Source organism: Marinobacter shunpengi (assembly GCF_045449715.1).
GTDB lineage: Bacteria > Pseudomonadota > Gammaproteobacteria > Pseudomonadales > Oleiphilaceae > Marinobacter.
Genome location: NZ_JBJJLA010000010.1, coordinates 57,496 through 115,166, shown reverse-complemented (window position 1 = coordinate 115,166; position 57,671 = coordinate 57,496). Strand labels below are relative to the sequence as shown.

Sequence of the window (57,671 nt, the reverse complement as noted above, 5' to 3'; positions counted from 1 at the left end):
TATCCATGATCAGGTTCATGTCATTCTCGTCAGGCTTGGCCAGCCCCAGCTTCCGGCGCATCAGATTGATGAAGGTCTCGTTATAGGTGGTCTCGTACTCCCGCATCCCCCGACGCAGGTCGTCCTCGTCCAGCAACGGTGTCAGTGCATGGGCCAGGAACTGGCAGTTGATGAAGCCGATTTCCGGTTGCCGGTTGTAGGCATAGCGACCACCCTGGTCGGTGTGGTTGCAGATATAGCGGGCGTCGAAATCGTCCAGGAAGGCGTAGGGGCCGTAGTCGAAGGTATCACCAATGATGGACATGTTGTCGGAGTTCATCACCCCGTGACAGAACCCCACACCCTGCCACTGGGCAATGGTGCGGGCGGTACGCCGGACCACCTCGGCGAAGAAGGCCGGATAGCGTTGGGTTTCCGGTAAAGCCGCCAGGCCGGGGATATGGTGACGAATGGTATGGTCCGCCAGGGTCCTGACCGCCTCCGGGCCCAGGTGATGGGCGGCGTACTCAAAGTGTCCGAAGCGGATATGGGTGTCCGCCACCCTCACCAGGGCGGCGGCGGTTTCCATGGTTTCCCGGCGTACCGGTTCGGTGGCGGAAACCAGGAACAGGCCCCGGGTGGAGGGGATGCCCAGGTGGTGCATGGCTTCACCACACAGGTACTCCCGGATGGTGGAGCGCAGCACGGCCCGGCCGTCGCCGAAGCGGGAGTAGGGCGTCTGGCCGGCCCCCTTCAGGTGCCAGTCCCGGATACGGCCGTCCGGGCCTTCGGTTTCCCACAGCAGCAGCCCACGGCCATCCCCCAGGTCTGGATTGTACATACCGAACTGGTGGCCGGTGTACTTCATGGCGACCGGGTTCATGCCTTCCAGCAGGGCACGGCCGGCCCCGATATCGACCCAGTCCTCTGGTGCGTCCACGGACACACCTATCTCCCGGGCCAGTTCCTCGTTGAAATGCACCAGTCGCACATCGCCCCGCAACGGCGTTGGCCGGACGTGACTGAAGAAGGTGTCCGGTAACTCCAGATAGCGTGGTCGGGTCTTTATGCCGTCAAAGGAAGTCATAAGGGATTGGCCGACGGTACCTTCTGGCCGGGGGCCGTTCTGCTCCTATACTGGTATCAGGTAGATGTACCGGGGCAGGGCACGGCGGTGGTATGGAACCTGCACGGGCCCTGTGGAACCAAGGAGCTGGAGTGAACGCCATGCCGAACACCGACACCGATGACGCCCTCGAAGTCCTGATGAACCAGCACCAGTTGCCACCGGCCTACCGGCGCACGGTGAACGATGTACTCGAGCCCCTGGCTCTGTCACTTTATCAGGCCAGCAGGCATGCGGACACACCCCTGGTGGTGGGGGTCCATGGGGCGCAGGGTACCGGCAAGTCCACCCTGACGGATTTCCTGCGGGTTCTGCTGGCTTACCGCTACAAGTGTCCCACGGCCAGCCTGTCACTGGATGACATCTACTGCACCCGTGAGCAGAGGGCAAAGCTGGCGGATGAGGTGGATCCGCTGCTGATGACCCGGGGTGTGCCCGGCACCCACGACCTGACGCTGGGCAACAGTGTGCTGGATAGGTTGCTGGCGGCGAATGCCGGGTCGCGGACCGCCATGCCGACGTTCAACAAGGCCCTGGATGACCGCGAACCGGAAGAGAACTGGCCGCTGTTCATTGGCCGCCCCGAGATTATCCTGGTGGAGGGCTGGTGTCTGGGCGCCCTTCCAGAGCCCGAAGCAGCGCTGGCCAGGCCCATGAATGCACTGGAGGCGAACGAGGATAGCGGCGGCGGTTGGCGCACCTACGTCAACGATCAGTTGCGGGGACCGTACCAGGCCTTCTTTGACCGTCTGGACCTGCTGGTGATGCTCAAGGCCCCTTCCATGGAGGCGGTGACACGCTGGCGCACGGAACAGGAGCGCAAGCTGGCCGAGCGATACCTGAGTGCACCACGAGTGGGCGAGGATGGCGGTCGGCCTGCACCGGAAGTACGCATCATGGGCGACCAGGAACTGGAACGCTTCATTATGCACTACGAGCGGATCACCCGGCACTGCCTGGACGAGATGCCCGACAGGGCGGATGTCCTGCTGGAGCTGGACGAAGACCACAATCTGACACGGGCATAAGAGGCATGGACCAGCCCCGACCGATCTTTTTCAGCGACCTGGATGGCACCCTGCTGGACCATGACACCTACGACTGGCAGCCCGCCCGCCCAGCCCTCCGGCGCCTGGCGGACCTGGACCTGCCACTCGTGCTCAACTCCAGCAAGACCCGACCGGAAATTGAGGCCCTGCGCAGGGAACTGGGCAATACGCACCCGTTTATTGTCGAAAATGGCGCCGGTATGGTGATTCCGGCGGGCTACTTCGGTAACGGGCCGGAAGAGGTGATCACCACCGGTGCGCCGCGGGCGAGCATCCTGGAGGAACTGGCTTCTCAAAGGGCCCGGGGGTACCGCTTTACGGGTTTTGCGGACCTGCCGCCATCGGAACTGGCCCGGTTGACCGGCCTGGGCGGCGAGGCAGCCGTCATGGCCGGGGAGAGGATAGGGACCGAACCCATCCTGTGGCAGGACACCTCCGAAAGGCTTCGGGCCTTCCGTGAGCGTCTGGCCGAACGGGGCCTGCAACTCCTCCAGGGAGGGCGTTTCCTGCATGTCATGGGACGGTTCGACAAGGCGGATGGCCTGCGGCAACTGATGAACCGGTACCGGGCCCGGTCGCCGGAGAGATCCTGTCAGTCCGTGGCCCTGGGAGACAGCCTGAACGACCAGGACATGCTCGCTGGCGCGGACCTTGCAGTCATCATTGCAGGCGTCAACGCCGGTCGTATCGAACTGCCCGAGGGGCATCCGGTCATCCGTTCCACGGAGCCCGGCCCCTCGGGCTGGAACCGGAGTGTATTGGAGGTGCTCTCCCGATTCGGCTACCGCTAGCCTACTACACGACGCTGGGGCCTCTGGCCGGTATTGCCAGCCCTTGATGTGGGCCCACCACACCGGCGGACTGGCGCCTTGGCCAGAGACCCCAGCGTCGCGCAGTAAGTTGGTAAATTAACTGAATGGCGCACCAGGTACCCGAAACCACAAGGAGAGTCCCAATGGGGGATTTTTACCAGAACGGTATTGTCACCACCCTTCATAACCTGACCCGACGCCCGGTGGAGGACCTGGAGCAGGAGCTGGTCAGGTTCAGCAAGACCCGCCCCATGGCGCTGGTATTACCGTCCCTCTATTCGGAATTGCAGGGACCGGCCCTGGCCAATATCGTGCAGGAACTCAAGGCCGTGCCCTACCTGGAGGAAATTGTGATCGGGCTGGACCGGGCCAGTGAGGGCGAGTACCGGCACGCCATGGAGTATTTCTCGGAGTTGCCCCAGAAGGTCAAGGTACTGTGGAACGACGGTCCCCGCCTGCGGGCCATTGACCTCAAACTGCGGGAGCAGGGGCTGGCTCCCTCCGAGATGGGCAAGGGCCGTAATGTCTGGTACTGCTTCGGCTACGTACTGGCCGCCGGCCGTAGCCGCTCCATCGCCCTCCATGACTGCGACATCCTCACCTATTCCCGTGACCTGCTGGCACGGCTGATTTACCCGGTGGCCAATCCGGCATTTAACTACATGTTCTGCAAGGGATACTACGCCCGTGTGGCGGAAGGGAGCATGAATGGCCGGGTCAGTCGCCTGCTGGTCACTCCGTTGCTGCGCGCCCTGAAGAAAGTGTGTGGCCAGCGGGAATTCCTGGACTACATGGACAGCTTTCGTTATCCCCTGGCGGGGGAGTTTTCCCTGCGCCGGGACGTGATCAGCGACCTGCGCATTCCCAGCGACTGGGGGCTGGAGATCGGCGTACTGTCCGAGATGAGGCGCAACTACGCCACCAACCGCCTGTGCCAGGTGGATATCGCCGACAACTACGACCACAAGCACCAGGAGTTGTCGCCGGAAGACGCCAGCACGGGGTTGTCCAAGATGAGCATGGATATCTGCAAGGCCCTTTTCCGCAAGCTGGCCACCAATGGCGAGGTGCTGTCCACCGAGGAATTCCGCACCATCAAGGCCACCTACTACCGTATCGCCCTGGACTTTATCGAGACCTATCAGAACGATGCCCTGATCAACGGCCTTACCATCGACCGTCACAGCGAGGAGCAAGCGGTGGAGATGTTCGCCCGTAACGTGATGGAGGCGGGCAACTATTTCCTGGACAACCCCATGGATGCGCCATTCATTCCCAGTTGGAGTCGTGTGGTCAGCGCGTTGCCGGACCTGATGTCGGAAATGGCGGAGGCGGTGGAACTGGATAACCAGGAATACGCGCCATGACCGATGTACTGATACAGAAACTGACCGGCATGCTGGACCAGGTCTATCCCGCCCTGGACACCGGCTGGCTCGCCCGGGAACTGCTGGATGCGATGGCCCTGGAGGAGGATCGCCCCGGGCCGCCCGCTCACCAGAACAACTGGGATGAGTCTGACATCCTGCTGATTACCTACGGGGATTCGGTCCAGGCCGACGGCGAGAAGCCGTTGCACACGCTGAAGCGGTTCCTGGACGATTGCCTCAAGGGCACTGTCAATGCGGTGCACGTGCTGCCTTTCTTTCCGTACAGCTCAGATGATGGCTTCTCGGTGATGGATTACCGCCAGGTGAACGAGTCCCTGGGGGACTGGGACGATATCCGGGCCATCGGCTCCGGCTACAAGCTGATGGTCGACCTGGTGATCAACCACATGTCCGCCCGCAGCCGCTGGTTCGAGAACTTCCGGCGGCGGCAGCATCCGGGCAGCGACTACTTCGTCGAGGCGGACACGGGGCAGGACCTCAGCGACGTGGTTCGTCCCCGTACCTCGCCCCTGCTGGTCCCGTTCCAGACGGAGGATGGAGAACGCCATGTCTGGTGCACCTTCAGTGAAGACCAGGTGGACCTGAACTTTGCCAATCCCCAGGTGCTGATCGAGTTCGTGGGAATTATCCGCTTCTACCTGGAGCAGGGTGTGCGCATCTTTCGCCTGGATGCGGTGGCCTATCTGTGGAAGGAACCGGGGACCTCCTGTATCCACCTGCAGCAGACCCATGAGCTGATCAAGATTATCCGCCTGCTGGTGGAACACCACACTCCGGATGCCATCCTGATCACCGAGACCAACGTACCCAACCGGGAGAACCTGACCTATTTCGGCAACGCCAACGAGGCCCATGTCATCTATAACTTCTCGTTGCCGCCGCTGCTGATCAACACCCTGGTCAGCGGTAACAGCCGTCACCTGAAAACCTGGCTGATGAGCATGCCGCCGGCCCAGATGGGCACCACGTACCTGAACTTCATTGCGTCCCATGACGGGGTAGGGATGCGACCCACGGACGGCTTGTTGACCGACGAGGAAAAGCAGGCGTTGATCCGCTGCATGGAGACGTTTGGTGGCAAGGTATCCTACCGACGCCTGGGCAATGGCGACAGCCAGCCCTATGAGATCAATATCTCCTTGTGGGACGCCCTCAAGGGCACCGAGGAGCACGGCCCGGACCAGTGGCAACTGCAACGTTTCCTGTGTGCCCATACCATCATGCTGGCCCTGGAGGGTATTCCCGCCTTTTACATCCACAGCCTGCTGGGTACCGGCAACGACCATGCCCGCATGGAACATACCGGGCGCCTGCGCTCCATCAACCGGGGGCAGTGGCAGCTGGATGCCCTGGAGAATGAGCTGGATAACCCGCTGAGTCATCATGGCAAGGTGTTCACCGAACTGAGTCGGCTGATCCACATACGGCGGAGTCAGCCGGCATTTCACCCCAACGCCACCCAGTTCACCCTGCACCTGGGGCTGAAGATCTTCGGTTTCTGGCGGCAGAGTATGCGGCGGGACCAGTCCATCTTCTGCATCCACAATATCACCGACGAGGTGCAGCAGGTGTCCCTGGCGGATATCAACCTGATCGGAACCGACCAGTGGCATGACCTGATCGATGGCGAGCGTATTGACGACCTGTCCGGATGCCTGACCCTGAAGCCCTACCAGGCTGTTTGGCTGTCTAACCAGTAGGCGTTGGCCAATGGATGACTCCGGGGTGATGCGTCGTTCGGGGCGGGACATTTAATGCCAGGATGAATACACTGGGGCGCGACTGATAAAGACAGGCCCGGTTATGGCAGATCCAAAACGCATCCTGCTGCTGTCCGGCTACGATGCTGGCAGCCATCGGCGCTGGCGCGAGCAGCTGATGACGGCGCTGCCGGACTGCGATTGGCACACGCTGGCACTCCCGCCCCGGTTCTTCCGCTGGCGGATTCGCGGTAATCCCCTGAGCTGGCTCGGGGAGCCGTTGCTGCAGGAATCCTGGGACCTTATCATCGCCACCTCCATGGTGGACCTGGCCACGCTTCGGGGGCTGAACCCGGATCTGGCCCGGACGCCGGTCCTGCTGTACATGCATGAGAACCAGTTTGCCTACCCGGATTCCGGACGCCAGCACTCCAGTGCCGAACCTGCCATGGTCAACCTCTACAGTGCCCTGGCCGCGGACCGGGTGCTGTTCAACAGTGCGTGGAACCGGGACAGTTTCCTGGACGGCGCTTACCGGTTTATCGATCGTATGCCGGACCGGCTGCCGCCGGATATGACCAACAGCATCCGCGAGAAGTCCCACGTATTGCCGGTTCCCATTGAGGACCGGCTGTTTGTGCCCAGGCCGTCACCGCCGGACCTGGACTGTCCCCACCTGCTGTGGAACCACCGATGGGAGTACGACAAGGGGCCGGAGCGCCTGCTCTACCTGTTGCGGGAACTGAAGCGGCGGCAACAGCCCTTCCGGCTGAGTGTGGTAGGGGAGCAGTTTCGCCGCCAGCCGCCGGCCTTTGACCGTATCCAGGAGGAATTCGGGGAGTACCTGGTGCACTGGGGATTCCAGGACCGGCGAGAGGACTACGACCGGTTGCTGGCCAGTGCCGATGTTGTGGTCAGCACCGCCACCCACGACTTTCAGGGGCTGGCCATGCTGGAGGCTATGGCATCCGGCTGCCTGGCGCTGGCGCCTCACCGTCTTGCCTACCCGGAATATGTACCGGCGTCGCAATGCTACCCAAGCCGGGAGGATGACGTCGCCGCCGAGGCAGCGGGCGCTGCTGACTGTCTGCAGACCCTACTGCATCAGCGACCCCGGGCCGTCAGCCCCGACGGGTGGCGGCTTTCCCGGTTGGTCCTGGAATACCGAAGGCACATCAACGAGATGTCAGCCCCTCTGCGTTAGGCTGGCTGGCGCCACCACGCTCTGGTTCCGGCCACCTTTCTTGGCCTGGTAGAGGGCACTGTCTGCCTGTTGCAGCCACGCCATATAGTTGTCCGGGCCAGTATCAAGCTGGACCAGCCCCATGCTGATGGTACAGCGGATCGTGCCGTTGTCCGTGTCAAAGTCCTGGCCGGCGATAGTCTCACGGATATGCTCGCAGATGGTCAGGGCGCCGTCGATATCGGTTTCCGGCAGGATAATGCCGAATTCCTCGCCACCATAGCGTCCGGGGCGATCCGCCTGGCGCAGGGAGTCCCGGGTGATGCGGGCCACCTCCCGGATGACCTCGTCGCCGATCAGGTGGCCATGGGTGTCGTTGATGGCCTTGAAATGGTCGATATCGAACATCGCCAGCACCGTGTTGTGACCGTAGCGCCGATAACGCTCGAACTCGGCGTCCAGCAGGTTCTCCCAGGTGCCACGGTTAAGCAGGCCGGTAAGCCGGTCGGTGGAGCTGAGGCGTTCCAGCTGCGCATTGGCGTGTTCCAGGGCCTTACGGCCTGCGGCCACATCGGTGACGTCGTAGACCATCAGGCACACCTGGGTGACCTTGCCATCGGGGCCGGTCAGGGGGCTGATGGTCAGGTTCTGGAACATGAACTCCTCGGTGCCGGTGATGGGCCGGGTATTGCGGAACCGGAAGAGGTAAGGGCGTTGTTCCCAGGAGGTGAAGGTCCGGGTGTTCAGGGTGACCACGGACCGCACCTTGCGCTCCAGCCAGCTCCGGGGCAGTTCCGGAAACAGGTCGAACAGCACCTGATCGTGGATCCGGCTGGAGGTCACGCCACTGTGGTTCTCCATGAACCCGTTCCAGACCCTGACCCGGTAGTCCAGGTCAATCACCACCAGACCCACCTCGATGGATTCCAGCAGGGTGACCAGGGCATGGTAGCCGGCAGCGTCGGATTCGTCGGCCATAATCACCCCGTCAGAAATGGCAGGTTGGTTTCAAGCTGGTGGATGGATTCCTCGGTGAGGAACACCAGCAGGTCGCAGCGGATATCGTAACCCTCCAGCCGGTACGGTATTTCCACGCACATCAGTTTTTCCTGACGCCGGTTGTGGTGTTCCACCAGGTGGTCCACCCGGCGGTGGCGGCCCAGTACCATCGGCTGACCGAGGCCCAGGTGTATGTCCATCTGTTCCCCGACCCCCCGAAGGAAGGCCCCGAACAGGATGCTGGACATGTCCATCAGCACCTCCACCTCCACGGTCTCGGCGTCTGGATCTCCGTAGCCAAGCAGCCGGGCCATGTCCTTGACGCTGGAGTCCGAGAACAACAGCAACGCCTCGCCAGCCAGGCCGGCACCGGTAAAGCCCTGGCACACGGCGGAGTAGGTGTCCTGCTGCTGGGCCGATGCCGTGAGCACCATGCTCAGCTCGCTGCGGTAGACCGTGGTGATCTTCGGTACCGGCAGCCGGACAAAGGTGTCCAGCAGTCGCGCCAGCAGGTCGGCGGCCTGGCCCATGGCGACATTGGCCACCTCCTGCAGGAAATCAGACAGGCCAACGCTGAAGGGGGCCGCGTCGCCGGCTCCCTGGCGGTCAGGCTGGGGGGCGAACGGATTTGGCTGATAGAGCCCGAACTGCTCCAGCAGTTCCGCCACCTGGGCAGGCTTGACCGGTTTCTTCAGGAAATCGATGGCGCCCTGGGAGATCACCCGCTTACGGGCTTCCGGCTGGATATCGCCGGACACCACCAGGGTCATCACCGGCAGATCCTCCTGGCGGATCACATCAAGCACCTCGTAGCCGTCCATGTCCGGCATGTTCAGGTCCAGCAGCAACAGGTCGGCCTGGCCCTGGCGAATCAGGTCCAGCGCTTCGAGGCCATTGCCGGCGTAGAGCAGTTCGGTGCTCCAGTCCTGGGGCAGTGCCCGGGCCATCTGCTTGCGGGCCATCGCCGAATCATCACAGATGAGGATGCGGGTTTGCATAGGAAATCAGGCTCGCCACGAGGGCTGAATGAAGGTTGTCCGACCGATCCCGGACCATGGGCGGAACCGGCCTGGAATATGTGCCCATGATACAGGCAATTGGTCGTCAGATAACCGATCAACCGTTAAAGCCTGCAAAACCTCGGCAGCAACAGGAATGGCCCGTGCCCCGGTTACAGGTCCCTCCGGGGAAACTGGTACACTGCGTGCTTCGAATGGACAATCCGGAGCCCAGGCGTGATTCGCTCTTTCTATTGGCATGACTACGAAACCTTCGGCGCAGACCCCATCCATGACCGGCCTTCCCAGTTTGCCGGTGTTCGTACCGACGCCGACCTCAATATCATCGAAGACCCTCTGGTCATCTATTGCAAGCCGTCGGATGACTACCTGCCTAACCCCGAGGCCTGCCTGATCACCGGCATTACGCCCCAGAAGGCCCTGGAGAAAGGGCTTCCGGAGGCGGAGTTCATTGCGCGGATCAATGAGGCGTTCAGCCAGCCGGGAACCTGTTCGGTGGGCTATAACAGCCTGCGCTTTGACGATGAGGTCACCCGCCACACCCTCTATCGCAACTTGCGGGATCCCTATGCCCGGGAGTGGCAGAATGGCAATTCCCGCTGGGACATCATCGACATGGTCCGCCTGACCTATGCCCTGCGCCCGGAGGGTATCGAATGGCCCCGAAAGGAGGACGGCAGCCCCAGCTTCCGGCTGGAGGAACTGACCGCCGCCAACGGTATCGCCCATGAAGCGGCCCACGATGCCATGTCCGATGTGGAAGCCACCATTGCCCTGGCAAAGCTGATCCGGGAGAAACAGCCGAAGCTGTTCGACTTCGTCCTCAGCAACAAGGACAAGCACTCCGCCCGGGCCATGCTGGACACCGCCACAATGAAACCCGTGTTTCATGTGTCCTCGAAATACCCCGCCAGCCGGGGTTGCTGCGCCATGGTGGCGCCGGTGGCGGAGCATCCCACCAACAGGAATCAGGTGGTTGTCTATGACCTGCGGGAAGATCCCTCGGAACTGATTAACGCCAGTGTAGAGGAAATTCGTGAACGGGTGTTTACGTCACAGGCAGAGCTTGGGGAGGGTGTGACCCGCTTTCCTCTAAAGGGAGTGCAGGTGAATAAGTGCCCAGTGCTGGCGCCGGGCACCATGCTGAAGAGTCTGAGTCCGGAGCGCCTGGGTGAACTGGAACTGGACGGCGACACCCTGCGACGGAACCTGGCCATCCTGCGGGAAGCGGAGGGGCTTCCACAGAAGATTGCCGAGGCGTTTGGCAAGCAACTGGAAAGTGATCTGACGGACCCGGATGAGCAACTCTATGCGGGCGGCTTTATCGGCGACACCGACCGTAAGCGGCTCAACTGGATCATCAGCCAGCCCCCGGAGCAATTGGTGGAGGTGAATGAACGGTTCGATGACCCGCGTCTGCAGGAAATGCTGTTCCGCTACCGTGCCCGAAACTTCCCGGATACGTTGATTGATGAAGAGCGTGAGCGCTGGGAAAGCTTTCGCCGGAAACGCCTGATGGAGCCCGGCAAGGGTTGGCTGTCACTGGAGGCATTTGGCGTTGCGTTGCAGGGACTGGCCCAGGATCCGACCATGACACCCGAGAAGATGCAAATCCTGGAGGATCTGCACCTCTATGGCGAATCGATTATGCCGTACTTCTGATCGACCGGTATTGGGAGCTGAACGTTACTAGCCCCTCTCCTCTGGTGGGAGAGGGGCTGGGGAGAGGGGATGTTCCCCCCAATCTCGTAGTTGGCCTTCAACGCCTCCGCACGAAGTAAACCGACAGAGGCTGCCCCACCAGACTCTGCACCTGACTGCCCAGGGCCTCGGCACGGACCTGCCGGGCCACCGGTGCCAGGGCCAGGCTGTGGCCGTCCTGGTCACGGGCCTTCAGCAGTTTCCACTCCACCTCGTTGCTGACCATCCCCATCAGGTCCTTGAGCTGGTTGATGTCCTGGGGGCGGAACCAGCGGTCCCGGCAGCCACCCAGGCCATAGAAATCCTCCTCCTGGAGCAGGTCCTGCCACTGTGGATCCTGGCGACTGTTCAGGGCCATGCGTCGGAGCCGGCGGAGATTCTCGCGGGTGGGCTGGAGTTTGTGGGTCTCCACAAGCTGGCGGATCTGGGCATCGCCCCTGGTTTGTTCGGCCACGGCCGTGTGCATGTGCACCACGGCACCCTGGGTTGCGGCGTCGCTCACCAGGGCGGATAGCGACAGGTCGCCGATGGCTGACGATGGCAACCGCCCCATCTCGATCCAGTGGACCCGGTGGCCATCCGCCACGAATCGACGGGCCACGGACCAGGGCCAGAAGACGATATTGTTCAGCCCCAGTTCCTCGCACCGACGGGTCGCCGTTGCGACATTGGCCAGGGACTCGTCCACCGCGATGATTTCCACGTCGTCCAGATAGTGAGCCAGCTCCAGCGCCCGCTGGCCGGACTGGGCGCCGCAGATCATCATTCGCAGGGTGCCGGGCAGGACACTGGTGTCCATGCCCAGCTCCTGGGCCATGATGGCCTTGAGGCTGGTTGCGGCATGGTAGGCGAGGTGGTTCCAGCTGGGCCAGGCCTGGGGCACGTCGGTGCGGGCCAGGGTCAGTTCCTCGGCCTTCTCCTCGAAGTTCTGCTTGATGGACTCGTCCAGGGCCCGGTCATAGTAGCTGGCGGCCATCACCGGTTGCATACCGGCCGGCCAGTCGGTCAGGGACCATTGACCCAGTCGGGGCGCGAATTCCTGGTGGAACAGGGCACCGTACATGGCGCTGATCATCACGCTGCCCACCAGGGCTTCCAGGGGCTCCGCCATGGCGAACTGGGCGGTAATGCTGCTATTGATTGTCTCAACCAGACTTTCCTCGTCCGCCTCCGCGACCAGGGCGTACCCGGTGCGGTCCACATAACGGGCGATGGCCAGGGTCAGCGCCTGCAAATCGTCACGCAGGGCGACGGTCTGGGCGACTTCGGCAATGATGGCCCGGCGCAGCAGGGTTACCAGTTCCTCAATGGCCGGGTCCGGCATCAGGGTCCGGTCCAGGGCCAGGATCAGCAGCTCGTCTTCCGCTGCGGCGTCCAGGAACACCTCGGCATTGGGGTTGTCCAGGTCATATTGCTGGCGCAGGATGGCGGCGCAGAAACGTCCGATCTCCTGGTGGGGTAGCTCCTCCCGGCGTAGCAGGGCGATGGCATCCAGAGCCAGTTCCGTATCCGCCTGGTGGACATCGATCCGTGCCGCGCACTTGAGCATGCCACTGTAGACGGAAGGCCAGTCCAGGCCGAGCTGGATCAGCTTGCGATAATGCAGGTAGGCCACGTCGAACAGCCCCTGCTCCCGCTTGGCATGGGCCACACCGCAGAAAGCGGCGGCGGATTGCCGGTCAAGCGCCAGGGCCTGCTGGAAGTAGCCTTCCGCCCGGGCGGGACGTTCCGCCTTCAGGGCCCAGTAGCCCAGATTGCAGTATTGCTGGGGCTGGTCCGGCTGCCGCTCCAGGCTTTCCTCGAACAGGGCAGCGGCCTGATCCAGGTTGCCGTCGTCCATCTCCACCCGTCCCAGCAGGCCAAGGCCGGCGCCGTGATCAGGCTGGATGGCCAGCGCCCGGCCCAACAGGTCACGGCAGGCCTGCCGCGCCCGGAGCCGCTCAAGATAACGGCGCTGGGGATGGTTGGACTCGCCGTAGGCCTGGTTGGCTTCCAGCAATAGCCGGGCTACCTCGGCCTTCCGGGAGTCGGAAACCTGAACATTGTGTTGTGCTTGCATGGAACACCTCATCAACCGGGCCGCGGCAAGGAGCGGCAAGGATCTGCAGTTTTCTGGCGGTTTTTGCCGTTGTTGGGGAAAGGTAAGCGAATGGCATGCCAAGCTCTATTTGCGGTCGGATGAAATGGTGACTCTCTTATCACGTGATTGCTGATATGTGCCCTCCTGTATATCGTATGGGGCTTACGGAGGTGACGAATGGAAATTGCTTGTATTCATATCGGGCTGATGAAAACCGCAACCACCTATATGCAGGGGGTGTGGGCGCTGGATGAGAAAATTGCCCTGTCTAACAAGGGCCTTAATCCTGTTGTTGAGTACCTGCGGGAGTCCACGGCGAACAACTGTTTCGATGTTGGTAAGAATCTCGATATTGACCTTGATCAGCCACTAAAGGCCGGGCAGTCACTGGTCCTGTCCAGCGAGGGCCTGTCGTGTGGTTTCCTGGACTCCGGTGATGCGGAAATGCTCCGTGTCTATCAGGACAACGCCAGCAGGATGATGGGGACCCTGGCGTCACAAACCCAGAACGTCCTGATAACCTTGCGCAGCCCGGTGTCATGGATTCGTTCAATGCATGCCCAGTTCCTGAACGAGGGAGGCAGCGGTAGCGCGAGGGAGTTCCTGCACGAACGTCGTGCATTTCTCCTTCAGTGCCTGGACCTGGATTATTTGCTGGGATTGTATCGACGTTATTTCCGTAATGTGCGGATACTGCCATATGAGACCCTGCGGGAAGGGGAAGGTGATTTCTGGGCGTCGCTCGGCGAGATGTTCAGTATGCCGATCCCGACCGCAAGGGATGTTCCGGTATCCAATCCCTCCCTTTCCGGCCAGCGCCTGTATGTTCTGTCGTGCCTGAACGGGCTGGGCAGCCATATGCGTTCGGTATTGCAGCAAAGTGAATCCTATGTCGGCCTGGAGCGGGAACGGCTGGTACAGGTCAGCAGCCACTACGAAAGCTGGCTGAACCGACGGTTTGTCGAACATGCCAGTGAGGCAGAGCTGGAGCGGACACTGGGGTGGCTTCGTGCGGATACCGTGCCCGACGATTTCCGGCGCTTTTCCATTTCCCGTGAGTTCGCGGATGAGCTGGAGAAACGCTACCTGTCTGTGGTGGAGGAAGTGACCGGTGATACCAAATTGGTGAGCCGTTATCGCGATGAGCTTCAGCAGGCGATTACGGAACCGGTGTGACAGGAACAAAAAATGCCGGCTGTTGTGGCAGCCGGCATTTTCAGGAGGCCTGTGGCTTTACACCAATTAGCCCTGCAGCAATTGAAGTACCTGTTGGGGCCGGGCATTGGCCTGGGACAGTACAGACAGGCCGGCTTGCTGCAACACCTGGGTCCGTGCCAGATTCGCGGATTCCGCCGCGAAATCCGCATCCCGTATACGGCTGTTTGACGCCGACAGGTTCTCTGAGGTGGTGGACAGGCTGGCAATGGTGGACTCGAAGCGGTTCTGGACCGCACCAAGCTCCGCCCGAAGGCCATTGATGGTTTCGATGGCGTAGTCCACCGAGATCATCGCCAGATCAGCGCCGTCCTGAGTGGAAATATCCGTGTCGTTGGCGGAAACCGTATCGGCAGCCGCCGTGGCGGCAACGGTCTGGGTTGTGCCGCCATCGACGGTGATATCCACCGAGTAGTCATTGCCGTACTGGGACGAGAAAATCAGCTCGTCGTTGGTGCGGTTCATGTTCACGGCAATTTCGGTGGTGGGTGTCTGGGCATTGACCTGGCCCAGGACGTCTTGAAGCGAAGTGGCGTCCGTCACGTTCACGGTGGTGACGGTAACGCCGTCGGGGTGGGTCAGGTCAATGGTGAAACTGGCCGTGCGGCCTTCCTCAAAGATGGTTTGCAGGGTGTCGGTACCGTCGTCTTCTTGAAGCAGGTTGGTGGTCTGGCCAATAACGGAACCGATCTGGCTGCCCCGGGCGTCCAGGCCGCTCACGCTGATAGTCTCGCCGGCATTGGCTCCCACCTGGAAGGTCTGGGTGGGCAGGCTGCCATCCAGTACTTTCAATCCGTTGAATGATGTTTGACCGGCGATCCGGTTGATCTCGGCAATCCGTTGTTGGACTTCGGCATTCAGGGCTTCACGGTCGGACGGGCTGTTGGAGGCGTTGGCGGACTGAACGGCGAGCTCACGGATCCGTTGCAGGTTGGCGGTGATCTCATCCAGCGCCCCTTCCGTTGTCTGGGCGAGGGAAATGCCGTCGTTGGCATTGCGCTGTGCCATGTTCAGGCCCGAAATCTGGGACTGGAAGCGTTCGGAAATGGCGAGTCCGGCGGCGTCGTCCTTGGCGGAGTTGATGCGAAGGCCTGATGATAATCTTTGCAACGATGTGTTTGCGTCCCGTTGCGATGCATCGAGATTGCGCTGCGCGTTCAGTGACGCAATATTGGTGTTGATGATCTGAGGCATATCGATTCTCCCAGTTCAGAGACGCCGTTAATCCCATCCCGACCGAATATGGACGTGGGGGCGGCAAAAAGGTTTCTGCTACTTGCCAGTTGAGGCGGTCCAAGCGAGTTCTGTGCCATTTTTATTGTTTTTCTTGTAATGCGTTGAATATTAATGGGTTAATTTTCGACCTCAGAGGTGGGGCGTGCCTGGGTAATCCGGTCGGCGGCGGGTTTTTGCCGCCTGCCAGGGGCGGCCTGGACGCCAGGAGCCGATGCTGATTGGTTCTCCGGCACCCATCGGGCTGCTAAATTGGCTACAGAAATTAACGAGAAAAAACGGCGAGTTGCGCTAGACTCACCGTAGCTGTAACACTTTATGAGATGAGTAGGCTCGGTCTATGATGAAATCACCTGAGCGGGTGCTGGTTACGGGAGCGGATGGTTTTATTGGCTCCCATCTTGTCGAGCAGTTAGTGCGGGCCGGGTTCCGGGTAAAGGCTCTGAGCCAGTACAACTCGTTCAATAACTGGGGCTGGCTCGAAACCGTGGATTGCCTGGATCAGGTCGAGGTGGTCACCGGTGATGTTCGTGATCCGCACTACTGCAAGCACATCACGCGGTCGGTGGACCAGGTATTTCACCTGGCTGCCCTGATTGCTATTCCCTATTCCTATACCGCGCCGGACTCCTACGTTGACACCAATGTCCGCGGCACCCTGAATATGTGCCAGGCGGCGCTGGAGAATGACGTGTCGCGCTTTATCCATACCTCCACCAGCGAGGTCTATGGTACCGCTCAGTATGTTCCCATCGACGAGGCACACCCCCTGCAGCCACAATCGCCCTATAGCGCGTCCAAGATTGCCGCCGATGCCATGGCCATGAGTTTCTACAATGCGTTCGAGTTGCCGGTTACCGTTGCCCGCCCGTTCAATACCTATGGTCCCAGGCAATCGGCGCGGGCGGTGATTCCTACTATTATCGGTCAGATCGCCGCCGGCGAGACATCGATCAAGCTGGGGGACACGTCGCCCACCCGGGATTTCAACTACGTCGAGGATACCTGCCAGGGCTTCCTGGCGCTGGCCGGGGCGGATGCGGCCATTGGTGAAACGGTCAACATCGCCTCGAACTATGAGATATCCATCGCTGACACCCTGGACCTGATCCGAAAGCTGATGGGATCTGAGGTGGAGTTTGTCACTGATCAGCAGCGTCTGCGTCCATCCGGGTCGGAAGTGTTCCGGTTGTGGGGAGACAACCAGAAACTGCATAGGCTGACCGGGTACAGACCTGGCCATTCCATTGAGCAGGGCCTGCAGAAGACCATTAACTGGTTTTCCAATCCGGACAACCTGAACCGATACAAGACCGGCCTGTACAATGTCTAGCCCGTCGATTCGTTCCCTCATAGGCTTTGTCCGGGATTACTACCGCTCGGACGAGTTCATTCCCCTTCACGCACCGGTCTTCAGGGGCAGGGAAAAGCACTACCTGGGAGAAACGATTGACTCCACGTTCGTCTCGAGTGTCGGGCACTTCGTCAGCGAATTCGAGGAGCAGGTCGCGGCCTACACGGCCAGTCCGGCGGCCGTGGCCACGGTCAATGGCTCGGCCGCGTTGCATGTGGCCCTGGGGGTCGCTGGGGTGGGCAGGGGGGATCTGGTGATCACCCAGCCCCTGACCTTCGTGGCGACCTGCAATGCTATCCATTACTGTGGGGCGCACCCGGTTTTTGTGGATATCGATGCCGCCAACCTGGGTTTATCTCCTGCCGCCGTGGCCAACTGGCTGGAAGCAGAGTGCCGTATCGACGAAGGGGGAGCCGTTCGTCACACCGATAGCGGCCGCCGTGTAAAGGCCTGCCTGCCGATGCACACCTTTGGGCACCCGGCCGATCTGCAGGGGTTGTTACAGGTCTGTGAGCAGTGGAACCTGGCCCTGGTCGAAGATGCGGCGGAATCCTTGGGCAGTTTCTACCATGGCCGCCATACCGGAACGTTCGGGCAACTGGGGGTTTTGAGCTTCAATGGTAACAAGATTATCACCACCGGCGGTGGAGGCATGATCCTGGCGGATTCCGGGGATGCCGTACGGGCCCGGCATCTGACCACCACCGCCAAGGTGCCCCATAATTACGAGTACGTGCACGACGACATCGGTTTCAATTATCGCATGCCGAATCTCAACGCAGCTCTCGGGGTGGCGCAAATGGAACAGTTGGAGGGCTTTATTGCAGAGAAACGGCAACTGGCTTCCGAGTACCAGGCGTTGCTGGCCAGCTCGGATCTCAGCTTTGTGGCTGAACCGGAGGGGTGTCGCAGCAACTACTGGCTCAACGCCGTGCTCTGCCCATCACGGCGGGTCCGTGACGCCCTGTTAACCACGACCAACGACGAGGGTGTGATGACCCGGCCGGCGTGGCAACTGATGTGTGATCTCGACATATACTCGGACTGCCTGCGGGGCGACCTGACAGTAGCACGGGACGTTGTCGGGCGCCTGGTTAACCTGCCAAGTAGCGTCAGGTGGTCGGCGTCATGACCAGGATCGCTGTTTTTACCGGAACCCGGGCCGAGTACGGCTTGCTGTACTGGTTGCTGAAGGCCATCCACTCAGCGCCGGACCTGTCCCTGCAGCTGATTGTCAGCGGCTCCCATCTATCGCCGGAATTCGGCTACACCGTGGATGACATCCGGGACGATGGCTTTGAGATCGATGCAACGGTGGAAATGTTGCTGTCTTCCGATAGCCCGGTTGGGGTCATCAAATCCATGGGTGTCGGCCTGATGGGATTTGCCGAGGCACTGGAACGGCTGTCACCCGATGCCGCCCTGGTCCTGGGGGACCGTTTCGAGGCCCTGGCCTTCAGCCAGGCGGCACTGGTACATCGGGTGCCCCTGGTACACCTGCATGGTGGGGAACTGACCGAAGGGGCCTACGACGATCCGATTCGCCATGCGATTACCAAGTTGGCCCATCTCCATTTCGTTGCCACTCCCGAGAGCCGGCAACGGGTTATCCAGTTGGGCGAACCTCCATCCATGGTCCATGATGTGGGCGCGCTGGGCCTGGAGAACGTCCGCCGCACACCGCGGCTCACACCACAGGCATTGTCCGCGGACCTGTCGTTCGATTTCAGTCGTCCTTACATCCTGGTGACCTACCACCCGGTCACCCAGGGGGATGAACAGCCGGAGGGAACGTTCCAGGCACTGTTGTCCGCTATGGACGCCTTTCCCGAACACGGCGTTGTTTTTACCTATCCCAACGCTGATGACGGTGGCCGCCGGATTATCCGTTTGATCGACCAGTATGTGGCCAGCGCTCCCGATCGCTGCCTGGCGGCGAAGTCCCTGGGCATGCAACGTTACCTGTCGGTGGCTTCCGGTGCCGAAGCGGTGCTGGGTAATTCGTCCAGTGGCATCATTGAAATTCCATCCCTGGGCGTCCCGTCAGTGGATATTGGTCTTCGTCAGAAGGGGCGGCTGGCCGCACCTTCGGTCATTCATTGCGAGCCGCACCGACAAGGCATCATGGCGGCGGTGTGTCGTGCCCTGGATCCGGCGTTCAGGGCAGGGGTGGAACACCAGGTCAACCCCTACGGTGATGGCTTCACCAGCGATAAAATAGTCAAACGCCTTTGTGAAGGTATCCAGGCCGGCCCCAAGGCCTTTTATGATTTGCCGGCCCGCCCTGATTCGACGTGATGGGGCCGGGGCACGGAGTGGTGAACGATGATGAACGACAACAATAACGTTACGATAATTGCGGAAGCCGGGGTCAACCATAATGGCGACCGGGACACCGCCTTTGCGTTGGTTGACGTGGCGGCCGCCAGTGGCGCCTCCGCCGTCAAATTCCAGACCTTTAATGCCAGACGTCTGGCAGCGGGGGCACCGAAAGCGGACTACCAGAAGACAAGTGGTACGGAGAATGAGAGCCAGCAGGAGATGCTGGCCCGGCTTGAACTGCCGGAAAGCTGGCATGGTGATCTCCAGCGACACGCCAGGAGCCAGGGAATCGAATTCCTGTCCACTGCTTTTGACCTGCAGAGCTTCCGTTTCCTCAGATCCCTCGACCTGCCGGTCTACAAGGTACCGTCCGGGGAGTTGACCAACGCACCGTTGCTGTGGGCCTTCGCCAATAGCCAGGTACCGCTGATCGTATCAACGGGCATGGCCACACTCGGTGAGGTCGAACAGGCGCTGGCCGTACTTGCCCACGGTTACTGCCATGACCGGGAGCCAGGCTCGGTGGCCGAGATATGGCAGCACTGGAGCCAGTCTTCTGCCCTTGAGGCCCTGCGGGGAAAGGTCACCCTCCTGCACTGCACGTCCCAGTATCCGGTGGCCCTCGAAGAGGTCAATCTGGCGGCGATGGATACCATGGCGACCACTTTCCGGCTACCGGTCGGGTACTCCGATCATACGCTGGGGGTGGCTATACCGGTGGCAGCGGTTGCCAGGGGCGCCAGGGTGATCGAGAAGCACTTTACCCTGGACCGTTCCATGCCGGGGCCCGACCATCGTGCCTCCCTGGAGCCAGACGAGCTGACCGACATGGTCCGCCAGATCCGCACCGTTGAAGCCGCGCTGGGAACTGGACTGAAGCGGGTGCAGCCGAGTGAGTGGAACACACGTCAGGCCGCACGGCAGCAGCTCATTGCCGCTCGCCCTATTCGGCGGGGGCAGGTGCTGGGACATGAAGACCTGGCCACGGCGCGGGCAGGGCAGGGGTTATCCCCCGTTCGATTCTGGGACCTGGTTGGCCGGGTTGCGGACCAGGACTACGCTCCGGGGGAGGTCATAACCACTGCCGGAGGTAACCACGATGTTTGACCGGCCATTCGTACTGCTGGGTGGTGGTGGCCATGCCAAGGTGGTCCTGGATGTGTTGCATAGCCTGGGGGCGACCGTGCGGGGCGTATGCGATCCGGCCCTGGCGGACCGACAGGGGGAGCGCTGGATGGGCATCGAAGTGCTGGGCGATGACGATCGACTCCATGCCATTGCGCCGGCGGGGGTCTATCTTGCCAATGGCGTTGGCATGATGCCAGGCTCCGGCCTGCGCCAGCGGTTGTTTGAGGAGATGACATCCGCCGGGTACGAGTTTCCGGCCCTTATCCATCCTTCGGCATCGGTGTCGGGGAAGGCCCGGATCGAAGTCGGTGCACAGATCATGCGGGGCAGCGTGGTCCAGGCCTGTGCCGAAGTTGGCTGCAACACCATCGTGAACAGTTCGGCCACCGTTGATCACGACAGCCGTATCGGTGCCCATTGCCATGTGGCGCCCGGAGTGATTATCTGTGGCGACGTGACGGTGCAGCAAGGCGCCTTCATTGGCGCTGGCACCACGGTGATCCAGGAGATTACAGTCGGGGCCGGGGCCGTTGTGGGGGCCGGGTCCCTGCTTTTACAGGATGTTGCCGGGGCTAGCATCTATCATTCGGGGCGGAAAGCCCGTTCTGCAAACCGTTCCGTTAGCCGAGGTACGTGATGAAAGATTGGCATTCTGTACTGGTATCCCCCGACACGCCATTAACCGACGCCATTGCCACCCTTGACAAAGGGGCGCTACGAATCGTGCTGGTGGTGAATGAGCAACGCAAGCTGCTGGGTACCCTGACGGATGGCGATGTGCGCCGGGCCCTGATGAAACAGACCTCAATGGACCGACCGGTTGCGGAGGTTATGTGTGACCAGCCCCAGGTGGCCCGGAGCGAGTGGACCCGGGACCGTATCCTCTCGGTGATGGAGCGATCCGAGCTGCTCCAGTTGCCGGTCGTCGACGAGCAGGGCCATCTGGTAGGACTGGACACCCTGCATGGCCTCCTGGAGCGGAACACCATCAACAATCCGGTGTTCCTGATGGCCGGGGGATTTGGCACCCGCCTGAGACCACTGACCTACGATTGCCCGAAGCCCATGCTCAAGGTGGGCGAGAAACCCATCCTCGAACTGATCCTCGAAGGTTTCGTTACCGCGGGTTTCCACCGGTTCTTTATTTCGACCCATTACCTGCCGGAACAGATTCGCAACCACTTTGGCGATGGGCAACGGTGGGGTGTATCCATCCAGTATGTCCATGAGGAAGAACCACTGGGTACCGGGGGCGCCTTGGGGCTGTTGCCCGGGTCCGAGGTGGATTTGCCCCTGGTCATGATGAATGGTGACCTGCTTACCACCCTGGATTATCGCAGGCTGCTGGATTTCCACGACCAGAACCCGAGTGCTGCCACCATGTGTGTGCGGGAGTTCGAATACCAGGTGCCCTACGGCGTTGTTGAATGCGAGGGCCCTTACATTCAGGGGATGACGGAAAAGCCCATCCAGAAATACTTCATCAATGCCGGCATTTATGTGGTATCTCCGGAACTGGTGGGCCAGGTAAAGAAAGGCGAGTGCGTGGATATGCCGACGCTACTGGAGCGGGCGATGGCCCGGGGCGAGAAAATCACGACCTATCCGGTACACGAATATTGGCTGGATGTAGGTCGAATGAACGACTTTCAGCGTGCTCAGGATGAGTATGAAGGAGAGCTGACGTGACGGTGGATAGTTGACATGAAAGATGCCGGACGCATCCTCGCTGTCATCCCCGCCAGGGCGGGCAGCAGGCGCCTGCCCCACAAGAACACCGCCGAGATTGCCGGCCAGCCGATGGTGGCCTGGACCATCCGGGCAGCGTTGAACGCCCGGCTGGCGGGCCACATACTGGTGACCAGTGACGATCCCGAGGTGCTTTCCATTGCCCGGTCGTTTGACGGCGTTCGCGCCGTAGCACGTCCGCCGGAACTGGCTACCGATCACGCCACAACCACAGACGTTTTGAAACACGCCATCGACCATGAGAGCCAGGAGGGGCGGGGCCCCGATACACTGGTATTGCTGCAGCCCACCTCGCCACTGCGCACCGGTGAGGATATCGAGAGTGCCCTGGGCCGGTACTGCAGTGGTGCCGGTGAGAGTGTGGTATCCGTGTCGCCGGTGGAACACCCGCTGGCCTGGTGTGGGAAGGTCGCCGAAACCGGGGAATTTCGGGGCGTGGACTTCTGGTCCGCGCGTCGCTCCCAGGATTATGAGCCCGACTACCGGCTCAACGGTGCGGTGTACGTGGTGGATGTCAGTGACTTCCTCGCTTCGGGGTCATTGTTCACCCCCCGGGTATTGGCCAGTATCATGCCCCGGGAACGTTCTATTGATGTGGATGAAGCACTGGACCTGAAAATCTGTCAGAGTCTGATGGAGCAGCGCTGACTGAGCCTGAAAACTTGCCATGCCGGAAAGAAAACCCTATGTCTGAACCAGATCAGGATGCCGCCCTCGAATACCTGGAACGCAAGGAAAAGAACCTGGCGTACTTCAGGAAGTATCGCCCGGAGCTGCACCAGTATTTCAGTACCCTTGAGCTCAATCACTGCGAACTGGTGGTGACACCGGGGAACCCCGACGTTGATCTTGTTGATCGGGGCCGTTCGGTGTACCTACACCATGCCAGGGACTATTCCTATTCTGAGGTGGACCGTTTCCTGGGGGAAAATCCACCCGACCAGCGGTCTTTCACGCTGGCTCCCCCCTGGGAGGGTTCCTACGCACTGCCACGGTTTGCAATGCGCCTTGTCAGGGAAGCGAGGGACGCATCCCCCGTGACGCCGGAGACGTTCCACGGTTATAAGCGGGGTGATTTTTTTCCATCCGTGGTTTTCCTGGGCTGTGGCCTGGGCTATCACATCGAGAAACTGTCGGAACAGGCGGATATTATCGATGCGGTTGTTTTTGAACCGGATGCGGAACGGTTTGCCCTGAGTCTGTTTACCGTGGACTGGGAAACCATCAGCGCCCGCTTTCGCAAGCAGGGACGCTCGCTGTCGTTCTGCATTGCGGTCAATGACAGTGAAGAGAATGTTCGTCAGGTCCTGGGGAACAAGCTCGGGGAAATGGTGCCCATGTACCCCTACTTCACTACTTATTACAACCATCTTGCTCACGTTGAGCTATCCAGGATTGCCAAGGATCTGGAAAAAGATATCCCGATTCTTGCGGCAAACTGGGGCAGCTACGATTTCGAGATCCGGGCGTTCAACAATATCCTCCATAACCTGCGCTCCGGTGGCCGATACCTGAAGCCGGACCCGGTGGCCCATTCGTCAAGGCCATTGCTGGTTATCGGCAGCGGCCCTTCAATTGATGACCGGTTTGAGGACATCCGGAAGATTCGTGACAAGGTGGCTATCGTCAGTGCCGGCACGGGGCTGAGGGGACTGGTCGCCAACGGGATTCGACCGGATTTCCATCTGGAACTGGATGCCGACTACGCCATCCACGAAATCCTGTCCGATATCGACCCCGAAGTGCTGCAAAGTATTCCATTGCTGGCCGCAATCGATGTTAACCCGCTGGTTACAACGCTCTTTGACCAGACGACCTTCTTTTTCAAGAGGGGGAGCGCTATACCAGGTTGGCTGGGAGTGGGTGAACAGGCCCTGGACAACTGCAGCCCGACTTGTACCAACGCGGCGTTATCAGTGGGTTATGCCCTGGGTTTCCGGAACATTTATCTGTTTGGCACTGACTACGGCTACCGGGATGTCACCAATCACCATTCTGCCTATTCCGTCTACGGGGCCGAGGGAGAAACCAGTTTCTCCAGGTCGTTTCGGGCTGAAAGGAAGGGGCTGAATGAGGATCAGCGCAGTTTTGCGGTGCCGGGAGTGGATGGCGGCGAGGTGCTGACACGAACGGATTACTACACCGCAAAACGTTCCGTGGAGCGGTTTATTGCCAACTGTCAGACGGGGGAGACCACGCTGAGTGTTGCGAACTGTTCCGATGGCGCCGCTATTGAGGGTGCCGACTGGCTCTCGCCCACCGGGTTCCTGGAGGCGGTGAGGGGCTATGACGGATCCGGGCCGGAGGAGGCTCGTCAACTCCTGGGCCACGAGCGTCATCCTCTACCGTCTGAAGGGTTGGACGGGAATCTGGGCCGGCTGCGGCAGGAAATCGCGGACACTGTGGAAGGGTGCCGCAAAGCACTGGGGTTGACCGCTGATTATTCGCGCCGGGATCTGGTGGTCACTGCCAATGCGGTGCGGGACTCCCTGAATCGGGTTGGTGTGTTCAGTGGCCGGCGTACCGATTTAACTGTACAGGTGATGTGCTGGCAACTGCTCAAAGGCTCAACCTATCACTTCCTGCAGGTCGGGCTCTGCCACGGTCTGGCCTGTGAGGAATCTGAATTGCCGGCGTATATGCAGGCGTGGAAGACATCGTTCGACAGATTCCTCGAGCAATTGCCGGATCACTTTGATCGCGTGATCCTGCAGGCCCGGCCGGTGGAATCCGACCCCTGGTTAAAAGCCCGCCTGACTGATGAAGAGCCGAGGGTTTAACTTCGAAATAGAGTTTAACCTTTTGATATTTAATTGGTTACATTTAATAACAAAGAACGATGTTTTTTTTCTAAAGGAATTCCCGGGCGCGCCGTTAAGCAGTACAGCGGGGCGGCGTACCCACTAAGCAGAGAACGGGCGCCAGACCTCTTTCAAATGAAGCAAAACTATTTGTCGGAGAAGTACTATGGCTCTCGGAATCAACACGAACGTTGCGTCACTCATGGCACAGAACCAACTGGGCAAGTCCCAGAGCCTGTCTAACCAGGCTATGGAGCGTCTGTCCTCTGGTCTGCGCATTAACTCCGCCAAGGATGATGCGGCCGGTTTGGCAATTTCCACTCGTTTCGACACCCAGATCCGCGGTCTCCAGGTGGCGTCTCGTAATGCCAACGACGGCATTTCCATGGTTCAGACTGCAGAAGGTGGTCTGGACGAGACTGTGAACAACCTGCAGCGTATCCGTGAGCTGGCTGTCCAGGCGGCTAACGGCTCCAACTCAAATGAAGATCGTCTGTTGCTGCAGGCTGAAGTGGACCAGCGTATTGCCGAAGTCACCCGTATCGGTACCCAGACCGAATTCAACGGCCAGTCCGTACTGGATGGCACTCTGGGCTCCGCCGTGTCCTTCCAGATTGGTGCAAACGCTGGTCAATCCATCGAGGTTGGCTTCGATAACAGCATGACTGCGGGCGCCGCTGGTCTGAACGTGTCCTCCGTCAGCATCAGCACCGCTTCCGGTGCCGAAGCGGCTCTCAGCGCTATCGATAATGCACTGAGTTCGGTGAACTCCTTCCGGTCTGACCTGGGTGCGGTGCAGAACCGCTTTGAGAGCACCATTGCCAACCTGCAGACCAACATTGAGAACCAGAGCGCGTCCCAGAGCCGGATTCTTGATGCGGACTTTGCGGCCGAAACGGCCAAGATGTCCAAGGCCCAGGTGCTGCAGCAGGCTGGTATCTCGGTACTGTCCCAGGCCAACGCCCGGCCGCAGCAGGTTCTGTCCCTCCTGCAGTAACAGGGGACGAACGGTAACAGTCGGGCTCTTCGGGGCCCGGCTTTACGCCGTTTGAGGATAGCGAGGTAAGCTATGAATGGCGTTAACCTGAATAGCCCGGATCTGAAGCTGGTTCGCTCCAGTGAGCAAGCTCCGGCTCGGGCCATGTCGTCATCTCAGGCCGAAGGCAGGAATGCCTCCGACCTGGCGGCTTCATCTGCGGACAGTGCGGCGAAAGTTGCCACCTCTCCTCAGCCCAGCGAGCCCTCCCGGGCTGAGCGCCTGAAGGAGCGTAACAGGGATCAGCGGGAGGATTTGGATTCCGCTGTTACCCAGTTGAACGATTTTGTTCAGAGCGTTCAGCGGGACCTGCAATTCGAGGTGGATAGCGATGCCGGTCAGACCATTGTGAAGGTGGTTGATCAGGAGACCCGTGAAGTCATTCGCCAGATTCCGGATGAGGTTGCCCTGAGGTTGGCAGAGAACTTGCAGCAGGACGAACCGCTGTCGTTGTTTAATGTGAAAGTGTAGGGCTTTTCTTCCTCACGACATTGGGCAACGGTATACAGCACCGCCGCACCCGAGAGGGGCCGGCGGTGTCTTGCTTTCAGGGAAACATCTATAGTGGGTTTACAGGCCGTTACAAAATAATGCCGGATTTCGACGGATAAAGGGCAAAGTTTTGCCGCTCCCCGCCGATAACAGGTAGTAGCAGCACACACAGGTATACCACCGCAAGGGGGATGACATCATGGCATCCATATCGTCACTCGGGGCTGGCTCGGGATTGTTCAGCTCGGATCTGGTCGATCAGATCCTGAACGCCGAGCGTCAGCCAACGGAAGTCCGGCTGAACCAGAAACAGCAGCGCACGGAGGCAATGATCTCCGCTTTTGGCACATTGAAAAGTGCCGTTGAAGGACTTCGTTCCTCCATGGAGGGGTTGAGTAGCGCCGATGGCTTGATGGCATTTAATACCAGCTCGTCCAACGAGAGTACCGTTGGTGTTTCCATGGACGAGTCCCAGGTCAATGATGGCACCTATGAGATCGACGTGCAGCAGTTGGCCCGTTCCCAGTCTTTGGCCTCCACCACGTTTGCCGACAAGGATTCCACTACCGTCGGTACCGGTACCATGACCATAAATGTCGGCGGCACTGCCACGGATATTACGATTGATGGCAGTAACAACACCCTTGAAGGAATGGCAAGCGCCATTAACGACTCCGGCGCCGGGGTGAATGCCAGTGTGGTAGATACCGGTTCGGGTTTCCGGCTGGTCATGTCTTCGGCGGAGAGCGGCACGGCAAACGAGGTGCAGGTTACTGTCACCGATGATGATGGCAATAACACGGATACTGGTGGTCTATCCCAGTTTGTCTACGACGGGACAACCCAGAACCTTGAGCAGACCGTAGCGGCCCAGGATGCACTCCTGACCGTAAACGGAATCGACGTCACCCGGTCCAGCAATACGGTTTCCGACGCGGTTGAAGGGCTGACGTTTGAACTCAAGGGCGCGGGCACCTCGACCATCAAGGTGGAAGAGGATTCCGACGCGGTCGCTGAGCGAGTCCAGGCGTTTGTAGATAAGTACAACGAGTTCCAGAATGTCGTCCGGTCTATTTCAGGCTTTAATGCCGATACCGGTCAGGGTGGCCTGCTTAACGGCGACTCCACCATCCGCAATCTCCGGAATGACCTTCGTGAAGTGATTTCATCGGTAGTGCCCGGCCTTGAAAACGGCACGGTTCGAACCCTGGCGGATATCGGCATTGCCACTGATCCGGACGACAACGGCAAATTGACGTTTGATCAGTCTGTTTTCAAGGACAAGCTTGATCAGGCGCCAGGTGAAGTCGCCCAACTGTTTGCCGAGGTGGATGGCGCCGAGGGTGTCGCGGCCCGGATAACGGCTATTGCGGACAACATGCTTGCGTCTGATGGCACGCTCTCAAACCGGACTGATGGTCTTAACGAGAGACTGGAAAGCATCCAGGAAGAGCGGGACCAATTGGATATGCGGATGGAGTCAATGCGGGAACGGCTGGTGAAGCAGTTCACCGCAGCCGACCAGTTGATCTCCCAATTGCAGAGTACCCAGGACTTCGTCAGCCAGCAGTTGGCGGCTCTGGCTCCCTCATCGAGTCAGAACGGGTAATGGAAGCCAGGAGTCAGGGCGTCGTTTTCAGGGCATAGTATTTAGGGGAAGTCAGTATGAACGGTTTACAGCAATACCAGCGCATCAACACCCAGACCAGCATCACCGATGCCGATCCTCACAAGCTCATTCAGTTGCTGTACAACGGGGCCCTGGAGCGCATCAATATGGCCAAGGCCAGGATGCAGCAGAAGGACTACGGGGCCAAGGCCCAACTGATCAACAAGGCCATTGAGATCATTGGTGGTCTGCGCAGCTTCCTGGATTTCGAGAAGGGCGGCGACCTGTCCCTCCGCCTGGAAAGCCTCTACGACTACATGGAGCGCACGCTGCTGGAAGCCAGCGCAAAAAACGACGTCGGCAAACTGGAAGAAGTCGCTGACCTGCTACGTTCCATTAAGGAAGGCTGGGACGGCATCCGCGAGGAAGTGCTCAGCCAGCAGGCCCGGGCCACGGGTTAAGTCCAGACGGCCCCCACTACCCCTCTCCTTCCGGGGGAGGGGCGGTGTCCCCGGGTCCGTGAAAGCTCCCTCCCGATAGCCATTCCCCCCGTACTCCCGTACAATAGCGCCCTTATTTTCTGAACCTGACACGGGCCTCTGTGACCGGCTTTGACGCCTGTTTCCGTGGCTTCCGTTGTCCGTTTTTCGAATCGCAGGAGCAAGGGCATGTCTGATATCAAGAAGGTGGTGCTGGCCTATTCCGGTGGTCTGGATACATCCGTGATCGTCCGCTGGTTGCAGGACACCTACGATTGTGAGGTGGTGACTTTCACCGCCGACATCGGCCAGGGTGAAGAGGTGGAGCCGGCCCGTGAGAAGGCCAAGGCCCTGGGTGTGAAGGAAATCTACATTGAGGATCTGCGCGAGGAATACGTGCGGGACTATGTGTTTCCCATGTTCCGCGCCAACACCATCTACGAGGGGGAGTACCTGCTGGGTACCTCCATTGCCCGCCCGCTGATCTCCCGTCGCCTGATCGAGATTGCCAACGAGACTGGTGCGGATGCCATCTCCCACGGTGCCACCGGCAAGGGCAACGACCAGGTGCGTTTCGAGCTGGGCGCCTACGCCCTCAAACCCGGCGTGAAAGTAATCGCCCCCTGGCGGGAATGGGACCTGAACTCCCGCGAAAAACTCATGGCCTACTGCGATGAGCGCAACATCCCGGTGGAGAAGAAAAAGGGCAAGAGCCCGTACTCCATGGATGCCAACCTGCTGCACATCTCCTACGAAGGCATCAACCTGGAAGATCCCTGGGCAGAAGCCGAGGAAGACATGTGGCGCTGGAGCGTTTCACCGGAAGCCGCACCGGACCAGCCTACCTATCTTGAAGTGACCTACGACAAGGGCGATATCGTTGCCATCGACGGTCAGGCCATGAAACCCCACGAAGTGCTGGAGCACCTGAACAAGGTGGGCGGCGCCAATGGCATCGGCCGCATCGACATTGTCGAGAACCGCTACGTGGGCATGAAGTCCCGTGGCTGCTACGAGACCCCGGGTGGCACAATCATGCTGCGTGCCCACCGTGCCATCGAGTCCATTACCCTGGACCGTGAGGTTGCCCACCTGAAGGACAACATCATGCCCCGCTACGCCGAGGTGATCTACAACGGCTACTGGTGGTCACCGGAGCGTGAGGCCCTGCAGGCGCTGATCGACAAGACCCAGGAGTACGTCAACGGCACCGTTCGCCTGAAGCTCTACAAGGGCAACGTGGACGTGGTGGGCCGCAAGTCCGACGACTCGCTGTTCGATGAGAAAATTGCCACCTTCGAGGAAGACGAAGGCGCCTACAACCAGAAGGACGCGGAAGGCTTTATCAAGCTGAACGCCTTGCGGTTGCGGATTGCCGCCGGCAAGGGTCGCAAGCTCTGAGGCCAGGGTAATGATGGCCCTATAGAAAAAGGGGCAGCCCCAAGTGGGGCTGCCCCTTTTTTGTTTGTCGCACAACGAAAAAAGGCCGGCTTGATACTGCGAAGCCGGCCCCATAACAACAAACAAGGAAAGATCGAAACTGCCTGAAACAATACAACTGGTCCCAAAAAGCCGGTGAGGGTACTGCCTGAACCCCTCACCGTTGGGGGTGGATACTGCCGGGGATACTGCACAACTCCCCGATCCACGCGCTCAGAATACTGTCCGCCCGTTGTCCTGTCTGTTGGCCTTGTGTGATTGTCTGTTACCGGGTGTTTCCCTGCGCTGTCGCGTTTATCGACTGATGTCCAACGGTTTCCACACTCGATGTGGCAGGCGTTTATCGCTATGCTATCGTGCTTTCGTGTCCGCCCCGTTCCGCCGGGATTCTGTTTATGGAGACCCAACACCATGCCTTCCTTTGATATTGTGTCCGAAATCGATATGCATGAAGTCACCAACGCCGTTGACCAGGCCAAACGGGAGCTGGGTAACCGCTGGGATTTCAAGAATGTAGAGGCGGATATCGAACTGGACGACCAGTCCATTACCCTCAGCGCTGAGCAGGAGTTCCAGGTGGAGCAATTGCTGGACATGTTGAGGATGGCCTTCGCCAAGCGCAATATCGACACCCGGGCCATCGACGATGATGGCGAGAGCAAGGCCGGCAAGCTGGTTCGCAAGCACCTGAAGCTCCGTCAGGGCATCGAGACCGACCAGGGCAAGAAGCTCGTCAAGATGATCAAGGACGCCAAGCTGAAGGTCCAGGCCAGCATCCAGGGTGACAAGGTGCGGGTGACCGGCAAGAAGCGGGATGACCTGCAGGCGGTGATCGCCATGCTGAGGGAATCGGATCTCGACCTGCCCCTGCAGTTCAATAACTTCCGCGACTGAACGGGAGCGCTACCATCTCTTCCAGGTTCAACGTGTCATGGCTGCGGTCGAAGCTTGTCTCGCTCTGGCAATGGGTGGTGGATCGCTATGCCACCGGCTGGCCCTGGTTGCGGGAAGTGGTGGAGATCTATTCCCGCTGGCAGGTGGTGGCCCTGCTGTTCCTGGGGTTTTCCGCTGGTCTGCCATTCCTGCTGGTGTTCTCCACCCTGAACGCCCGGCTGGCGGATGTGGGGGTGGAAACCGCGACCATCGGCTTCTTTAGCTGGCTTGGTATTACCTATTCCATCAAGGTGTTGTGGGCCCCGGTGGTGGACCGGGTCAGGCTGCCGCTGCTGGATCGCCTGCTGGGCAAGCGCCGGAGCTGGATATTGCTGGCCCAGGGGGGTATCGCCACCGGCCTGTTCCTGATGGCTACCGTGGACCCGTTGGCCGCTCCGGAAATGATGGCCCTGTGTGGCCTGCTGGTGGCCTTTTCATCGGCCACCCAGGATGTGGCCATTGATGCCTACCGTATCGAAATTGCCGAGGACCGCCTCCAGGCGGCGCTGGCTTCCACCTATATCTTCGGCTATCGGCTGGCGCTGTTGGTGGCCGGGGCGGGGGCACTGTACCTGGCCGAGTACTGGTCCTGGACCGTGTCCTATCAGGTTATGGCGTTGCTGATGGGCGTCGGTGCCGTCACCGTGCTGGTGGTCCGGGAGCCCGTGGTCAACCACTTCGCCGCGGCGGCGGACATTGCGCACCAGATCGAACGGGAGGCTGCCAAACGGGGGTACCTTCCTCCAAGGCTGGCCAGGATGGCCGGCTGGTTCTCCGCCGCAGTGGCGGGGCCGTTCATGGACTTTTTCCGTCGCTACCGGGAGCTGGCCCTGATCATCCTGATCACCGTGGCTGTCTACCGCATCTCGGATATTGCCATGGGCGTTATGGCCAATCCTTTCTACCTGGATTTCATGGGGTTCTCCAAGACCCAGGTGGCGGACGTTACCAAGATCTTCGGGTTCTTCATGACGATCGTCGGTTCCATGGTTGGGGGCGTGCTGGTGGTGCGTTTCGGCGTGAGGCCCATCCTGCTGATTGGGGCGGTGATGACCGCCGCCACCAACCTGCTGTTCGTCTGGCTGGCCCAGATGCCGCCGGATCTGATGACCCTGGCGGTAGTGGTGAGTGCCGATAACCTGAGCGGTGGCATCGCCAATGTGGCACTGATTGCCTGGTTGTCCAGCATGACCAGTGCCTCCTTCACGGCCACGCAATATGCACTCTTCAGTTCCCTGATGACCCTGCCGGGCAAGTTCCTGGGGGGCTTCTCCGGCATCGTGGTGGCGGACTTCGGCTACGCCGAGTTCTTCCTGCTGGCGGGTCTGATGGGCGTACCTGCTATCCTGCTGGTGATCTACATCATGAAAAAGGGCCGGATACTGGACCAGCGGGCGCCGGATAAGGAAACGCCGGAGGAGACCTGAGCCGGCTACGTTGCCTGGTCTTCAGGGCCGCCAGCGAAAGCGTCGCATCGACACCCTGCCGTTGACCACGTCCACTCCTTCCTGTTCCAGCAGGGTCTTCTGGCGGATGAACGTATCCGAACCGTCGGGAAAGGCAATCTGGCCGGTATTGCGGATCACCCGGAACCAGGGCACCGAATGACCTTCCGGCAGCATGCCCAGGGCACGACCCACGAACCGGGCCTGGCGGCCAAGCCCCGCCATGTCCGCAACCTGACCATAGCTGGCCACCCGACCTTCGGGAATGGCCAGTACCACCTGCCATATTCTCTGTTCGCGTGTGGGTTCCATGGTGTTATTGGTCCTGTCGTTTTTACCCATGTTGTCGGTTTGCACCTGTGTAGCCCCTCTCCCCTGGAGGGAGAGGGGGAGGCGTTAACTCCCCGGTTTGTTTTCTGGCGCCCTGCGGGCGCTCCCCTCTCCCTGGCCCTCTCCCCCATTGGGGAGAGGGGATGTACGCGGGAGAGCTGGGGTGTGCCCCCTCAGTCCAATCCTCCCGGTCTTGAAGTTTCCAACTTTGCCCAGATGGTAATGGATGCGTGGAATCCGGGCTACCGGCTTCCAGCAGAATACAGAAGAGGCGGGCCGGATCTGATCCGGCCTGACAGTCACAGTGGGGCAGGCCCCGGGAGGCATCCGTTGCCGGTTTTCGTATTTCTATTCATCGTGCTGCCGATCCTGGAGATGGTGGTACTGATCAAGGTGGGGACCATCATCGGGGCCCTCAGCACCGTGGGCCTGGTCCTGCTGACTGCGGTCATTGGCGCGGCCCTGCTCAAGCAGCAGGGGCTGGCAACCCTGACGCGGGCCAATCAGCGGCTGAACAGCGGTGAGCTGCCTGCCAGGGAGGTGGCTGAAGGGTTGATCCTGGCGGTGGGTGGTGCCCTGCTGCTGACCCCCGGTTTTATTACCGACACTATCGGCTTCCTGTGCCTGATTCCGGGGTCCCGTCACTGGTTCGTTGCTCAGGCCATGAAGCGCCTCGTGGTCCGGGGACAGGGTGGCGGTTTCTACTGGTCGTCCGGTGGTGGTGATCCGTTTGGCGGTACCGATCCCTTTGGGCGCCGGCGAGGTCCGGATGATGAGGTCATTGAGGGGGAGTATCGGGATGAAACCGGGAGAGACCGCGACCACATCGAAAAAAAGTAAAATTTTTTCACCCGGGGTGTTGAAAACCAAACCGCCACCCCCATTTAGGTGACACCAGTTCGCTGTGGGCAGATAACCATCTGCAAAAACAGGGAGTTAACTGCCCCGGCTTTTAACGCAGCGTCATTGCCAAAGACAATCTGACATTGGAGAAACCGAGCAATGAAAATTCGTCCGCTTCACGACCGTGTTGTCGTACGCCGTAAGGAAGAAGAAGAGAAAACCGCCGGTGGCATCGTGCTTCCGGGCAACGCCAAGGAAAAGCCCTCCCAGGGCGAGGTCGTGGCTGTAGGCAACGGCCGCATTCTCGATAACGGCGAGACCCGCTCACTGGCGGTCAAGGAAGGTGACACCGTGGTATTCGGTCAGTTTGCGGGTAACACCGTGAAGATCGACGGTGAAGAACTGCTGATCATGAGCGAGAACGAAATCTACGGTGTGCTCGAAGGCTGACCGCCAGCAGCAACCGGATAACGCATTCAACCTGATTGTTTGCTGAACACGACAGACGATTGGTTTAAACGAACAGGAATAGAAGACTATGGCAGCAAAAGACGTTAAATTCGGTGACAGCGCGCGCAAGCGCATGGTTGCAGGCGTCAACACTCTGGCGGACGCCGTAAGGGTAACCCTGGGCCCGAAAGGCCGTAACGTGGTACTGGACAAGTCCTTCGGTGCCCCGACCGTGACCAAGGACGGCGTGTCCGTGGCCAAGGAAATCGAGCTGAAAGACAAGTTCGAGAACATGGGCGCCCAGATGGTGAAGGAAGTGGCTTCCCAGGCCAATGACACCGCCGGTGATGGTACCACTACCGCCACCGTACTGGCCCAGTCCATCGTTAACGAGGGCATCAAGGCCGTTACCGCCGGCATGAACCCGATGGACCTCAAGCGTGGCATTGACAAGGCCACCACCGAGGCCGTCAAGGCCATCCGTGAAATGGCCAAGCCCTGCGACACCAGCCACAACATCGCCCAGGTTGGCACCATCTCCGCCAACGGTGACGAAACCATCGGCAGGATCATCGCCGATGCGATGGAGAAAGTCGGCAAGGAAGGTGTTATCACCGTTGAGGAAGGCCGTGGCCTGGAAGACGAGCTGGACGTGGTTGAAGGCATGCAGTTCGACCGTGGCTACCTGAGCCCGTACTTCATCAACAACCAGGACAACATGTCCGCCGAGCTGGAAGATCCGTACATCCTGCTGGTGGACAAGAAGATCTCCAACATCCGCGAACTGCTGCCGGTGCTGGAAGCCGTAGCCAAGGCTGGCAAGCCGCTGCAGATCATCGCCGAGGACATCGAGGGCGAAGCCCTGGCAACCCTGGTGGTGAACAACATGCGCGGTATCGTCAAGGTCAACGCCGTGAAGGCGCCGGGCTTTGGCGACCGTCGCAAGGAAATGCTGCAGGACATCGCCATCTTGACCGGCGGTACCGTGATCTCCGAAGAAGTGGGTCTGACCCTGGAGAACACCACCCTGGATGACCTGGGCACCGCCAAGCGTGTCAACGTCACCAAGGAAAACACCACTCTGATTGGTGGTGCTGGTGCCGAGGGCGACATTGAGGCCCGCGTCGAGCAGATCCGCAAGCAGATCGAGGACAGCTCCTCCGACTACGACAAGGAGAAGCTGCAGGAGCGGGTAGCCAAGCTGGCCGGCGGTGTTGCCGTCATCAAGGTAGGCGCAGGCTCCGAAGTGGAAATGAAAGAGAAGAAGGCCCGTGTTGAGGATGCCCTGCATTCCACCCGCGCTGCGGTCGAGGAAGGCATCGTACCGGGTGGTGGTGTGACCCTGATCCGTGCCATTGCGGCCCTGGACAAGGTCGATGCCCTCAACGAAGAGCAGACAATGGGTGTCAACATCCTCCGCCGTGCCATGGAAGCCCCCCTGCGTCAGATCGTATTCAACGCTGGCGGTGAGTCCTCCGTTGTTGTGGCCAAGGTGCGTGAAGGTGAAGGTGCCTTTGGCTACAACGCCGCCACCGAGGAATACGGCGACATGCTGGAAATGGGTATCCTGGATCCTGCCAAGGTCACCCGTTCCGCGCTGCAGGCAGCCGCTTCCGTTGCGTCCCTGATCATCACCACCGAGGCGATGGTAGCCGACGAGCCGGAAGAGGAAGGCGCCGGCGGCGGTGGTATGCCGGACATGGGTGGAATGGGCGGCATGGGCGGCATGATGTAATGCCCCTGGATGCCTGACGGAACAGTGCTTCCGGGTACTGACTCCGCCCATAAAACCCCGCACGGGAGAAATCCCGGCGGGGTTTTTTTTGTTTCTGTGGTATTTTCAAATCGGGGTGCAGGTCACGTAGAATCTGCCCACTGGCCTGAAACCTGTGAAGCAATGTCACAAAGTCATCGCAGGTTCTTGCCATAATTCAGAAATTACTCAAACTCCCGCCGGCTTGCCAAGTCTGGTCGTGGATATTCAGTCGATAATGGTATCCAGCACTTGATGACCGACTCACCCGAACGCTCTTTCCTCAGGCCCATGAAGGTCATCCTGCTGGTATTGCTGGCGGTGGTGGTCTACCTCGTGGCCCTGGTGGCGTGGACGCCCGCTGGCTGGGTCTGGTCGCAGGTCTCCGCCAGTGTGGGATTGCCGCCGGGCGTTCAGGTGCAGCGGGTATCCGGTACACTCTGGCAGGGGGCGGCACGGCTGGAGGTGCAGCGTCACCCGGTGAGAGTCGCCTGGGACCTGTCCTGGCCGGATATCGCGGGTCTGCGACAACCCGTGGCCTTTACCGCCGAAACCGGGGGATCCCGTGTCCGGGGTGACCTGCTTTTGGGTTGGCCTTCATCTCTGGTTGTGGACGCCACCGGGCGTGTCCATGTGGCGGAGTTCGAGGAATTGATCCGGCAGAGCGGTGGCGCCCTGCTGGAAGGGGACGTCATTATCGAGCGTTTACGTATTGCTGCCAGCGATGGCCGCTTGGAGAGTGCGACCGGTCTTGGCCGCTGGCCGGGTGGTCAGGTGAGCTGGCCCATGGGGGGCAGTGTCCAGACCACGGTATTTCCGCCCATGCAGGCCACGCTGGCGGACACGACTCAGGGCGTCCTGCTGACGATTGCCGAGGAAGGGAAGGCAGAGCCGGCCGCCGATGCCACCATCGGCTTTGATGGCATGATGGGGATTCGTGTCTATAAACGCATGGTCGACCTCGCCGGGCAGCAATGGTCAGCATCGGCCGCGCCCGGCGATGTGATCTTTCAGGTGCAGCAACCCCTGGTACCGGGAGGTCGGCTCTGATGGCCAGGCGATCCTCCGTCAGGGTGCCGGGCTGGCTGCCCCGTTGGCTGGGCAACCTGCTGATGGTGGGGCTGTTGGTCCACGGTGCGGTGGGCGCGGCCTGGCTCACCTGGTTCCTGATATGGGATGAGAAACCGGTGGTATCGCTCTATCAGGATGGAGCGCCCTCAGCCGGCGGAGCGGCCCGGGTGAGTGCCCCGCTGGGCAGTATGGAGCTGTTCGGTCAGACTGCCGGCAATCAGCCGGTGCCCGAGACGGTACGCCGCAATGCCCCGGAAACCCGCCTGCGACTGACCCTGGAAGGGGTGATGGTGGCGGAGCGGCCTGAGAACTCCGGTGCTATAGTGACAAGCGGGGGTAACATTACTGCCCATTATCGGGTGGGTGAGATCATCCCGGGTAATGCCGAGCTTGTGGAGGTGGAACCCGGGCGTATACTGATCCGTCGCCAGGGTGCGCTGGAGTCCCTTGCCTTCGACGAAGACAGCGAAGGACCGGCTATTGCCGCTATGGAACCGGAGGCGGTTTCCGATGATACGTCGGGGGATTTCCTGGATCAGGCACAGGAACGACTGGCTAGCGAAGGTGCGAACGCGTTACTTGCATTTGGCCTCCAGCCGGTGGAGGATGGCGGCTCACAGGGCTACGTGTTTGACGGCTCCAACGCCATGCTGCGGGCGGTGAACCTGCGCGAGGGCGATGTCATCACGGCCATCAACGGCTACCAGCTGGGTGACCTGGAACAGGATCGGCAACTACTGGAAACACTGCGGTCCGAAAGTCAGTTGCAGGTGGAAGTTGAACGGGATGGTGCCCGTTTCACGGTAACCTACGCGTTACCACAGTAGTTTTGCCACATACAGACAGGGGAGCCGACCATGGCTCCATGTAAGGAAGGATCGGGGGGCGGTGTCCCCGAAAGACAATCAGAAAGCCATAGTGTTTCTGGAACTTACCGGCTGCCTTCGGCCAGACCTGAAGTCATCCGGGGCTCCTCCCAGGGGCATCGCAAGGCTTCTCATCGATACAGGACGCGATCGTTGCATGATTAAGCTCACCACACCTCTTTTTCGGGCCCTGGCGCTGGCCCTGTTGCTGCCGCTGATGACTGTGGCCCAGGCGCAGGAAGGTACCTGGCGGTTGAACCTCAAGGATGCGGACATCCGTGCCTTTGTCACGCAGGTTGCCGACATAACCGGTTACAGCTTTGTGGTGGACCCCAGGGTCAAAGGCAAGGTGACGGTCCTGTCCAGTGCCCCGATGAACAAGGACGAGATCTATGACCTGTTCCTGGCGGTACTGCAGGTGCATGGTTTCACAGCCATTCCCGGGGAGGAGGTGATCAAGGTCATCCAGCAGGTGGATGCCAAACAGAACGCCGAGGATCTTACCCGATTTGCTGAAACGCCCAGCGAGCAACTCATCACCCGGGTTATCCCGGTCAACAATGCCAACGCCCTGGAACTGGTTCCCATCCTGCGTCCGCTGGTGGCCAAATACGGGCATCTCGCTGGTGTGGCTGCCGCCAACGCGCTGATTGTCAGCGACCACCGCAACAATATCGAGCGTATCGAGGAGATTGTCCGGGATCTGGATAGCCCCTCTGAATACGAAGTGGAAGTGATCCAGCTGGACGAAGCCTGGGTTGGCGATATGGTTACCCTGTTGCAGGAACTGGCCCCCGACGAGCTGGGGCGTGCCGGGGGGGGCGGTGAGTCCCCCTCCCGCAAGTTCAGTGTCACCGCTGATGAACGAAGTAACCGGCTGATCCTGCGGGGCGACAAGAATTTCCGTGACAAGATGCGTAACCTGATCCACCAGTTGGACCAGCCCTCTGCCACCGGTGGCACGACCAAGGTGGTTCGACTTAATCACGGCGATGCGAAGAATATTACCGAAATCCTCGAAGGTGTCATGGGCGAAGTGGTCCGTGAAGCCGAAGGCGAAGGCGGCGGCAGTGGTGGTTCCAGTCGCCGCAACACCACCGGGTTTTCGGTGTTTGCGGACGAGGGCCTGAATGCCCTGGTGTTGCGGGGTGAGCCTTCCATGATGCAGGAAGCGGAAATGATCATCTCTCAGTTGGATGTTCGTCGCGCCCAGGTGATGATCGAGGCGGCTATCGTGGAAATCAGTGATCAGCTTGGCGAGGACCTGGGTGTGCAATTTGCGGCGGCCGACGAAGGGGGCGGGTCTACGCCGGTCATTGGTTCCAACTTCAATAACGTCGGCAACAGTATTGGTGATGTCATCGGTGCCATCCTTGAGGAAAGCCTGATTGCCCCGGCGGTGGGTGGTATCACCATGGGGGCCGGTCAGCGTAATGAGGATGGCGTTACCTGGGGCGTCCTGTTGCAGGCCCTGTCTACCTCGGCCGCGGCAAACCTGCTGTCCACGCCCAGCATTATCACCCTGGATAACCAGGAGTCCGAGATTATCGTGGGTCAGAACGTGCCTTTCCGTACCGGCGAACAGGCGACGGCCGGCGATGGGCTGAGTAACCCGTTCACCACCATCGAGCGGCGTGATATTGGTCTTACCCTGAAGGTTACGCCAAGTATCAGTGATGACGGTTTGGTGAGGCTGGTTGTGGAGCAGACGACAGAAGACATTGCCGACAGTGTCGAGGATGCGTCCGATATCATAACCAACAAACGAGAGATCAAGACGACCGTTCTGGCAGATGATGGTGAAACCATCGTGCTGGGCGGCCTGATTAACGAGAATGTCCGCATCAGCGAGAGCAAGGTGCCCCTGTTGGGTGATATCCCGATCCTGGGACGTCTGTTCTCCTCCACGTCGGAAAGACGTGAAAAGCGGAACCTCCTGGTTTTCTTGCGTCCCACCATCATGCTGGACAAGGCCAAGTCCGCCGAAGTCACTGATGACAAGTATGCGGGGCTGTGGGATATCAATCTGGATATTCGTGGAAAGCTGGACCTGCCGGAGGAGGATGAGGTACCACCGGAGATTGAGACGCTGTTCCGGGGCAAGGAGTACCGTGAAGCCCAGCGGGCCAAGGAGGAGGCCGCTGAGCAGTAGCATTCACGGAACGGAACCCCGATAGGGTCTGTGAGGTCAGGGAACGCAGGAATGACAGGGGCCGCCAGCTATGCTGGTGGCCCTTTTCCGTTTTGGTGCTGGCCAGTGCGGGCCGCCGTTTGTCCCGTGGGTCTTTGGAATGTCAGGAGAGGGGCGGCAGGGGGCAGTCAAGCTGGTCAGCGACGATCCTCAACAGCTCGTACTCCCTGGGGGCTATCCTGCCGTCATGGCGCACACACTGGGCGCAGGCATCCAGGATGGCGGGCTTGAGCATGGGGGAAAGCTGGTTAAGTCGTCCCAGGCTGTCCCGCAGGCTGCTGACGGTGACTTTTTCTACCAACGCCAGGTTGTCGGCGCCCTGGCGGTCGGCAAAGCTTGCAACGGCCTGCCGGTGCAGGGTGTTGGCTTCTGCCTGGTTACGGGTGCCTGCCCGGGCCATGAGGCTGAACAGCGTATTGAGGTCGCCGATGACGTTTCGGTAGCTGCGGTACCGCACCGGCACCGCCCGACTCGAATCTGATGCCAGGTGTCGTTGCAGGAAGCCGTGCAGGGCGAACTCGAACAGGGTGATACGACCGTCCGCCTCCGCCATGGTGGCGACCTGCCGGATCAGTGCCTGACGTTCGTCGGGGTCGAGTTTACGCAATGCTGGCATGGCCAGCTCCAGGGCGGGCAGGCGGATGCTGTCTCCCTCCCGCTCCAGTGTGGGCTGGAAACGACGGATCAGGGCCGGGTCCGGGCGCAGCACCATGGCTTCCGGCGTGTACTTGAGAAGGTTCCCGGCGGTATCTTCCCGGAGGTCATGGATCAGCAGGGCATAGATCAGTTGTACGGCACCGGAGCGGGTGTAGAGCAGTTCACGCACATTGGCCGGCAGGCGGTTCAGCAGTTTACTGGCATAGAGTTCGCCCGCCTGGGTGACCGTACCGGTGGTGGCGGCAATGGAAGTTTCTTCCTGCTGCGAAAACCCGGTACTGCCAGCAAAACCGCTGGTCTGCCCCGGTGCCCTGGTGCCTGCCGCTGTGACCTGATCCGCGGGCAGGTCGCGCATTCGGCTGCGCAGGCGTGTCAGCAGCCCTGGCTGGATGGCTTCGATGCGTTCATCCACAGGCGGGTGGGAGCCCAGTAACCGGCTGAAGGCCATTTTGGTGCTTTCGCCAAAGCACATGTGGTTCATGTCGCTGGCATGGCTGGTGTGTTCCAGGTAGCCGGATTTGAGCCCGATCTTGTAGAGGGCCCCACCGATGCCTTCCGGGTTGCGGGTGAACTGGACGGAGGAGGCATCCGCCAGTCGTTCCCGTTCCCGGGACACCGCGGCCTGGATCAGTCGGCCGCAGAAAACGCCCAGATAGCCGATGGCAGCAAGGGCCAGCCCCACGATCAGCAGTACTCCACGTCCGTTATTGCGACCGCCCGAGCTGAAGGAGTGGCGATGGCTGCTGCTGTGAAGCAGGAAGAAGCCGATCTGGCCGATGGCGAGGATGCCGGCCAGCAGGGCTATCAGGCGGACGTTGATGCGCATGTCGCCATTGAGGATGTGGCTGAACTCGTGGCCCACGACACCCTGGAGTTCATCCCGCGTCAGTTGGTTGAGGGCGCCATGGGTCACGACCATGACGGCTTCGTTGGGCGTGTAGCCGGCAACGAAGGCGTTGATGGCGGTTTCGTTATCCATGACATAGAGCTGGGGCACGGGCACGCCGCTGGCGATGGCCATTTCTTCGACGATATTGCGGAAGCGGCGTTCGTCGGGGTCCTGGCTGGAGGGGTCTAGCAGGCGGGCGTTGACCATTCTGGCGACTCGTTCGCCGCCGCCGGCCAGGTCAATCCAGCGTATCCCGGAGGTGCCGACGATGAGCAGGATAACGGCGCCGGCAGTTATCAGGCCGTGGGAGCTCAGGAGCCAATGGTGGAAGGGGAGGCCGGTGGTTTCACTGCGGGTGACCAGGTAGCCCACGATGCAGACGGCCAGGGCGATCATGGCGACGGCGAGGGTGAAGAGGAATACCAGCAGGGTGGTATTACGTTTGGCGATGGTCTGGCGTTCAAAGAATCCGGGTGCTGGCATGTCTTACATTCCGGAGCAGGAGGGAGTTAGGCTGGCTTGGGTGCAGGGCCAGGAACCCGACATCACTTTCCCGGACACGCCGTGAATCCGTCCCTGGAGGCTCTTCAAAAACGTCCCTGTTTTTGAAGGTCCGGGAAAGTGATGCCGGGTCCCTGTCCCCATACAGTGGTGCGACCTTCCTTTAAAAAGACACCTTCGGAGCAGTCCGCGCTTCCGGTGACTCCAGCTCCAGTTGGGCAGTCGGCTTGAAGCTGAACATGCCGGCGATGATGTTATTGGGGAATTTCTCCCGGTGGATGTTGTAGCTCATCACGCTGTCGTTGTAGGCCTGGCGGGCGAAGGCGACGCGGTTTTCGGTGCTGGACAGTTCTTCCATCAACTGCTGGACGGTTTCGTTGGCTTTCAGCTCGGGGTAGTTCTCGGCCACTGCGTAAAAGTTGGCCAGGGCCTTGGTGAGCATATTCTCGGCGCTGCCCAGCTTTTGCATCTTGCCGGCTTCACCCGGGTCGGTCGCGGCGTCTTTCTGGGCGTTAACGGCGCCGTTGCGGGCTTCCATGACCTGGGTGAGGGTTTCCCGCTCGTGGCTCATGTAGGCCTTGGTGGACTCCACCAGGTTGGGGATCAGGTCATGGCGTCGCTGGAGCTGTACGTCTATCTGGGAGAAGCTGTTCTTGAACTGGTTGCGGTAGGACACCAGTTGGTTGTAGATGGCGACGATGTAGATGACGACGATGGCGATTACGGCAATGCCGATCAGCGTGGAGATCATAAGGGTCCGTTCCTGGTGGGTGTGTGGGAGTGTTCCGGGACGCTCCCTGGCGCCTATTTATAGTGCTGATTCTCCATGTTTTCCTCAAGTTTTCCGTGAAAGCTGTCCACAAACTCCCGAAAGGCATCCGGGGCCAGGGGACGGCTGAAGTAATAGCCCTGGGCGATCTGGCATCCCCGCTGTCGCAGGTAGAATTCCTGTTCGTGGGTTTCCACACCCTCGGCAATCACGGCGAGGTTGAGGCTCTTGCCCAGGTCGATGATGGTGTTGGCGATTCGAGTGTCGTCTTCGTTGACCAGCAGGTCGTGGATGAACTGCTTGTCGATCTTGAGGTGCTGGACCGGCATCCGTTTGAGGTAGGTCAGCGAGGAGTAGCCGGTGCCGAAGTCATCCACGGCGATATTGATACCGGCACTGTTAAGCTGGCGCAGTTTTTCGACGGCGTCTTCCAGGTTTTCCATGAAGCCGGTTTCGGTAATTTCCAGTTCCAGCCGTCCTGGCGGGATCTCATGGCGGCCGAGGGTGGCCAGGATGGTGCCGACAATGTCCGGTTGGCGAAGCTGGACAGCGGACAGGTTGACCGCGATGCGCAGTGGCATGCCGGAGGCTGCCCAACTGGCGGCCTGGCGACAGGCTTCATCCAGAACCCACTGGCCGATGTCGACAATGGTGCCGTTGAGCTCCGACAGCGGGATGAACTGGTCCGGCGGCACAATACCCCGTTCCGGGTGAGTCCAGCGAATCAGGGCCTCGGCGCCGATAATGCGCTCGCTCTGGAGGCTGATCTGGGGTTGGTAGACCAGGTGGAATTCGTGGTTGTTGAGGGCTTGTGACAGGTCCTTCTCAAGCTGTTTACGGGCTCTGATCTCCTGGTCGACGCTGGCGATGTAAAAGCGGCTGTGGTTGGTGGCTTCCGCCTTGGCCAGGGTCATGGTGTGTTCCGCATGCTGTAGCAGATGGTCCGGTTCCGCCGCGTCTGTCGGGTACATGGCCACACCGATGGTGGCGGTTACCTGCAATGAACTGCCGTTGATACGTACCGGTTCGCTGAACAGCCGCAACAGGAATTCGGCCAGTTCCGCCGCTTCGTACTGGTCTTCCACCGGGTTGGCGATGACCACGAACTGATCGCCACTCAGGCGACCGGCGAGGATGCGCTGGCGGGTGGCCTGTTCTTCCATGCGCGCGGCCATGGTTTGCAGGATGCGGTCACCGGTCTGGTAGCCAAGCTGCTCGTTGATGGATTTGAAATCGTCTATGCCGCAGCAGTACACCGCCAGTTGACCCCGGCTGGCCCGGCAGTCCTCCAGAGTGGTTCCCAGGGTTGTCAGGATGGTTTCCCGGCTGGGCAGACCGGTGAGTTGGTCGTACCGGATAAGCTGATTGGCGCGGTTCTCGGCGGCCTCGTGTCGTCGTCGGCTCTCCTGGATCGACACCAGCAGGTTGTTGATGACCCCCACCAGTACCCCCAGTTCATCGGTCTTGTGGCCCCTGGGGCGAACCAGCAGGTGTCGGTCCGGGTGGTCGGGGTCCACTTCTGTCAGGGCTCTCACCAGGGTTTGCAGTGGCTTGGTCATCAGCCAGTGGACCACTACGAACAGTACGAGTCCGACAATCACCGCTCGCAGGATGCCCACCAGGAAGGTCATGGCAGAGCGCTCCAGCCAGGCGGCTGCGGCGGGAGAAGTATCATAGGTCACGCTGAGCTTACCGTAGACAACCGGCTTGCCACTGGCGAGGATATCGTTGCGATGCAGGTCGGTGGTGTAGGTTCTGGTCCGGTCGAACATCCAGTCCGTCAGCCCGCGGTAGGGGGAGTCGCTCAGGGCACGTTGATGACTGGCCAGTACTTCGCCGTCGGGATGGGTGATGGCGGCCTTATGAAGTTCCTGCTGACCGAACAGGCCACCAATGACCTGTTTGGCAAGGGCCTCGTCCAGGCTGAAGATGGACTGGGTGGCCGCTTCCCGCACCAGTTCCACCGTCTGGTGGGCATGGTGATCCAGTTCAGAGGAAACGTGCCGGGCATCGCTGACGATCTGGACCACACTGAGCAGGCTTCCGGCGATGATTGCGGCGGAAAGCACCCAGCGGAGAATCCTGTAGCCCAGGCGGCGTTGCACTGAAAATTCGTCCGTCATGATTATCGCATGGTTGTTATGATCGTCATTGTCGCCAGCGTACAGGGTGGTCCTGACCAATTAGCTAAGTATGGACAACATTCTGCGGATTGCACTGATTAGAGTGCCATTTTTCCAGAATCTTCAGTGGCTAAGTGTTTAATTTTGTAATGGTGGGATGGGTGAGAGGGCACGGAAACGCAAAAGCCCGCACGGGTGCGGGCTTTTGCTGTGGCACCAGTGCGATACCGGTGCCGGATGGGACGAAAACCGGTAATCAGGCCAGGTTTTCGTTCACGAAATCCCAGTTTACCAGTTTCCAGAAGGCTTCCAGGTAGTTCGGCCGGCTGTTGCGATAGTCGATGTAGTAGGCGTGCTCCCACACATCAACGGTCAGTACCGGCTTGTCCGGACCGGTCAGCGGGGTCTCGGCGTTGCTGGTATTGGCGATGGCAACGGAGCCGTCTGCCTTCTTGACCAGCCAGGTCCAGCCGGAGCCAAAGTTGTTGGCGGCCTTATCGTTGAATTCCTTCTTGAAGTCCTCGAAGGAACCGAAGGCTTTCTCGATGGCGTCCTTGGCGGCACCAGTGGGCTCGCCACCACCGTTGGGGCTCAGGCAGTTCCAGTAGAAGGTGTGGTTCCAGACCTGGGCGGCGTTGTTGAACAACGGGCCACTGGCGCTCTTGATGATGTCTTCCAGGGACTTGTTGGCATCGTCGGTGCCTTCCACCAGGCCATTCAGCTTGGTGACGTAGGTGTTGTGGTGCTTACCGTAATGATATTCCAGGGTCTCCTCGGAAATATGCGGTTCCAGTGCATTCTTTTCATAAGGCAGTGCGGGAAGTTCAAATGCCATGAGGTCGTTCTCCGTGGTTTCTCTCAGTATTTTGAGGGTATTGACACCCCCGGCGATCATTATAGGTCGCTGGCCTTGCCATGGTGTTGCCACGCAACCGCGTCCATTAGTCTTTTTGCCGACTACAAGTATCGGGGCTGGTTGATTATTTTCAAGGGCCGGGGAGCGGATTTCGCTGCGCCCCCTGATGGCTTGCCCGGCCGATTCGCAAGTCCAGGGCGTGGGGTATCAGCGCGTCAGGGAACAGTCCAGTTCCGGGTTGCCCGGCAGGAACTGGCTGACATTACGCACCCGCCATTTCAGTTCCTCGTAGCTGTCAGCGAGGACGTTGACATGGCCCAGCTTGCGGCCTGACCGCTCGCCCTTGCCGTAGAGATGAACGTGGGCATAGGGTAGCTCCAGGATGCGATCGATATCGCCATGCTCGCCGATGATGTTCACCATGCAACTGAGCCCCCGGGCCGCGGTGTTGCCCAGTGGGTGCCCGGCGATCGCCCGAATATGGTTCTCGAACTGGCTGGTCATGGCACCTTCCAGGGTCCAGTGACCGGAGTTGTGTACCCGCGGGGCCATCTCGTTGGCGACCAGTCCGTCAGCCGTTTCGAACAACTCCAGGGCCAGTACCCCCACGTAGTTCAGCTCGTTAAGCAGAGTACGGATGTAGCCGTCGGCCTTCTCCTCCAGGGTGGGAGAGAGTTCCGGCGCCGGCGCGATGGAATAGCGCAGGATGCCGTCGTGGTGGACGTTTTCGGCCATGGGGTAGAAGGCTACCTCGCCATCCTCGCCACGGACGGCAATCAGGGAAACTTCGCGGGTAAAGTCAACGAACTTTTCTACCATCAGCCGTTCGTGACCAATGGATTCCCAGGCACTGGCGGCATCCTTCGGCGTACGGAGCACCGCCTGGCCCTTACCGTCATAGCCCTCGGTGTTGGATTTGGCCACCACCGGGCAGCCAAGTGCTTCGGCGGCCGCCTTCAGTGAGGCGGCGCTGTCCGCCATGCGCCACTGGGGGGTGGGGATGCCCAGGTTGCTGAACAGGGTCTTTTCGGCTTCCCGGTTCTGACATACCTGCAGGGCCCGGGGCTGCGGATGGACCGGCTTGGTCCGGGCAATCTCCTCGGCCACCGCCACCGGCAGGTGCTCGAATTCGTAGGTCACGCGGTCAACCCGGGACAGAAAATCGTCCAGGTACTTGCCATCCCGGTCGATGATGACTTCCCCCAAGCCTGCGCTGGGGCTTCCGGACATGTCATAGAAGACAAAGGTCTTCGCCAGGGGATAACCGGCCAGGGCCAGCATCCGGCCAAGCTGTCCGGCACCGAGAACGCCAATTCTCATCGGTATACTCCTGTCTGTCTCATGACTCAGCTTTCTTCGCTGGGGTCAGGATTGTCCAGTACGGACTGTGTCTGCTGTCGGCGGAAGTCCTCCACCCGGCCCTGCAGGTCCGGGTCATGGGTGGCGAGGATCTGCGCAGCCAGCAGGCCGGCATTGGTGGCGCCGGCCTTGCCGATGGCCAGAGTGCCCACGGCAACACCACCGGGCATCTGGGCAATGGACAGCAGCGAGTCCAGGCCGTTCAGGGCTTTGGACTGGACCGGCACCCCCAGTACCGGCAGCGGCGTCTGTGAAGCAACCATGCCTGGCAGGTGGGCCGCGCCACCGGCGCCGGCGATGATGACCTTGAGGCCACGCCCCGCGGCACCCTTGGCATAATCGAACAGCAGATCCGGCGTGCGGTGTGCGGACACCACCCGGGTTTCGTACCTGACGCCCAGCCTGTCCAGCATGAGGGCGGCCTGTTCCATGGTGGGCCAGTCCGACTTGGAGCCCATGATAATGCCTACCAGCGGTTGCATAGCGTTGTCCCCGGTAATTAAAGGTGACGGCAGCGGGCGTGGTCGATCTGCCGCCCGGCGTCGGGAAAGCCCGACATTTTAGGATCTGCCCGACTGCCATGCAAACCGTGAACTCAGTCAAGGGCGGATGCAGGCCTGCTCCGGGGGCATGATGCGTCCTTGGTGAAAGCGCCCGCAAACGGATATGATCAGTCGCCATAAGCAGTGATACCAAGAGGTTATTATGGACTCAATTCGCCCCGATGATGATGAACTCCGTGCTGACGCCCCTATTGCCGGTGATGGTCGCAAGACCGGACCGGGTAAGGCGGGGGGGCGTCAGCCCTCGGGATCCGGGGGCAAGGGCGCACCGCCCGCGGCTGCCAGTGGTAAGTCCGGCAAGGGCTCCGCAGGCCCTGTCTGGGTGTTGTCGCTGTTACTGGTACTGGTTGGCGCGGGCGTCGGCTGGTTTGGCTGGCAGATGCAGCAACAGGTTCAGGCCATGGAAGAGCAACTGGAAGAGGCCGATTATTGGGCCCGGCAAAGCAAACTGGCCCTGGCCCGGTTTGAGGGGGATCTGTCTGAAACCGGTGAGAGTCTGGAGGAAACCGATTCCTCCATGGACCAGCGCCTGAGCAGCCTGGACAGCAAACTGGCGGAAGCCAATGACGAAATTCGCAAACTGTGGGTGCTCTCAAACGAGCGGAACCGCCCGCGGATTGCTGAGTTGGCCGAGGAACAGCAGGGCCTGTCCAGTCAGCTTGATACCCTGTCCGCCAGCCTGGAGTCCACGGGGCAGGCGGTTGCTGAACTGCAGGCCAGCACCGAGGAGCTGGATTCAGGGCTGGCGCAGGCCCGCCAGAACGGGCAGCAGAACAGCGAACGCCTGCAGTCGCTTTCCGGCGACCTGGAGGGAGTCGAGGAGCGCCTTGGCTCCATGGATGAACGGGTCGCCCAGCGGTTGCAGCGCTTCCGGCAGGAGCAATCGCTGACGCTGGACGGACTGGAAAGCCGTATCCAGGCTATGGAAGGAGGTGACGGTCGCGTGGAGGAACTTTCGCGGCAGCTTGCAGCCACCCGCAGCCGGTTAAACGAGGCAGAACAGACCCTTAAGTCCGTGGATGCCTCACGCTCGCAACTCACCTCGCGCCTGGTGCGCCTGCAGGATCAGGTGGATCAGCTTCGGGCGCAGTAGTGGAGTTTTCGTAAGCATCGGAATTGATTGAAAAATAATCGTTGTGCAGGGCGCTCGAAAAAATTTCGGGAAATTTCCCTGAAACATTTGACACTGTGCCAGAAATACTTAAAATGCGCGTCTCACTTGGTTGATGAACACGGCAACAGCCGCTCAATCAGGTGAGGCGCAAGCCGGAAGTGGGTGGTTAGCTCAGCTGGGAGAGCATCGCCCTTACAAGGCGAGGGTCGCAGGTTCGATCCCTGCACCACCCACCACTTTCCGGGCCATTGGCTTTCCCTGGTCAATGGAGGTTGCTGAAACAGGCTGATGCCTGGACAGCAAGAATGCGGAGCGGTAGTTCAGTTGGTTAGAATACCGGCCTGTCACGCCGGGGGTCGCGGGTTCGAGTCCCGTCCGCTCCGCCACTTAGTTTCCTTCCCGGGTGGTTAGCTCAGCTGGGAGAGCATCGCCCTTACAAGGCGAGGGTCGCAGGTTCGATCCCTGCACCACCCACCATATTCCTATCTATATCTTTTTCCTATCTATATTTTTCCTGAGTGACGCCTAACGCTACGCGTAATGTGGTGCCCCCCTGCCTGGAAAATATTGCGACATGTCGTAATTGCGTGTTGTCACGAAACTTTTCAGGATTTAACGATTTTCCTTACGAAAACTACAATTTACGTTCATAAAACGGATCTTGCGCACAGAGTTGGCCCCCTGTAGTTTTGTAAAATTCTTTAAAATGGCATATGCCGGGGGTCATCATTCATGCAGTTTAACGTTACTGGAAAATCACGGGCAGGGATTGCCGCCGTTGTATTCGCGGTCTTGTTGACTGGCTGTGGTGGGTCTGGTGGCGGTTCCTCGTCGGAAGCCTCTACCGTTCAGGGGCAGGCCGTTTCGCTGAGTTGGCAGGCGCCTGGCCAACGCATCAATGGCGAGCAGATCAGCCTCTATGATATCGATGCCTATATTGTTCGCTATGGACGTGATCCGGACAAGCTGGATCAGCAGGCAGTCGTGGACGGGTGTACATCGCCGCAGTGCGTCTATGACGTACAGGGTCTTGCACCGGGTACCTGGTATTTTGCGGTGCAGACGAAGGACGTCAATGGACTGGTCAGCCTGCCCAGTGAGCCCGTTTCCCGGACAATCTGACACCAGGGGCCTGCCTTAGTGTTCGGGCTCCCCAGGGTGAGCAGTGACTGGTAGCTTCAGGGTGAAGGCGGAACCTTCACCCTCCTTTGATTCCACATCGATCTCCCCCTTATGTTTCTCCACCACGACGCTGACGAACGACAGGCCCAGGCCGACACCGTGCTTGCCCGCCAGTTCGCTGCTTTTCTGCCGCTGGAAGCGATCGAACAGGGTGGGGAGTTCTGAGGCGGCAATGCCTGGCCCTTCATCCGTGACCGTCAGGCAGGCCTGGTGGCCGGCACGGAACACCTGCATGGTGACCGCCGTGCCGGGCTCCGAGTACTGCACGGCATTGGTCAGCAGGTTGATCACCGCCCGCTCCAGCAGTTCCGCATTTCCCCTGAGCCAGAGGTCGTCACTGCCCAGCAGTACCAGCTTGATGTTCTTCTGCAGGGCCTGCTCGCTGACGCTGTCCCGGGCATTTTCCACAATGGCGAGGAATTCGCAGTCATAAAAACGGGTTTCCGTGAGCTGCTCGGCCCGGGCAAGCTGGACGAACTCCTCTGCCAGGTGATAACTGCGCCTCGCCAGCTTGCGAAGCTGTTCCAGTTGCTCTGTCTGGACTTCACCGGGGCGCCGCTTGAGCTGTTCGATAAGCGCCAGTTGGGATACCAGCGGTGAACGTACGTCGTGGGAGATAAAGTCGATGGCTTCCCGGTGCTGGCGCTGCTGTTCCCGCAGTTCCGAAATATCCGCGATATTGGCAATCACGCCATTCTGGTTGCTGTCCGGCAGCAGGAAAGGCGCAAAATGGATCAGGAAATCCCGCCCGTGGAGGCGCAGGTCCACGGTGCGGCTTTGTTGCTGGGTCAGGGTGTCGGCCACGGTCTCCGACCAGCCCGGTGATCGCGGGTCGTGGCCCTGGAGCAGGGTCGCCAGCGACATGCCCTGAAGGCTGGGCTGTGGCTCGTTGAACCATTGTGGCACGTGCCCATTGGCGAACAGGATCAGCCCCAGGGGATCAGTCACCACAATGCCGTCCGGCATGTGCTCGAAGCTGCGCCAGATAAAGCTCTGGATATGGTTCAGCTTCTGGGTGGCCTGTTGGGCCCGGTTGATGCGGGTGGAGAGGTTCTCCCGCACCACGGCCACCGGCTGGCGGTCATGGGGTTGTTGCAGCTCCAGGCGCCCGAGGTAGCGTTCGGCGGCGGCGCCGGCCAGGCCCGACGGCAGTTTCAGGGCAAGCCGGTAGCGGTGTTCGCCACGGGTAAGGGTGGTCCGGCTGATGCCATGGTCATGCAGCCAGAATCCGGGGCGTCGTGGCCACACCGGCATCTCGTCGGTGGGCAGGTTTTCACGGACCAGGACGGTGTCATCCTCCATCAGAAGCCAGCCTTCCGGCGTCACCAGTTCACGAAGGTTGGCGAGGATCTGGTGCGGGCTGCGGCTCCAGGGGGGCGGCAGGTGCAACAGGTTGCCGCGCTCCAGTTGATCAATCTGCTGGTTAAGGAACCGGTTGGCCAGCGACAGCCGGCGGGCGCTCCATAATGGAAACGCAATCACCGGAACCAGCAGGGCATTGGCCACCGGAATCCAGGTATCCAGGTGCAGCAGGGTAAACACCGCTGTGCCAAGCACCAGGATGAACAACAGGCCGGAAAAACCGAAGGTCCGGTTGGGGCGAAGCCGGGGCAGCACCAGTACGATCATCAGTCCGCTGAACAGCGCCAGCCCTACGGACCATAACGGCGATACCTGCCGGATCAGGCCGTGGTCCTCGATGGCGGCCAGTACGTTGGCGTGGAACTCCACCCCCGGCATGGGCTGGGCCAGACCGGAGAAGGGCGTGGGCAACACGTCGCCAAAGCCCGCCGCGGTGGCGCCAACCAGTACGGTTTTTCCTTCCAGCCAGCCGGACGGCGGTGGGTTGACCAGCAGGTCGCTGTAGGAATAGGTGGTATAGGCGCCGCTGCGTCCGGCCAGGGGAACCCGGCGAAAATCCCGGCGGACGTTGACGTAGACGGGGGCATCCAGCCCATCGGGCGATACCGGCGCCACCGAGGGGGTGTTCCGGCTGGTGGCCAGGGCCATGGCTGGCCAGAGTTCGTTACCCAGGCCGTTGTAGAGGTAGAGGCCCCGGGCAATGCCGTCGGAGTCCAGTTCCACATGGGCGTGGCCAATGGCAAAGGCGGCACTGGCCAGTCGCGGCGTGGGCAGTTGCTCACGGAACAGGTCATCCTGGCTGCTGGGAGCCACATAGAGCGGCAGGGTCACCCGGCCGTGGGAGCGCATGGCCTCTGCCAGGGCCTGGTCATCCATGGCCGGTTCCGTAAACAGGATATCCAGTACGATTCTTTCGGCACCGGCCTCCGCCAGACTGTCGATCAGGCTGGCATGCACTGAGCGTGGCCATGGCCAGGGGCCGATCGCGGACAGGCTTTTCTCGTCGATGGCAACAATTACCACGTCCTCCGGAGCTTCCGGGGGCCAGGTGGTGATCAGAGTGTCGTACAGCCAGTTGTCGAGGCGTTGCGGCAGGGTGGTGAGCTGGAGCAGCAGCAGGAGGCCGATGAGGGGCAGGGCCAGCGTCCAGGCTGAATGTCCGGTGGAAAGCCAATCCCTCGTCATGGGCCCTGCTATGGTACGTGGTGGATTCAGTGCTGACCGCCTTTGACGTTAAAAGGCTGACAGTACCATTATTCTACATATAATTCTCTACCCGGGCCCCACCGACCCACAGTTGGACCTTCGGTAACCGCCCGCAGACGTACAAAGTACCGCCTGCCGGGGATCAGTCGCAAGGCGGCCGTGGTATTGTCCACCGTGGCCTCCTTGATCACGTCTTCAAACGAGGGATCTTCCGACAACTGCAGGAGGTAACCGGAAGCATCCTCGTTGCTTTCCCAGAATACGCGTACCTGGCGATCAATGTAGTTGGCACTGATCACCCTGACCGGCGGCAGAGTGCCGTTTACGGTCAGCGTCCGGGCCTCACTGGTGGCGACGGAATTGCCACCGGCCTCGGTGACCACCCGCCAATGGTATTGCCCCGGCTTCAGGGACTTGTTCGGGGTTGCCGATTCCTCCCCGTTCCAGTCGCTGCTGGCCACCACGTCAGTAAAGCTGCTGTCGGTGGCAATTTCCACCCGGGCTTTCTCACTGTCCCCCTGGTAACGCCACCGGAAGAGGGGGCGATCACTGTCCACTTCGGCCCTGTCCGCAGGTTCCAGCAATTCCGCGGCCCTGGCCGCCAGGTCGACCTGAAAGGCGACATTGGCGGGCATGCCGCTGGTGCCGTCTTCCATGAGTGACGCCACCTGCACCTGGTATTTGCCATTGGCAAGGCCGCCAAGGTTGATGCGGGTGTTGCCGGTCTGTTCCCGGCGAACCCAGTGCCCGGTGTTCTCGTCCAGGATATCCACCCGGTACCGCCCGGCGCCGTTTGACTGCCACGTCAGCTCAGTGGGCATGCTGCTGATGGTTTCAGGCAGTGGCCGGGTTTTCGGTGCCGGCGGCAGGCGGAGTACCCGCAGTTCTTTGGGGCCGCTGCGATTCACCGATGCGCCATAGCCCGCCGGGATCTCGCGGATATCGTCGGGCGGGCCAAAGGCAACACGGCCCTCGGTCACCTGCAGGTGACTGCCATTGCCATCCGCCTGCAGGGCAAAGGCGGTTCCCCGTACGGCGGCAATGGCCGATGGGGTTTCGATCTCGAAGCGGGCGCCTTCCTCGACCATCGGTTTGATGCGATTACTCACGCCACCCCGTTCCAGGCGTACCCGGGTATCGGTCATGCCGGTACGGCCGTAGCGGGTGAGGCGGTTGAACACGACCGAGCTGTCGGGGTTGATGCGGATGGTGGAGCCATCGGCAAGCTCGACGGTGACGATGCCGTCATGGGTAACCACGGTATCGCCGGCCAGGATCTGTTGGCCATCGGTGAGCCGCCGAATGCTGCCGGTGCCGGCAGACCGGATGCGGGCGTGGCCGCTGACTCCCTGAACCCGGGCGGGCTCGGGCTGTTGCTTGAGCCAGGCCACCGGAATCCGGATCTGATCGCCGGCACTGATGGCGGAAGGTGAGCGGAGACCATTGTAGCTGGCCAGGCGGTCCGCGGAGGCTGATGACTTCAGCAGCTCTCCGGCCACCTGTCCGAAAGACTCGCCGGATTTGAGCGTATAGGTCCAGTCCGAGGGATCACCCACGGGCTGGGCCAGGCCGGCGCTGGACGCCCCGGAGCCGCGGGCGATGGTCAGCTCGGCCAGCGGCTGGGTCGGCAACAGGCCGATCACCAGCATCAGGGCGACGGCAAGGCATGCCGGGGACAGCGGGTATCGCCGTGTCACGGAAATGGATGATTGCAAATGGCGGCCCCAGGTCATCAGGCGGAGGTGGCTTCCTCACCAACGGTGGCCTCGGCCATGGATTCCAGCCGGTAGCCCCGTTGATAGATGGTCTTGATCCGGAAACCGTTTTCCGGATTCAGCCCCAGGCGCCGACGCAGGCGACTCATATGGGTATCCACGGTCCGGGTATTGATATCCCGGGTCAGGCCCCAGACTCTCTCCAGCAGCATTTCGCGGGTGAGCAGCCGGCCCTGGTTCTGGAACAGGAACAGGGTCAGGTCGAAGTCCTTGTCGGTCAGGGTGAGCAGCTCGCCGTGCAGGGTGATGGTGCGTCGGCTGGTGTTGACCACGAAGGGGCCGTAGACCAGCTCTTCCTTGTCGGCATCCGGGTTGGAGCGACGGGCCAGGGCATTGATCCGGGCGTTGAGCTCTGCCGGCCGTGCGGGCTTGGCCAGGTAGTCGTCGGCACCGGCATCCAGGGCCTGGACGATATCCTGCTCGCTGTCGCGCTGGGTGAGGAACAGCACCGGTACCGGCCAGTTCAGTTGCGCGCGCACGTCCCGCAGCACATCCAGCCCGGTCATGTCGGGAATCTGCCAGTCCAGGATCATCAGGTCATAGCTGCGGTGGAGCACAGCGCTCAGGAACGACTGCCCCGTGGGGAAGCTGTCACAGGGGTGACCCTGGTCCGCCAGAATCTGCTGCACATGCTGAGCCTGTTCGTGTTCGTCTTCCAGCAGGGCTATGCGCATGAATTGTCTCCTGAAAACGCAAGTTTCACCGGCACCGGGTGATGAAGGACATCCGGGCGTTACTCAAACGGCTGTATAACGCTCGATATTGTGTCAAATATTTAATGACGAGTCAGTGTCATTATGTAGCGTTACGTAAGGCCGTTACGACCTTGCCGGCGGTCGCTGAAGCGATGCTGGCGAACCATTGTCGTCATTGACTGTTTGTCGGCAGGAAGGGAAATTACTGCAGCCCCAGAACCAGCCGCGGTGGCTTTTTCTCCGGACCAGTGGCGCATAGCACGCGGGGCAGGGCCAGGGCCGCTGGCTGGTGCCGTCCTGCGGGGAGGTGTCATCGATGGGCCGGGTGCCATTGCAGTCCGGGAAGCGGGTACAGGCATGGAACCGGCCGTACTTGCCCTCACGGATGCGCATGGGCGCCCGGCACTTGGGGCAGTGGATGGCGTCGGAGTCAGTGGACGCATCGGTGGATTGCCGTTGTGAGGGCGCACCAGCGCTGGCTGCTGGCTGGCGGATGAAGCCGGTGATCTGCGCCTTGAGCTGATCCAGGAACTGGCGCGGGTCGCCCTTGCCGGCCCGGATCTCCTCCAGGGTGGCTTCCCAGAGAGCGGTCATGTCCGGCTGGCTGATGGCTTCCGGCAGAGCGTGTATTAGGCTGCGGCCCTTGTCGGCGGCCCGGATATGGCGACCTTCCCGGTACAGGTAGTCCCGCCGGAAGAGGGTTTCGATGATGGCGGCCCGGGTGGCTTCGGTGCCCAGGCCGTCGGTTTCCCGCAGGGTCTTGCGCAGTTCCGGATCACTGACAAAGCGGGCGATGTTGGTCATGGCGGCCAGCAGGGTGGCATCTGTGAAATGCTGGGGGGGCTGGGTCATGCGCTCCTTCACCGAGGTGTCGGTGCAGGTGATGTCATCGCCGGCTTCCAGCCGTGGCAGGGGCTTCTTCGGTGCGCCGTCCGGTGTGGCGGACTGGCGCTGTTTGGGCTCCAGGGTCTTCCAGCCTGCTTCCAGCAGGGCGGTTTCCGTGGCCCGGAACCGGTGCTCGCCGATGGTCAGCTCCAGCCGGCCTTCCCGGTGGATGGCGTCCGCCATGAATTGCATCAGGTAGTAGCGGGCCACCAGGTTATAGACGTTCTGTTCCGCCGGTGTCAGCCGGCCCGCCGGTCGCGCCCGCAGGGTGGGGATGATGGCATGGTGGGCATCCACCTTTTTATCGTTCCAGGCCCTGGTGCGGCGTTGCAGGTCGACGCTTTCGGTGGCGGGGGCAAGACCGTCGTCCACCCGGCCGATGGCCCTGACAACGCCGGCGGCCTGTGCCAGGTGCCCTTCCGGCAGGTAGCGGCAGTCGGACCGGGGGTAGGTGATCAACTGGTGTTTTTCGTAGAGGTTCTGGGCGGTATCCAGCACATCCTTGGCCCCCATGCCAAAGGCCTTGCCCGCCTCGATCTGCAGGGCAGACAGTGACAACGGCAGGGGCGGGGCCTCCGGGCGGTCCCGGAAGCGGGCGGCGGTAATGCGACCGGGGCGATTCTGAACAGCCCTGGCAATATCCTCGGCGATGTCGCGGCTGAGCAGCCGGTCCTCGTCGTCCAGATGGTCGCGCACCGTCTCCGAGGGCAGCCACCGGGCCTCGAAGGCCCGGCTGCCATCGTCATCGACGGGTTGTGCGGTAATGGTTATGCGATACCAGGGTTTGGGCTCGAAGTCGGCGATGGTGTCGTCCCGGTGGACCACCAGTCCCAGTACCGGTGTCTGTACCCGGCCCACGGAATAGACGCCATCCGCCCCCTGTTGCTGGTAGCTCAGGGTGTAGTAGCGGGTCAGGTTGATGCCGTAGAGCCAGTCGGCCCGCTGCCGTGCCAGGGCGGAGTGGGACAGGCGCCGGAAGTCCCGGTTGTCCCTTGGGCTGGCCAGGGCCCGACTCACCGCGTCCCGGTTGAGGTCGTTGATCAGCACCCGGTGCACCGGGCACTGGACGCCGAAATACCGCAATACCTCGTCCACCAGCAATTGTCCTTCCCGGTCCGGGTCGCCAGCGTGGTAGATCACCTGTGCCTTGCGGATCAGGCTCTCCAGTACGCCCAGCTGCCTGGTGACACTGTCCCGGGGCATCAGCCGCCAGCGTTCCGGGAACACCGGCAGGTCGTCCATACGCCAGGATTTCCAGCGTGGGTCATAGCTGGCCGGCTCGGCCGGTTCCAGCAGGTGGCCGATGCACCAGCTTACCGTCACCGCCTGCTCACCTTCACCGCAACGCAACCAGCCCGGTCCCTTCTGGACGGGGCCGGGCAGGGCGTCGGCAATGGCGCGGCCCAGGCTGGGTTTCTCGGCAATGTACAGCTGCATGGTGTTGTGGGATATCCGGCGGTTCTGGGGAGAGGCAAGATGGCGCCTCGACCTCCCCCTGTCAAGACGCAGCACAGGGTGTAGACTAGATAGCAACAGCCACCACACCAACAGAGATACTTCCGGTATGCGGATACAGCAGTCGATCGAACAGAAACTGGGTGAGCATTTCGAGGGCGGTCACCTCACCGTGGAGAACGAGAGCCATATGCACAGCGTGCCGCCGAATTCCGAAACCCATTTTAAGGTCACGTTGATCTCGGACCAGTTTGAAGGGCAGTCCAGGGTGCGTCGCCACCAGGCCATCTACCAGGCCCTGTCCGAGGAGATGCAGGGCGGGGTCCATGCCCTGGCGTTGCACTTGTTTACACCGGAGGAGTGGGAGCAGGCCGGTGGTCAGGTCCCGGACTCCCCCAACTGCATGGGCGGTTCCAAACGGGAGCAGGCGTCGTGAGCCAGTTTTTCCAGATCCATCCGGAAACACCCCAGAAGCGGCTGATCAACCAGGCCGTGGACATC

The 57,671-nt window shown here is 60.7% G+C and carries 48 protein-coding genes and 3 tRNA genes (2 of these 51 only partly in view); 35 read left to right on the top strand and 16 right to left on the bottom strand.

Annotated features, from left to right (window positions below):
* Positions 1-1,066, bottom strand: the 5' portion of a protein-coding gene (locus ACJO3T_RS05115) for a protein adenylyltransferase SelO (RefSeq protein ID WP_406977972.1). It extends 395 nt beyond the left edge of the window; only the first 1,066 of its 1,461 coding nucleotides appear in the window; its start codon is at positions 1,064-1,066; its stop codon lies beyond the left edge, outside the window.
* A gap of 140 nt (positions 1,067-1,206) precedes the next feature.
* On the opposite strand from ACJO3T_RS05115, the gene ACJO3T_RS05110 reads away from it, so the two are divergent.
* The 5 genes from ACJO3T_RS05110 to ACJO3T_RS05090 all read left to right on the top strand — a co-directional run bounded on the left by ACJO3T_RS05110 (position 1,207) and on the right by ACJO3T_RS05090 (position 7,261).
* On the top strand, positions 1,207-2,133 hold the full coding sequence (locus ACJO3T_RS05110; protein WP_406962134.1) for a hypothetical protein: 927 nt from the start codon (positions 1,207-1,209) through the stop codon (positions 2,131-2,133).
* 5 nt (positions 2,134-2,138) lie between these two features.
* Positions 2,139-2,945, top strand: coding sequence for an HAD-IIB family hydrolase (locus ACJO3T_RS05105; protein ID WP_406962135.1), 807 nt, complete (start codon positions 2,139-2,141; stop codon positions 2,943-2,945).
* 164 nt (positions 2,946-3,109) lie between these two features.
* On the top strand, positions 3,110-4,333 hold the full coding sequence (locus ACJO3T_RS05100) for a glycosyltransferase family protein (RefSeq protein ID WP_406962137.1): 1,224 nt from the start codon (positions 3,110-3,112) through the stop codon (positions 4,331-4,333).
* A complete protein-coding gene (locus ACJO3T_RS05095; RefSeq protein WP_406977971.1) occupies positions 4,330-6,057 on the top strand; it encodes an alpha-amylase family glycosyl hydrolase in 1,728 nt (575 codons plus the stop codon). The genes ACJO3T_RS05100 and ACJO3T_RS05095 overlap by 4 nt, the downstream gene beginning before the upstream one ends.
* A gap of 103 nt (positions 6,058-6,160) precedes the next feature.
* A complete protein-coding gene (locus ACJO3T_RS05090; protein WP_406977970.1) occupies positions 6,161-7,261 on the top strand; it encodes a tRNA-queuosine alpha-mannosyltransferase domain-containing protein in 1,101 nt (366 codons plus the stop codon).
* On the opposite strand, the gene ACJO3T_RS05085 is transcribed toward ACJO3T_RS05090, so the two are convergent.
* Together ACJO3T_RS05085 and ACJO3T_RS05080 are read right to left on the bottom strand one after the other, a co-directional pair.
* On the bottom strand, positions 7,244-8,218 hold the full coding sequence (locus tag ACJO3T_RS05085; RefSeq protein ID WP_406962144.1) for a sensor domain-containing diguanylate cyclase: 975 nt from the start codon (positions 8,216-8,218) through the stop codon (positions 7,244-7,246). The two genes, ACJO3T_RS05090 and ACJO3T_RS05085, sit on opposite strands and share 18 nt — an antisense overlap.
* A gap of 2 nt (positions 8,219-8,220) precedes the next feature.
* The gene (locus ACJO3T_RS05080; protein WP_406977969.1) at positions 8,221-9,237 is read right to left on the bottom strand and encodes a response regulator; all 1,017 of its coding nucleotides are present in this window, start codon (positions 9,235-9,237) and stop codon (positions 8,221-8,223) included.
* A gap of 237 nt (positions 9,238-9,474) precedes the next feature.
* Between ACJO3T_RS05080 and sbcB the strand changes: the two genes are divergently transcribed.
* Entirely contained in the window at positions 9,475-10,920 is a 1,446-nt protein-coding gene (sbcB, locus tag ACJO3T_RS05075; RefSeq protein ID WP_406977968.1) for an exodeoxyribonuclease I, read from the top strand.
* Positions 10,921-11,017: 97 nt separating this feature from the next.
* Here sbcB and ACJO3T_RS05070 read toward each other — a convergent pair whose 3' ends face one another.
* A complete protein-coding gene (locus tag ACJO3T_RS05070) occupies positions 11,018-13,018 on the bottom strand; it encodes a tetratricopeptide repeat protein (protein ID WP_406977967.1) in 2,001 nt (666 codons plus the stop codon).
* Positions 13,019-13,216: 198 nt separating this feature from the next.
* Here ACJO3T_RS05070 and ACJO3T_RS05065 point away from each other — a divergent pair, with 198 nt between their 5' ends.
* Positions 13,217-14,215, top strand: a complete 999-nt coding sequence (locus ACJO3T_RS05065; RefSeq protein WP_406977966.1) for a hypothetical protein — start codon at positions 13,217-13,219, stop codon at positions 14,213-14,215.
* Positions 14,216-14,281: 66 nt separating this feature from the next.
* Here the strand turns inward: ACJO3T_RS05065 and ACJO3T_RS05060 are convergent, their stop codons facing one another.
* Positions 14,282-15,448, bottom strand: coding sequence for a flagellin (locus ACJO3T_RS05060; RefSeq protein ID WP_406962153.1), 1,167 nt, complete (start codon positions 15,446-15,448; stop codon positions 14,282-14,284).
* A gap of 379 nt (positions 15,449-15,827) precedes the next feature.
* Here ACJO3T_RS05060 and ACJO3T_RS05055 point away from each other — a divergent pair, with 379 nt between their 5' ends.
* From ACJO3T_RS05055 to ACJO3T_RS04985, 15 genes are all read left to right on the top strand, one after another.
* Entirely contained in the window at positions 15,828-16,820 is a 993-nt protein-coding gene (locus ACJO3T_RS05055) for an NAD-dependent 4,6-dehydratase LegB (protein WP_406962155.1), read from the top strand.
* Complete coding sequence (locus tag ACJO3T_RS05050) at positions 16,813-17,973, top strand: LegC family aminotransferase (protein ID WP_406962157.1); 1,161 nt, start codon at positions 16,813-16,815, stop codon at positions 17,971-17,973. The genes ACJO3T_RS05055 and ACJO3T_RS05050 overlap by 8 nt, the downstream gene beginning before the upstream one ends.
* Positions 17,970-19,139, top strand: coding sequence for a UDP-N-acetylglucosamine 2-epimerase (neuC, locus tag ACJO3T_RS05045; protein WP_406962159.1), 1,170 nt, complete (start codon positions 17,970-17,972; stop codon positions 19,137-19,139). Before ACJO3T_RS05050 ends, neuC begins: the two co-directional genes overlap by 4 nt.
* A 27-nt stretch (positions 19,140-19,166) precedes the next feature.
* On the top strand, positions 19,167-20,270 hold the full coding sequence (gene neuB, locus ACJO3T_RS05040) for an N-acetylneuraminate synthase (protein ID WP_406977965.1): 1,104 nt from the start codon (positions 19,167-19,169) through the stop codon (positions 20,268-20,270).
* Positions 20,263-20,928: an acetyltransferase gene (locus tag ACJO3T_RS05035; protein ID WP_406962163.1), complete on the top strand. Its 666-nt coding sequence runs from the start codon at positions 20,263-20,265 to the stop codon at positions 20,926-20,928. Before neuB ends, ACJO3T_RS05035 begins: the two co-directional genes overlap by 8 nt.
* A complete protein-coding gene (locus tag ACJO3T_RS05030) occupies positions 20,928-21,980 on the top strand; it encodes a nucleotidyltransferase family protein (RefSeq protein ID WP_406962165.1) in 1,053 nt (350 codons plus the stop codon). The genes ACJO3T_RS05035 and ACJO3T_RS05030 overlap by 1 nt, the downstream gene beginning before the upstream one ends.
* 15 nt (positions 21,981-21,995) lie before the next feature.
* Positions 21,996-22,688: an acylneuraminate cytidylyltransferase family protein gene (locus ACJO3T_RS05025; RefSeq protein ID WP_406962167.1), complete on the top strand. Its 693-nt coding sequence runs from the start codon at positions 21,996-21,998 to the stop codon at positions 22,686-22,688.
* A gap of 38 nt (positions 22,689-22,726) precedes the next feature.
* Positions 22,727-24,820 (top strand): motility associated factor glycosyltransferase family protein, encoded by a 2,094-nt coding sequence (locus ACJO3T_RS05020; RefSeq protein WP_406962169.1) that lies wholly within the window; start codon positions 22,727-22,729, stop codon positions 24,818-24,820.
* Positions 24,821-25,007: 187 nt separating this feature from the next.
* Entirely contained in the window at positions 25,008-25,838 is an 831-nt protein-coding gene (locus ACJO3T_RS05015; RefSeq protein ID WP_406962171.1) for a flagellin domain-containing protein, read from the top strand.
* A 72-nt stretch (positions 25,839-25,910) separates the two neighbouring features.
* Entirely contained in the window at positions 25,911-26,348 is a 438-nt protein-coding gene (locus tag ACJO3T_RS05010) for a flagellar protein FlaG (protein WP_406962173.1), read from the top strand.
* 220 nt (positions 26,349-26,568) lie between these two features.
* Positions 26,569-27,978 carry a flagellar filament capping protein FliD gene (gene fliD / locus ACJO3T_RS05005; protein WP_406962175.1) on the top strand — a complete coding sequence of 470 codons (1,410 nt, stop codon included), beginning with the start codon at positions 26,569-26,571 and terminating at the stop codon, positions 27,976-27,978.
* A 56-nt stretch (positions 27,979-28,034) separates the two neighbouring features.
* On the top strand, positions 28,035-28,439 hold the full coding sequence (gene fliS / locus ACJO3T_RS05000) for a flagellar export chaperone FliS (RefSeq protein WP_406962177.1): 405 nt from the start codon (positions 28,035-28,037) through the stop codon (positions 28,437-28,439).
* Between the two features lie 207 nt (positions 28,440-28,646).
* Entirely contained in the window at positions 28,647-29,858 is a 1,212-nt protein-coding gene (locus ACJO3T_RS04995) for an argininosuccinate synthase (RefSeq protein WP_406977964.1), read from the top strand.
* Positions 29,859-30,308: 450 nt separating this feature from the next.
* Positions 30,309-30,791, top strand: a complete 483-nt coding sequence (locus tag ACJO3T_RS04990) for a YajQ family cyclic di-GMP-binding protein (RefSeq protein WP_406977963.1) — start codon at positions 30,309-30,311, stop codon at positions 30,789-30,791.
* 32 nt (positions 30,792-30,823) lie between these two features.
* The gene (locus tag ACJO3T_RS04985; RefSeq protein WP_406977962.1) at positions 30,824-32,257 is read left to right on the top strand and encodes an AmpG family muropeptide MFS transporter; all 1,434 of its coding nucleotides are present in this window, start codon (positions 30,824-30,826) and stop codon (positions 32,255-32,257) included.
* Between the two features lie 21 nt (positions 32,258-32,278).
* On the opposite strand, the gene ACJO3T_RS04980 is transcribed toward ACJO3T_RS04985, so the two are convergent.
* Positions 32,279-32,587 (bottom strand): MGMT family protein, encoded by a 309-nt coding sequence (locus ACJO3T_RS04980; protein WP_406962185.1) that lies wholly within the window; start codon positions 32,585-32,587, stop codon positions 32,279-32,281.
* Between the two features lie 348 nt (positions 32,588-32,935).
* On the opposite strand from ACJO3T_RS04980, the gene ACJO3T_RS04975 reads away from it, so the two are divergent.
* The 6 genes from ACJO3T_RS04975 to gspD all read left to right on the top strand — a co-directional run bounded on the left by ACJO3T_RS04975 (position 32,936) and on the right by gspD (position 39,740).
* On the top strand, positions 32,936-33,445 hold the full coding sequence (locus ACJO3T_RS04975; protein WP_406962187.1) for an FxsA family protein: 510 nt from the start codon (positions 32,936-32,938) through the stop codon (positions 33,443-33,445).
* 162 nt (positions 33,446-33,607) lie between these two features.
* Positions 33,608-33,898 carry a co-chaperone GroES gene (groES, locus tag ACJO3T_RS04970; protein ID WP_328185551.1) on the top strand — a complete coding sequence of 97 codons (291 nt, stop codon included), beginning with the start codon at positions 33,608-33,610 and terminating at the stop codon, positions 33,896-33,898.
* 88 nt (positions 33,899-33,986) lie between these two features.
* Positions 33,987-35,633 carry a chaperonin GroEL gene (gene groL, locus ACJO3T_RS04965; RefSeq protein WP_406962190.1) on the top strand — a complete coding sequence of 549 codons (1,647 nt, stop codon included), beginning with the start codon at positions 33,987-33,989 and terminating at the stop codon, positions 35,631-35,633.
* Between the two features lie 273 nt (positions 35,634-35,906).
* Positions 35,907-36,701: a type II secretion system protein N gene (gene gspN / locus ACJO3T_RS04960; protein WP_406962213.1), complete on the top strand. Its 795-nt coding sequence runs from the start codon at positions 35,907-35,909 to the stop codon at positions 36,699-36,701.
* Entirely contained in the window at positions 36,701-37,549 is an 849-nt protein-coding gene (locus ACJO3T_RS04955) for a type II secretion system protein N (protein ID WP_406977961.1), read from the top strand. The genes gspN and ACJO3T_RS04955 overlap by 1 nt, the downstream gene beginning before the upstream one ends.
* Positions 37,550-37,745: 196 nt before the next feature.
* Positions 37,746-39,740, top strand: a complete 1,995-nt coding sequence (gene gspD, locus ACJO3T_RS04950) for a type II secretion system secretin GspD (protein ID WP_406962217.1) — start codon at positions 37,746-37,748, stop codon at positions 39,738-39,740.
* Positions 39,741-39,882: 142 nt separating this feature from the next.
* Here the strand turns inward: gspD and ACJO3T_RS04945 are convergent, their stop codons facing one another.
* The 6 genes from ACJO3T_RS04945 to purE form a co-directional block, all read right to left on the bottom strand.
* Positions 39,883-41,808, bottom strand: a complete 1,926-nt coding sequence (locus tag ACJO3T_RS04945; protein ID WP_406977960.1) for a M48 family metallopeptidase — start codon at positions 41,806-41,808, stop codon at positions 39,883-39,885.
* Positions 41,809-41,989: 181 nt separating this feature from the next.
* Positions 41,990-42,577, bottom strand: a complete 588-nt coding sequence (locus tag ACJO3T_RS04940; protein WP_406962221.1) for a LemA family protein — start codon at positions 42,575-42,577, stop codon at positions 41,990-41,992.
* A 53-nt stretch (positions 42,578-42,630) separates the two neighbouring features.
* Positions 42,631-44,718: a putative bifunctional diguanylate cyclase/phosphodiesterase gene (locus ACJO3T_RS04935; RefSeq protein ID WP_406962223.1), complete on the bottom strand. Its 2,088-nt coding sequence runs from the start codon at positions 44,716-44,718 to the stop codon at positions 42,631-42,633.
* Positions 44,719-44,974: 256 nt separating this feature from the next.
* Entirely contained in the window at positions 44,975-45,553 is a 579-nt protein-coding gene (gene sodB, locus ACJO3T_RS04930) for a superoxide dismutase [Fe] (RefSeq protein WP_406962224.1), read from the bottom strand.
* A 228-nt stretch (positions 45,554-45,781) separates the two neighbouring features.
* Positions 45,782-46,894, bottom strand: coding sequence for a 5-(carboxyamino)imidazole ribonucleotide synthase (locus ACJO3T_RS04925; RefSeq protein ID WP_406977959.1), 1,113 nt, complete (start codon positions 46,892-46,894; stop codon positions 45,782-45,784).
* Positions 46,895-46,920: 26 nt separating this feature from the next.
* Positions 46,921-47,415, bottom strand: coding sequence for a 5-(carboxyamino)imidazole ribonucleotide mutase (purE, locus tag ACJO3T_RS04920; protein ID WP_328185562.1), 495 nt, complete (start codon positions 47,413-47,415; stop codon positions 46,921-46,923).
* Positions 47,416-47,638: 223 nt separating this feature from the next.
* Here purE and ACJO3T_RS04915 point away from each other — a divergent pair, with 223 nt between their 5' ends.
* The 5 genes from ACJO3T_RS04915 (at position 47,639) to ACJO3T_RS04895 (ending at position 49,732) form a co-directional block, all read left to right on the top strand.
* On the top strand, positions 47,639-48,589 hold the full coding sequence (locus ACJO3T_RS04915; RefSeq protein ID WP_406962228.1) for a coiled-coil domain-containing protein: 951 nt from the start codon (positions 47,639-47,641) through the stop codon (positions 48,587-48,589).
* 181 nt (positions 48,590-48,770) lie between these two features.
* A tRNA-Val gene (locus ACJO3T_RS04910) sits at positions 48,771-48,846 on the top strand.
* A 73-nt stretch (positions 48,847-48,919) separates the two neighbouring features.
* A tRNA-Asp gene (locus ACJO3T_RS04905) sits at positions 48,920-48,996 on the top strand.
* A 15-nt stretch (positions 48,997-49,011) separates the two neighbouring features.
* Positions 49,012-49,087, top strand: a tRNA-Val gene (locus ACJO3T_RS04900).
* Between the two features lie 255 nt (positions 49,088-49,342).
* Complete coding sequence (locus ACJO3T_RS04895) at positions 49,343-49,732, top strand: fibronectin type III domain-containing protein (protein WP_406962230.1); 390 nt, start codon at positions 49,343-49,345, stop codon at positions 49,730-49,732.
* Between the two features lie 15 nt (positions 49,733-49,747).
* On the opposite strand, the gene ACJO3T_RS04890 is transcribed toward ACJO3T_RS04895, so the two are convergent.
* The 4 genes from ACJO3T_RS04890 to ACJO3T_RS04875 all read right to left on the bottom strand — a co-directional run bounded on the left by ACJO3T_RS04890 (position 49,748) and on the right by ACJO3T_RS04875 (position 57,152).
* Positions 49,748-52,339 (bottom strand): CHASE2 domain-containing protein, encoded by a 2,592-nt coding sequence (locus ACJO3T_RS04890; protein ID WP_406977958.1) that lies wholly within the window; start codon positions 52,337-52,339, stop codon positions 49,748-49,750.
* Positions 52,340-52,407: 68 nt separating this feature from the next.
* On the bottom strand, positions 52,408-54,093 hold the full coding sequence (locus ACJO3T_RS04885; RefSeq protein ID WP_406977957.1) for a FecR domain-containing protein: 1,686 nt from the start codon (positions 54,091-54,093) through the stop codon (positions 52,408-52,410).
* Positions 54,093-54,809, bottom strand: coding sequence for a response regulator transcription factor (locus tag ACJO3T_RS04880; RefSeq protein WP_406962236.1), 717 nt, complete (start codon positions 54,807-54,809; stop codon positions 54,093-54,095). Before ACJO3T_RS04880 ends, ACJO3T_RS04885 begins: the two co-directional genes overlap by 1 nt.
* Before the next feature lie 144 nt (positions 54,810-54,953).
* Positions 54,954-57,152, bottom strand: coding sequence for a DNA topoisomerase III (locus tag ACJO3T_RS04875; protein WP_406962238.1), 2,199 nt, complete (start codon positions 57,150-57,152; stop codon positions 54,954-54,956).
* Positions 57,153-57,279: 127 nt separating this feature from the next.
* Here ACJO3T_RS04875 and ACJO3T_RS04870 point away from each other — a divergent pair, with 127 nt between their 5' ends.
* Together ACJO3T_RS04870 and ACJO3T_RS04865 are read left to right on the top strand one after the other, a co-directional pair.
* Positions 57,280-57,606 (top strand): BolA family protein, encoded by a 327-nt coding sequence (locus tag ACJO3T_RS04870; protein ID WP_406962240.1) that lies wholly within the window; start codon positions 57,280-57,282, stop codon positions 57,604-57,606.
* Positions 57,603-57,671, top strand: partial view of an L-threonylcarbamoyladenylate synthase gene (locus ACJO3T_RS04865; RefSeq protein ID WP_406962242.1) — the start only. It continues 555 nt past the right edge of the window; 69 of the gene's 624 nt are visible here — the first part of the coding sequence; its start codon is at positions 57,603-57,605; its stop codon lies off the right edge, out of view. The genes ACJO3T_RS04870 and ACJO3T_RS04865 overlap by 4 nt, the downstream gene beginning before the upstream one ends.

What these genes read in the sequence shown, in the direction of transcription:
- ACJO3T_RS05110 (WP_406962134.1), top strand. Translation starts at nt 1,207, where the DNA reads ATGCCGAACACCGACACCGATGACGCCCTCGAAGTCCTGATGAACCAG.
- ACJO3T_RS05105 (WP_406962135.1), top strand. Translation starts at nt 2,139, where the DNA reads ATGGACCAGCCCCGACCGATCTTTTTCAGCGACCTGGATGGCACCCTG.
- ACJO3T_RS05100 (WP_406962137.1), top strand. Translation starts at nt 3,110, where the DNA reads ATGGGGGATTTTTACCAGAACGGTATTGTCACCACCCTTCATAACCTG.
- ACJO3T_RS05095 (WP_406977971.1), top strand. Translation starts at nt 4,330, where the DNA reads ATGACCGATGTACTGATACAGAAACTGACCGGCATGCTGGACCAGGTC.
- ACJO3T_RS05090 (WP_406977970.1), top strand. Translation starts at nt 6,161, where the DNA reads ATGGCAGATCCAAAACGCATCCTGCTGCTGTCCGGCTACGATGCTGGC.
- ACJO3T_RS05085 (WP_406962144.1), bottom strand. Translation starts at nt 8,218, where the DNA reads ATGGCCGACGAATCCGACGCTGCCGGCTACCATGCCCTGGTCACCCTG.
- ACJO3T_RS05080 (WP_406977969.1), bottom strand. Translation starts at nt 9,237, where the DNA reads ATGCAAACCCGCATCCTCATCTGTGATGATTCGGCGATGGCCCGCAAG.
- ACJO3T_RS05070 (WP_406977967.1), bottom strand. Translation starts at nt 13,018, where the DNA reads ATGCAAGCACAACACAATGTTCAGGTTTCCGACTCCCGGAAGGCCGAG.
- ACJO3T_RS05065 (WP_406977966.1), top strand. Translation starts at nt 13,217, where the DNA reads ATGGAAATTGCTTGTATTCATATCGGGCTGATGAAAACCGCAACCACC.
- ACJO3T_RS05060 (WP_406962153.1), bottom strand. Translation starts at nt 15,448, where the DNA reads ATGCCTCAGATCATCAACACCAATATTGCGTCACTGAACGCGCAGCGC.
- ACJO3T_RS05055 (WP_406962155.1), top strand. Translation starts at nt 15,828, where the DNA reads ATGATGAAATCACCTGAGCGGGTGCTGGTTACGGGAGCGGATGGTTTT.
- ACJO3T_RS05050 (WP_406962157.1), top strand. Translation starts at nt 16,813, where the DNA reads ATGTCTAGCCCGTCGATTCGTTCCCTCATAGGCTTTGTCCGGGATTAC.
- neuC (WP_406962159.1), top strand. Translation starts at nt 17,970, where the DNA reads ATGACCAGGATCGCTGTTTTTACCGGAACCCGGGCCGAGTACGGCTTG.
- neuB (WP_406977965.1), top strand. Translation starts at nt 19,167, where the DNA reads ATGATGAACGACAACAATAACGTTACGATAATTGCGGAAGCCGGGGTC.
- ACJO3T_RS05035 (WP_406962163.1), top strand. Translation starts at nt 20,263, where the DNA reads ATGTTTGACCGGCCATTCGTACTGCTGGGTGGTGGTGGCCATGCCAAG.
- ACJO3T_RS05030 (WP_406962165.1), top strand. Translation starts at nt 20,928, where the DNA reads ATGAAAGATTGGCATTCTGTACTGGTATCCCCCGACACGCCATTAACC.
- ACJO3T_RS05025 (WP_406962167.1), top strand. Translation starts at nt 21,996, where the DNA reads ATGAAAGATGCCGGACGCATCCTCGCTGTCATCCCCGCCAGGGCGGGC.
- ACJO3T_RS05020 (WP_406962169.1), top strand. Translation starts at nt 22,727, where the DNA reads ATGTCTGAACCAGATCAGGATGCCGCCCTCGAATACCTGGAACGCAAG.
- ACJO3T_RS05015 (WP_406962171.1), top strand. Translation starts at nt 25,008, where the DNA reads ATGGCTCTCGGAATCAACACGAACGTTGCGTCACTCATGGCACAGAAC.
- ACJO3T_RS05010 (WP_406962173.1), top strand. Translation starts at nt 25,911, where the DNA reads ATGAATGGCGTTAACCTGAATAGCCCGGATCTGAAGCTGGTTCGCTCC.
- fliD (WP_406962175.1), top strand. Translation starts at nt 26,569, where the DNA reads ATGGCATCCATATCGTCACTCGGGGCTGGCTCGGGATTGTTCAGCTCG.
- fliS (WP_406962177.1), top strand. Translation starts at nt 28,035, where the DNA reads ATGAACGGTTTACAGCAATACCAGCGCATCAACACCCAGACCAGCATC.
- ACJO3T_RS04995 (WP_406977964.1), top strand. Translation starts at nt 28,647, where the DNA reads ATGTCTGATATCAAGAAGGTGGTGCTGGCCTATTCCGGTGGTCTGGAT.
- ACJO3T_RS04990 (WP_406977963.1), top strand. Translation starts at nt 30,309, where the DNA reads ATGCCTTCCTTTGATATTGTGTCCGAAATCGATATGCATGAAGTCACC.
- ACJO3T_RS04980 (WP_406962185.1), bottom strand. Translation starts at nt 32,587, where the DNA reads ATGGAACCCACACGCGAACAGAGAATATGGCAGGTGGTACTGGCCATT.
- groES (WP_328185551.1), top strand. Translation starts at nt 33,608, where the DNA reads ATGAAAATTCGTCCGCTTCACGACCGTGTTGTCGTACGCCGTAAGGAA.
- groL (WP_406962190.1), top strand. Translation starts at nt 33,987, where the DNA reads ATGGCAGCAAAAGACGTTAAATTCGGTGACAGCGCGCGCAAGCGCATG.
- gspN (WP_406962213.1), top strand. Translation starts at nt 35,907, where the DNA reads ATGACCGACTCACCCGAACGCTCTTTCCTCAGGCCCATGAAGGTCATC.
- ACJO3T_RS04955 (WP_406977961.1), top strand. Translation starts at nt 36,701, where the DNA reads ATGGCCAGGCGATCCTCCGTCAGGGTGCCGGGCTGGCTGCCCCGTTGG.
- gspD (WP_406962217.1), top strand. Translation starts at nt 37,746, where the DNA reads ATGATTAAGCTCACCACACCTCTTTTTCGGGCCCTGGCGCTGGCCCTG.
- ACJO3T_RS04945 (WP_406977960.1), bottom strand. Translation starts at nt 41,808, where the DNA reads ATGCCAGCACCCGGATTCTTTGAACGCCAGACCATCGCCAAACGTAAT.
- ACJO3T_RS04940 (WP_406962221.1), bottom strand. Translation starts at nt 42,577, where the DNA reads ATGATCTCCACGCTGATCGGCATTGCCGTAATCGCCATCGTCGTCATC.
- ACJO3T_RS04935 (WP_406962223.1), bottom strand. Translation starts at nt 44,718, where the DNA reads ATGACGGACGAATTTTCAGTGCAACGCCGCCTGGGCTACAGGATTCTC.
- sodB (WP_406962224.1), bottom strand. Translation starts at nt 45,553, where the DNA reads ATGGCATTTGAACTTCCCGCACTGCCTTATGAAAAGAATGCACTGGAA.
- ACJO3T_RS04925 (WP_406977959.1), bottom strand. Translation starts at nt 46,894, where the DNA reads ATGAGAATTGGCGTTCTCGGTGCCGGACAGCTTGGCCGGATGCTGGCC.
- purE (WP_328185562.1), bottom strand. Translation starts at nt 47,415, where the DNA reads ATGCAACCGCTGGTAGGCATTATCATGGGCTCCAAGTCGGACTGGCCC.
- ACJO3T_RS04915 (WP_406962228.1), top strand. Translation starts at nt 47,639, where the DNA reads ATGGACTCAATTCGCCCCGATGATGATGAACTCCGTGCTGACGCCCCT.
- ACJO3T_RS04895 (WP_406962230.1), top strand. Translation starts at nt 49,343, where the DNA reads ATGCAGTTTAACGTTACTGGAAAATCACGGGCAGGGATTGCCGCCGTT.
- ACJO3T_RS04890 (WP_406977958.1), bottom strand. Translation starts at nt 52,339, where the DNA reads ATGACGAGGGATTGGCTTTCCACCGGACATTCAGCCTGGACGCTGGCC.
- ACJO3T_RS04885 (WP_406977957.1), bottom strand. Translation starts at nt 54,093, where the DNA reads ATGACCTGGGGCCGCCATTTGCAATCATCCATTTCCGTGACACGGCGA.
- ACJO3T_RS04880 (WP_406962236.1), bottom strand. Translation starts at nt 54,809, where the DNA reads ATGCGCATAGCCCTGCTGGAAGACGAACACGAACAGGCTCAGCATGTG.
- ACJO3T_RS04875 (WP_406962238.1), bottom strand. Translation starts at nt 57,152, where the DNA reads ATGCAGCTGTACATTGCCGAGAAACCCAGCCTGGGCCGCGCCATTGCC.
- ACJO3T_RS04870 (WP_406962240.1), top strand. Translation starts at nt 57,280, where the DNA reads ATGCGGATACAGCAGTCGATCGAACAGAAACTGGGTGAGCATTTCGAG.